The 57,671-nt window shown below is 47.3% G+C and carries 32 protein-coding genes and 1 tRNA gene (1 of these 33 running past the window's edge); 23 read left to right on the top strand and 10 right to left on the bottom strand.

Annotation, left to right across the window (positions count from 1 at the left end; all coding sequences use genetic code 11):
- The 3 genes in view from HMPREF9446_RS13210 to topA are tightly spaced (at most 59 nt apart) and all read left to right on the top strand, a layout consistent with a single transcriptional unit that may run on beyond the window.
- Window positions 1-1,035: the 3' portion of a tetratricopeptide repeat protein gene (locus HMPREF9446_RS13210; RefSeq protein WP_009126195.1), read on the top strand. 1,998 nt of this gene lie to the left of the window's left edge; only the last 1,035 of its 3,033 coding nucleotides appear in the window; the start codon falls outside the window, past its left edge; it ends in the stop codon at window positions 1,033-1,035.
- Window positions 1,036-1,048: 13 nt separating this feature from the next.
- Window positions 1,049-2,704 carry a TonB-dependent receptor gene (locus HMPREF9446_RS13205; RefSeq protein ID WP_009126194.1) on the top strand — a complete coding sequence of 552 codons (1,656 nt, stop codon included), beginning with the start codon at window positions 1,049-1,051 and terminating at the stop codon, window positions 2,702-2,704.
- A 59-nt stretch (window positions 2,705-2,763) separates the two neighbouring features.
- A complete protein-coding gene (gene topA / locus HMPREF9446_RS13200; protein ID WP_009126193.1) occupies window positions 2,764-5,184 on the top strand; it encodes a type I DNA topoisomerase in 2,421 nt (806 codons plus the stop codon).
- Between the two features lie 80 nt (window positions 5,185-5,264).
- Here topA and argS read toward each other — a convergent pair whose 3' ends face one another.
- From argS to HMPREF9446_RS13190, 3 genes are all read right to left on the bottom strand, one after another.
- Window positions 5,265-7,082, bottom strand: coding sequence for an arginine--tRNA ligase (gene argS / locus HMPREF9446_RS13195; protein WP_009126192.1), 1,818 nt, complete (start codon window positions 7,080-7,082; stop codon window positions 5,265-5,267).
- A gap of 78 nt (window positions 7,083-7,160) precedes the next feature.
- Complete coding sequence (locus HMPREF9446_RS18765; RefSeq protein WP_157243330.1) at window positions 7,161-7,331, bottom strand: hypothetical protein; 171 nt, start codon at window positions 7,329-7,331, stop codon at window positions 7,161-7,163.
- Window positions 7,332-7,799: 468 nt separating this feature from the next.
- On the bottom strand, window positions 7,800-11,708 hold the full coding sequence (locus HMPREF9446_RS13190) for a two-component regulator propeller domain-containing protein (RefSeq protein WP_245532283.1): 3,909 nt from the start codon (window positions 11,706-11,708) through the stop codon (window positions 7,800-7,802).
- A gap of 206 nt (window positions 11,709-11,914) precedes the next feature.
- On the opposite strand from HMPREF9446_RS13190, the gene HMPREF9446_RS13185 reads away from it, so the two are divergent.
- From HMPREF9446_RS13185 to HMPREF9446_RS13175, 3 genes are all read left to right on the top strand, one after another.
- Window positions 11,915-15,181, top strand: coding sequence for a SusC/RagA family TonB-linked outer membrane protein (locus tag HMPREF9446_RS13185; protein ID WP_039969552.1), 3,267 nt, complete (start codon window positions 11,915-11,917; stop codon window positions 15,179-15,181).
- Between the two features lie 12 nt (window positions 15,182-15,193).
- The gene (locus HMPREF9446_RS13180; protein ID WP_009126186.1) at window positions 15,194-17,032 is read left to right on the top strand and encodes a RagB/SusD family nutrient uptake outer membrane protein; all 1,839 of its coding nucleotides are present in this window, start codon (window positions 15,194-15,196) and stop codon (window positions 17,030-17,032) included.
- Window positions 17,033-17,162: 130 nt separating this feature from the next.
- The gene (locus HMPREF9446_RS13175) at window positions 17,163-18,740 is read left to right on the top strand and encodes a sulfatase family protein (protein WP_009126185.1); all 1,578 of its coding nucleotides are present in this window, start codon (window positions 17,163-17,165) and stop codon (window positions 18,738-18,740) included.
- 106 nt (window positions 18,741-18,846) lie between these two features.
- Here HMPREF9446_RS13175 and HMPREF9446_RS13170 read toward each other — a convergent pair whose 3' ends face one another.
- Window positions 18,847-19,113 carry an HU family DNA-binding protein gene (locus HMPREF9446_RS13170; RefSeq protein ID WP_009126184.1) on the bottom strand — a complete coding sequence of 89 codons (267 nt, stop codon included), beginning with the start codon at window positions 19,111-19,113 and terminating at the stop codon, window positions 18,847-18,849.
- 236 nt (window positions 19,114-19,349) lie between these two features.
- Between HMPREF9446_RS13170 and HMPREF9446_RS13165 the strand changes: the two genes are divergently transcribed.
- The 6 genes from HMPREF9446_RS13165 to HMPREF9446_RS13140 all read left to right on the top strand — a co-directional run bounded on the left by HMPREF9446_RS13165 (window position 19,350) and on the right by HMPREF9446_RS13140 (window position 29,397).
- On the top strand, window positions 19,350-20,033 hold the full coding sequence (locus tag HMPREF9446_RS13165; protein ID WP_009126182.1) for a rhomboid family intramembrane serine protease: 684 nt from the start codon (window positions 19,350-19,352) through the stop codon (window positions 20,031-20,033).
- On the top strand, window positions 20,014-20,907 hold the full coding sequence (locus HMPREF9446_RS13160; protein ID WP_009126181.1) for a rhomboid family protein: 894 nt from the start codon (window positions 20,014-20,016) through the stop codon (window positions 20,905-20,907). Before HMPREF9446_RS13165 ends, HMPREF9446_RS13160 begins: the two co-directional genes overlap by 20 nt.
- Before the next feature lie 7 nt (window positions 20,908-20,914).
- Window positions 20,915-22,024, top strand: coding sequence for an endonuclease/exonuclease/phosphatase family protein (locus tag HMPREF9446_RS13155; RefSeq protein ID WP_009126180.1), 1,110 nt, complete (start codon window positions 20,915-20,917; stop codon window positions 22,022-22,024).
- A 24-nt stretch (window positions 22,025-22,048) separates the two neighbouring features.
- Window positions 22,049-24,133 (top strand): M3 family metallopeptidase, encoded by a 2,085-nt coding sequence (locus HMPREF9446_RS13150; protein WP_009126179.1) that lies wholly within the window; start codon window positions 22,049-22,051, stop codon window positions 24,131-24,133.
- A gap of 83 nt (window positions 24,134-24,216) precedes the next feature.
- Entirely contained in the window at window positions 24,217-27,222 is a 3,006-nt protein-coding gene (secDF, locus tag HMPREF9446_RS13145) for a protein translocase subunit SecDF (protein ID WP_009126178.1), read from the top strand.
- Between the two features lie 213 nt (window positions 27,223-27,435).
- Window positions 27,436-29,397, top strand: coding sequence for a family 20 glycosylhydrolase (locus HMPREF9446_RS13140; protein WP_009126177.1), 1,962 nt, complete (start codon window positions 27,436-27,438; stop codon window positions 29,395-29,397).
- Between the two features lie 5 nt (window positions 29,398-29,402).
- Here the strand turns inward: HMPREF9446_RS13140 and HMPREF9446_RS13135 are convergent.
- Window positions 29,403-29,474: transfer RNA gene (locus HMPREF9446_RS13135), tRNA-Arg, on the bottom strand.
- A gap of 209 nt (window positions 29,475-29,683) precedes the next feature.
- On the opposite strand from HMPREF9446_RS13135, the gene HMPREF9446_RS13130 reads away from it, so the two are divergent.
- The 4 genes from HMPREF9446_RS13130 (at window position 29,684) to HMPREF9446_RS13115 (ending at window position 37,987) form a co-directional block, all read left to right on the top strand.
- Complete coding sequence (locus HMPREF9446_RS13130; protein ID WP_009126176.1) at window positions 29,684-31,531, top strand: 2-oxoacid:acceptor oxidoreductase subunit alpha; 1,848 nt, start codon at window positions 29,684-29,686, stop codon at window positions 31,529-31,531.
- Between the two features lie 24 nt (window positions 31,532-31,555).
- Window positions 31,556-32,560 carry a 2-oxoacid:ferredoxin oxidoreductase subunit beta gene (locus HMPREF9446_RS13125; protein WP_009126175.1) on the top strand — a complete coding sequence of 335 codons (1,005 nt, stop codon included), beginning with the start codon at window positions 31,556-31,558 and terminating at the stop codon, window positions 32,558-32,560.
- A 338-nt stretch (window positions 32,561-32,898) separates the two neighbouring features.
- On the top strand, window positions 32,899-36,279 hold the full coding sequence (locus HMPREF9446_RS13120; protein ID WP_009126174.1) for a SusC/RagA family TonB-linked outer membrane protein: 3,381 nt from the start codon (window positions 32,899-32,901) through the stop codon (window positions 36,277-36,279).
- A 25-nt stretch (window positions 36,280-36,304) separates the two neighbouring features.
- Window positions 36,305-37,987, top strand: coding sequence for a SusD/RagB family nutrient-binding outer membrane lipoprotein (locus tag HMPREF9446_RS13115; protein ID WP_087943579.1), 1,683 nt, complete (start codon window positions 36,305-36,307; stop codon window positions 37,985-37,987).
- A 108-nt stretch (window positions 37,988-38,095) separates the two neighbouring features.
- On the opposite strand, the gene upp is transcribed toward HMPREF9446_RS13115, so the two are convergent.
- A complete protein-coding gene (gene upp / locus HMPREF9446_RS13110; protein WP_009126171.1) occupies window positions 38,096-38,755 on the bottom strand; it encodes a uracil phosphoribosyltransferase in 660 nt (219 codons plus the stop codon).
- Window positions 38,756-39,084: 329 nt separating this feature from the next.
- Between upp and pckA the strand changes: the two genes are divergently transcribed.
- Window positions 39,085-40,692 (top strand): phosphoenolpyruvate carboxykinase (ATP), encoded by a 1,608-nt coding sequence (gene pckA, locus HMPREF9446_RS13105; RefSeq protein WP_009126169.1) that lies wholly within the window; start codon window positions 39,085-39,087, stop codon window positions 40,690-40,692.
- Window positions 40,693-40,788: 96 nt separating this feature from the next.
- Window positions 40,789-41,436, top strand: a complete 648-nt coding sequence (locus tag HMPREF9446_RS13100) for a nitroreductase family protein (protein ID WP_009126168.1) — start codon at window positions 40,789-40,791, stop codon at window positions 41,434-41,436.
- A 56-nt stretch (window positions 41,437-41,492) separates the two neighbouring features.
- Here HMPREF9446_RS13100 and HMPREF9446_RS13095 read toward each other — a convergent pair whose 3' ends face one another.
- Window positions 41,493-42,086 (bottom strand): RNA polymerase sigma factor, encoded by a 594-nt coding sequence (locus tag HMPREF9446_RS13095; RefSeq protein ID WP_009126167.1) that lies wholly within the window; start codon window positions 42,084-42,086, stop codon window positions 41,493-41,495.
- A 252-nt stretch (window positions 42,087-42,338) separates the two neighbouring features.
- Here HMPREF9446_RS13095 and HMPREF9446_RS13090 point away from each other — a divergent pair, with 252 nt between their 5' ends.
- From HMPREF9446_RS13090 to HMPREF9446_RS13070, 5 genes are all read left to right on the top strand, one after another.
- The gene (locus tag HMPREF9446_RS13090; RefSeq protein WP_172634254.1) at window positions 42,339-43,199 is read left to right on the top strand and encodes a FecR family protein; all 861 of its coding nucleotides are present in this window, start codon (window positions 42,339-42,341) and stop codon (window positions 43,197-43,199) included.
- Window positions 43,200-43,422: 223 nt separating this feature from the next.
- Window positions 43,423-46,794, top strand: coding sequence for a TonB-dependent receptor (locus HMPREF9446_RS13085; protein ID WP_009126165.1), 3,372 nt, complete (start codon window positions 43,423-43,425; stop codon window positions 46,792-46,794).
- Window positions 46,795-46,815: 21 nt separating this feature from the next.
- Entirely contained in the window at window positions 46,816-48,693 is a 1,878-nt protein-coding gene (locus HMPREF9446_RS13080) for a RagB/SusD family nutrient uptake outer membrane protein (protein WP_009126164.1), read from the top strand.
- 12 nt (window positions 48,694-48,705) lie between these two features.
- Window positions 48,706-50,031 carry a BT_3987 domain-containing protein gene (locus HMPREF9446_RS13075; protein ID WP_009126163.1) on the top strand — a complete coding sequence of 442 codons (1,326 nt, stop codon included), beginning with the start codon at window positions 48,706-48,708 and terminating at the stop codon, window positions 50,029-50,031.
- Window positions 50,032-50,123: 92 nt separating this feature from the next.
- Entirely contained in the window at window positions 50,124-52,949 is a 2,826-nt protein-coding gene (locus HMPREF9446_RS13070; RefSeq protein WP_009126162.1) for a M60 family metallopeptidase, read from the top strand.
- Window positions 52,950-53,150: 201 nt separating this feature from the next.
- On the opposite strand, the gene HMPREF9446_RS13065 is transcribed toward HMPREF9446_RS13070, so the two are convergent.
- The 3 genes from HMPREF9446_RS13065 to HMPREF9446_RS19320 all read right to left on the bottom strand — a co-directional run bounded on the left by HMPREF9446_RS13065 (window position 53,151) and on the right by HMPREF9446_RS19320 (window position 57,543).
- The gene (locus HMPREF9446_RS13065) at window positions 53,151-54,986 is read right to left on the bottom strand and encodes an erythromycin esterase family protein (RefSeq protein WP_009126161.1); all 1,836 of its coding nucleotides are present in this window, start codon (window positions 54,984-54,986) and stop codon (window positions 53,151-53,153) included.
- 412 nt (window positions 54,987-55,398) lie between these two features.
- Window positions 55,399-57,198, bottom strand: a complete 1,800-nt coding sequence (gene typA / locus HMPREF9446_RS13060; protein ID WP_009126160.1) for a translational GTPase TypA — start codon at window positions 57,196-57,198, stop codon at window positions 55,399-55,401.
- A 210-nt stretch (window positions 57,199-57,408) separates the two neighbouring features.
- Window positions 57,409-57,543 carry a hypothetical protein gene (locus HMPREF9446_RS19320; RefSeq protein ID WP_009126159.1) on the bottom strand — a complete coding sequence of 45 codons (135 nt, stop codon included), beginning with the start codon at window positions 57,541-57,543 and terminating at the stop codon, window positions 57,409-57,411.
- Window positions 57,544-57,671: the final 128 nt, after the last annotated feature.

Raw genomic sequence — 57,671 nt, 5'->3', positions numbered from 1 at the left:
GCCGCTGCCGAAATAGGCCTGCTCTACTACCAAAACGATGACTACGACCGTGCCATCGAGGCCTACAAGCACGTTGTCACTCAATACCCGGGCAGCGAGGAAGCACGCCTTGCCATGCGCGACTTGAAGTCCATCTATGTGGATGCCAACCGTGTGGATGAATTCGCGACCCTCGCCGCACAGATGCCGGGCGAAATCCGTTTCGAACCCAGCGAGCAGGACTCCCTGACCTATATCGCTGCGGAGAAAGTTTACATGAAAGGAGAAGCCATGCCTGCCAAAGACAGCTTTACCCGCTATCTGCAAAGTTTCCCGAACGGTTCGTTCAGCCTGAATGCACATTATTACCTCTGCGTCATCGGCAAAGAACAGAAGGATGACGAAGCCGTGCTTGAACATGCCGGGAAATTATTGGAGTACCCCGACAATCCCTACTCGGAAGAGGCCTTGCTGATGCATGGGGAAATTCTGTTCAACCGCCGACAATACGACCAGGCAATCGCCGACTACAAAAAGCTACAGGCCAAAGCCACCACTGCCGAACGCCGCCAACTCGGCTCCACCGGTGTGCTTCGCTGCGCTGCCTTGATGCACGAGGATACGGAAACCATCCATGCCGCCACCGCTCTCCTCGGGGAAGCCAAGCTGTCTCCGGAACTTCGCAATGAAGCCCTTTACTACCGTGCCAAAGCCTATTTGAACCAGAAAGCGGACAAGAAAGCCATGGATGACCTCAAGTCGCTCGCCAAAGATACCCGCACCCTCTACGGGGCAGAAGCCAAATATCTGGTGGCACAGCAACTCTACAATGCACATGAATATGCCGCTGCCGAAAAAGAAATTCTCAACTTCATCGACCAGAGCACTCCGCACGCTTATTGGCTGGCGCGAAGCTTTGTCCTTTTGTCCGATGTATATGTGGCTATGGACAAGAAACTCGACGCACGCCAATATCTGTTAAGCCTGCAACAAAATTACCAGGCAGACGACGATATCGAAGGCATGATTAACGAGAGACTGGAAAAGTTGAAATAAACAATAGATCATTATGAAAAAGATACAATATATCCTCGCAGGAACGGCGCTTGTCGCCCTCCCTTTAGGAGCACAAGCTCAACAGCAAGCCAAAGACTCTACGATGAACCGTACGGTCGTCGTGGAACAGGAATACAACCCGGACATCATGGATGCCTCGAAGGTCAACGTATTGCCCAAGGTGGAACTGCCCGCCGTCAGCAAGAAGGAAGTAGAATATGACGCCACCCTGATGCCTGCCGGAGAGATACCGGCCGTCACGATGCAGGCCTATACCGGAAAGGAGACACAACAGAAAGCGTCACCGGGCTATGCCCGCCTGGGGTACGGCAACTATGGCAATCTGGACGCACGTGCCAACTACCTGTTCACCTTGCCCAACAGTGACCGTCTGAACCTCACCTTCCACATGAACGGCATGAATGGCAAGCTGGACTTGCCGGAGAGCAAGGATGACTGGAAATCTTACTACTACCGCAGTCATGCCGGAATGGATTACATACACTCATTCAAGAAGATCGACCTGAATGTAGCGGGCAATTTCGATTTGAGCAACTTCAATTTCCTGGATGCTCCGGCAGGAGTCAAACAAAAGTTCACATCCGGTGACGTACACTTCGGCGTGAAATCTACAGACAGCAGCCTGCCTTTGCAGTTCAAGGCAGAAACCAACCTCCTGTTCTACGAACGCCAATATGATTTCGGCACACAAGACTCCAAAGAGGGCATTGTACGTACCAAGGCAGAAGTGTCGGGAGCCATCTCGGAAGAACAGTTCATAGGAATCGGATTTGCCATGGACAATGCATTCTATAAGAATAACGGCTTCGAAGACTACACCTCCGTCCATCTGAACCCCCACTACCGTTATGAAAGCGAAGAGTGGAAAATACGCGTCGGGGCAAACGTGGATATGGCATTGAATTTCGGTAAGAAGTTCCGCGTCTCTCCGGACGTAACGGCCCAATACAACTTCTCCGACAGTTACATATTATATGCCCAGGCAAAGGGAGGCAAACGGCAGAATGATTTCCGCCGTATCGGTGAGTTTTGCCCGTACGGACAGGTTGCTCCCCAACCGGATGCCACGTACGAGCAGCTGAATGCCGCCTTGGGATTCAAAGCCAGCCCCATTGACGGATTATGGTTCAACATTTACGGAGGCTACCAAGACTTGAAGAACGAACTGTATTTCTCGCCTGACGAATCTGAATTCACAGAAACAGGCCGTTTCCAGATGCTCAGAATAGGTCAGCAGAACATGAGCGATGTATATGCAGGCGCCGAAATCAGCTATGCCTATAAAAACATCATCGCTTTCACAGCCTCCGGCATTTACCGGGACTGGGACACTTCCGGAAAAGAAGGCCGGGAGAAAGGGACGGTACTTGCCTATAAGCCCGCTTTTGAAGGAAACTTCCGTATAGACGTACGCCCGGTTCCCACGGTACTGGTAAACCTGGGCTATCAGCATATCTCCCGCGAAAAGGCGGAAGGAATGAAAACCGACCCTGTGAGCAACCTTTACTTAGGCGGCAGTTATGAAATCTTCAAAGGCATTTCCGTATATGCGCAGGCAAACAATTTGTTGAACAAAGAGTACCGATATTATTGGGGATACCCCACTGAAGGCATCAATTTTGTAGGCGGTGTAAGCTTCCGTTTCTAATTTTTTTCCTACTTTTGCGGTCAATTCAGTGGCGGGAGTCACTTATAAAACAGAAAATTATGCAGAAAAACCTAGTCATTGTCGAGTCACCGGCAAAAGCAAAAACGATAGAAAAATTCCTGGGAAAGGACTTTAAGGTCCTTTCCAGCTACGGGCATATACGCGACTTAAAGAAAAAACAATTCAGCATTGATATTGAAGACGACTTTAAACCGCACTACGAAATACCTGTAGATAAAAAGAAAATTGTAACCCAACTGAAGGAGGAAGCTGAAAAAGCAGAAACCGTATGGCTGGCTTCCGATGAGGACCGCGAAGGAGAGGCTATTGCCTGGCACCTATACGAAGTGTTGAAACTCAAACCGGAACAGACCAAACGTATCGTTTTTCACGAAATCACCAAAGGCGCTATCCTGAAAGCAATCGAAAATCCGCGTAACATTGACATTAACCTGGTTGACGCCCAACAGGCACGACGCATTCTGGACCGTATCGTAGGTTTTGAACTTTCCCCCGTATTGTGGAAAAAGGTAAAGCCCGCACTTTCAGCGGGACGTGTGCAGTCCGTTGCCGTACGCCTCATTGTGGAGCGCGAACGCGAAATACACGCTTTCCGGACAGAAGCCGCATACCGGGTCACTGCCATCTTCCTGGTTCCCGATGCCGACGGGAAGCTGATAGAGATGAAGGCGGAACTGGCACGCCGCATCAAGACCAAAGCGGAAGCACAGAAATTCCTGGAAAGCTGCAAATCCTCCACTTTCACCATCAACGACATCAATACCCGTCCGCTGAAAAAGACTCCTGCGGCTCCATTTACAACTTCCACCCTGCAGCAAGAGGCTGCCCGTAAATTAGGCTTTACGGTAGCGCAGACCATGATGGTGGCACAACACCTGTATGAATCGGGAAACATCACCTACATGCGTACCGACTCTGTAAACCTCTCCGAATATGCCGTGAACGGCAGTAAGGAAGCCATCACCCACCTGATGGGCGAACGCTATGTATTCCCGCGCCATTTTGCCACCAAGACCAAAGGAGCGCAGGAAGCCCACGAGGCTATCCGCCCCACCTACATGGAAAATGCCAAGATAGAGGGAACCGCACAGGAAAGGAAATTATATGATTTAATCTGGAAACGTACCATCGCTTCGCAGATGGCAGATGCCGAAGTGGAAAAAACAACGGTAAGCATCAGCATCAGTAACGCACCGGATACATTCACGGCAACCGGAGAAGTCGTGAAGTTCGACGGATTCCTCCGTGTTTACCGCGAATCATACGACGATGATGTAGAAATGCAGGAAGATGAAGCCCATCTGCTTCCTCCTTTGGCAAAAGGACAGGAGCTGCAGTATGCGGACATCACTGCCACCGAACGTTTCACCCAACATCCTCCCCGCTACACCGAAGCAAGCCTTGTACGCAAACTGGAAGAACTGGGTATCGGACGTCCTTCTACCTACGCCCCTACCATCTCCACCATCCAGCAGCGTGAATATGTCGTGAAAGGCGAGAAACCGGGTGAAGAGCGTACATACGATGTACTGACCTTGAAAGACGATCAAATCACAGATACGGCCCGTACCGAGATCACCGGAGCCGAGAAGTCCAAACTGCTGCCTACCGACACCGGTATGGTAGTCAATGACTTCCTGATAGAATATTTCCCGAATATCCTCGACTATAACTTCACCGCCAACGTCGAGAAGCAGTTTGACGAAATCGCAGAAGGCGACAAGCAATGGACAGATATCCTGCGGACATTCTACGACCACTTCCATCCCTCGGTAGAAAGTACCCTCGCAGCCAAGAATGCCCATAAGGCAGGCGAACGTATTTTAGGAACAGAACCCGCTACCGGCAAACAGGTGTCCGTCAAAATAGGCCGTTTCGGTCCGGTGGCGCAAATAGGAACCAGCGAAGACGAAGAAAAACCCCGTTTCGCACAGCTGGGCAAAGATATGTCCCTTGAAACCATCACCTTGGAGGAAGCGTTGGAACTATTCAAACTTCCCCGCAACCTCGGCGAATATGAGGACAAAATGGTGACCATAGGCGCCGGACGTTTCGGTCCGTATATTCTGTATAACCGCACCTACGTCTCACTGCCCAAGACCATGGACCCGATGACGGTCACTCTTGAAGAGGCGGTAGTCCTGCTGCAACAGAAACAAGAAGAAGAAGCCAAACGGCATCTCAAGAAATTTGAGGAAGAACCCGACCTGGAGATTATAAACGGACGCTACGGCCCGTACATTGCTTACAAAGGCGGCAATTATAAAATCCCCAAGGACATCGTGCCCCAGGATCTGAGCCTGACAGCCTGTCTGGAGATTGTCAAGCTCCAGAGTGAAAAGGAAGCCAACAAGCCAAAGAGAGGCACAAGAGCCGCTGCCAGAACAACCAAGACGTCCAAGGCCGCAACTTCCAAGAAAACAAAAGCCTCCACAACCAAAACCACAGCCAAGAAGTAACATTCCATGATATCCCGTAACTAAAGAGGGGCTGCCTTTTACCAGGCAGCCCCTCTTGTTTGAGGATATACGGTATTCTGTTACATTCTGTCAGGCACCTCAATGCCAAGCAGCCCCATACCCAACCGCACCACTTTGGCTACATTCTCAGACAAAGCAAGGCGGAACACCTTCACTGCTTCATTCTCCTCGCGCAGAATGCTGAAGTCGTGGTAGAACTGATTGTATTCCTTCACCAAGTCGTATGTATAGTTGGCAATGACGGAAGGACTGTAATCTTCACCGGCCTGTTTCACTACGGCAGCAAAGTCAGCGACCATCTGAATCAACCCTTCCTCTTTCTCGCTCAGTTCAATATTTGCCGGAATCTGTGCAGGGATTACGATACCTGCCTCCTTGGCCTTACGGAGAACAGACTGGATACGTGCGTATGTATATTGGATAAACGGCCCCGTATTGCCGTTGAAATCAATGGACTCTTTCGGATTGAAAGTCATGTTCTTACGGGCATCTACCTTCAATATGAAGTATTTCAAGGCACCCAGACCTACGATACGGGCAATATTGTCGGCTTCCTCCTTGGTCAGTCCGTCCAATTTTCCCAGTTCATTGGAAGTTTCTTTGGCAGTCTCGATCATTTCCGCCATCAAGTCATCGGCATCCACGACTGTACCTTCACGGCTCTTCATCTTACCTTCGGGAAGCTCTACCATACCGTAAGAGAAATGTACCAGCCCCTTGCCCCATTCAAAACCCAACTTGTCGAGCAAAATGGAAAGCACCTGGAAGTGATAGTTCTGTTCGTTACCCACTACATAAATCATCTTGTCGATGGGATAATCGGCAAAACGCAATTTGGCGGTACCGATATCCTGGGTCATATAAACGGAAGTGCCGTCGGCACGCAGCAACAGCTTGTGATCCAGTCCCTCCCCGGTCAAGTCGGCCCATACGGAACCATCCTCTTTCCGGTAGAAGAAACCTTTCTCCAAACCTTCCATCACTTTCTCCTTGCCTTCAAGGTAAGTATTTGACTCATAGTAGATCTTGTCGAAAGTAACCCCCATCATCCTGTAGGTCTCATCAAAACCGGCATATACCCAGTCGTTCATTTTCTTCCAAAGGGCACGCACTTCAGGATCATTGGCTTCCCATTTCACGAGCATCTCACGGGCCTCTTTCATCAAAGGAGATTCCGCTTCCGCCTTGGCTTTGGCTTCTTCCTCGTTCAGACCTTCACGCTGGAACTTCGCCATCAACTCCTTCACTTCGGCCTTGTAGTGCTTGTCGAAAGCCACATAATAATCGCCGATCAAGTGGTCGCCCTTCTTGCCGGAAGTTTCGGGAGTCTCACCATTGCCATACTTCTGCCATGCCAGCATAGACTTGCAGATGTGGATACCACGGTCATTGACGATATTGGTCTTCACCACCCGGTTACCGTTGGCAGCAACGATATTTGCCAGCGCATTGCCCAACAGGTTGTTGCGGACATGCCCCAAGTGAAGCGGCTTATTGGTGTTGGGAGAAGAATATTCAATCATTACCAACGGAGAATTATCAGTAGCAGCCACAATTCCATATTGCTTGTCAGCATGAATGCCATTCAGCAATTCAATCCAAGCAGAAGAAGCAATCGTAAGATTCAGGAATCCCTTGATGACATTAAAAGCTGATACTGACGGCTCATTTGCCAGCAAATATTCACCAATCTCCTGTGCGGTCTGTTCGGGACCTTTCTTGGACATCCGCAGGAAAGGAAAAACCACCAGCGTAAGATGTCCTTCAAATTCTTTCTTGGTTTTCTGTAACTGTACTTGTGCGGCAGGAACGTCTTGCCCGTACAATGCCTTCAGTCCGCTAATGACGGACGTTACCAGTTTTTGTTCTATATTCATGATTCTAAATGTATTTTCCGGTTGCAAAGATAATGCAAAATTCTGATTAAGTGAGATAAGAAGAAACTCGTTTCCCAACTACGAACGCAGCAAGCCCTGTTTGATATTCGACATACAGCGAGTTGCAACACATTTTGCCAGCACTCCGTCACCACAGCTCTGCACCTCCCTGTTCATCGGCATTTGCGGAGTGATGGCAACCGTGTAGGCAAGTGACGGCAAATGGTTTGCCAGCACGCTTCCGGGCACGAATTCCCTCTCTTATTAAAGCATAAATCCCTATTTATCAATCTCTTCCGAGTATTCATCCGCCCGCACAGCAAGTATACCGTAATAACATTTATTAACGCTGATTTTAAGCGATATTCAACCATGGCTATCGGAATATCACCCGTTTTTCACAGCAAGCCCCGTTCTTCGTTCGGATATGCCTCGTTGCTCAAGCCACCGGATATATAGATCCGAGCCTTGGGATACGGTTGTTTTTTATCCCTCTGCCTAATACTGAATACCGGAAAGCCTTATACATAATGTCCTGATGCCTAATGCAAAACTTTATCCCACGTACCTGGGCTCTCCGGCACAGGCACGTGGGCCCGCCGGTTTACGTACGTGTGCCGGAGAGCCCAGGTACGTGGGACGAAGTTTTACCTAAAGGCAAATGATAAAACAGACAAGGCAAACGCGCATTCCTGCTTATCCTTCCGCGAGTTTCACCTATATATCCGTCGCCGGAAAGATAAAAGAATCATGATGTTTCTTCCTGTATTCCGTGGGACTCATGCCATAACTGCCCTTGAACAAGGTGCTGAAGTTGCGGGCATGCCTGAAGCCGGTCTTCTCGGCAACCTCAGCAACGGGAAGTGCAGTAGTGGCCAGCAACCGGGCAGCTTGTTCCAAACGGCACTTCGTGATATATTCACTGATGCCTCCTTGCAGAATGTTCTTAGTCTTGTTGTAAAGTGCGGCCCGGCTCATGCCCAACTGACAGGCAATAAAAGTCACATCCAGCTCCGTATTGCCAATGTGCTGGCTGACAATCCGGTTAAACTGAAGCAAAAACTGCTCATCCGGATACTTCTGCTCACCGGGCACCGCCAACGGCATAGCAACCGGAGCATAACGTTTCTTTATGGCATTATGGTTATGGAGGATGTTCTGCAACTGCACCAACAGCAAATCCATGTCGAAAGGCTTCGTTATATAAGCCTCTACACCTATCTTATAGGCTTCCTCCATAATCGTATCGTCCACGCACGAAGTGAGCACCACCACAGGAATACAGTTCAGTTCAGCCTTCTGCTTCATGTAACGGCAAAGCTCAAGACCATCCATACGCGGCATTCTGATGTTGCTCAACACTATCTGAGGCAGATGCGAAGTAAGCAGCGGCAAGGCTTCCACCCCGTCGTGTGCCTTATAGACATGCTCGAAAGAAGCCTGCAGGTTACAGGTGAGGTAATCGCACAGTTCATGGTCACTTTCCACCAGAAGGATAGAATGGAACTTCTCGGAAACCTTCGGAAGCATTTCCTCCCTTTCATTCTTGTCGTGCAGCAATTTTATATCAAAGGTATTCAAATAGTCTTTTGACATCGCTTCTATGCTGGCAGCCTCCCGACGGTAGGGCAAGGTAAAAAAGAAAGTGGCCCCCTGCACTGCATTGTTTTTAGCCCCGACAACCCCTCCGTGCATTTCCACCAGTTGTTTTGTATAGGAAAGGCCAATACCTGTGCCATACAGGCCGTGTTTGCCCTGATAAAACCGGTTGAACAGACGGCCAAAGTCTTCCTGCCGCAATCCTATTCCTTGGTCCTCCACATAGACACGGACCATGTTCGAATCTTCATCAAGGCTGGTGGAGACAGTCACGGTAGTATGTTCCTTGCTGAATTTATAAGCATTCTCCAACAGATTGTTGAGAATGATCTCACATTGGTTCAAGTCAAAATACATTTCCCCTATGCGTTCGTCGAGATTGGTCTCGATCTTCATTTGCTGCAAGGCAAACTCATCCTTGAACCCATCGACAATGCCCTGCAACCATTCGTTGAAACGGGCGGGAGACATACGGAGGATGTTCTTTTCCACCTCCATCTTGCGCATGTGGAGAATCATGTCAATGGTGTTTCTCATCCGGCGGGTCTGTTTCAACACATGATAGAGTCTCGTCCGCAATTCAAAAGGAATCAGCTTGTTGTCCGCCAGCTGTTTCAGCGGAGCATAAATCAACGTAAGCGGAGTGCGCAACTCATAGTTGATGTTGACCAGCGCCTTGACTTTCTCTTTGTAGTTAGCGCACTCCTGCTCAGAATACTTGCGCCGCATGCGCCGGTCGTACAGATAAGCGGCATAAACGATTACACTGATAAAGAAAAGCGAACAAAGTATCAGAAACCAGTTTTGCAACCACCAAGGCGGCAAGACAGTAAAGCGAAGCAGCGGAAACTCATCACTCCACTCACCTCCCTTCTCCGTACATTGAGCCGTAAGGGTGTAGTTTCCGGGGGCAAGAGTAAGCAACGTATAGTACGGACGTGAAGTTTCCACATATCCTTGCGTGACTCCCTTGATTCGGAAACGGTAGATGTGCTTGCGCAACATATTGCCATTCTCAATAAAAACCCTCACCTGGAAAGAGGAGAAGTTATAAGGGATGCTCACCTCTCCACCGGAACCGACCGGTATCCTCCGCCTGTCAAGAAGTGCCTCGTGAAGCGACAGGGATACAGGCTGACGCGAATCTGACGGATCCATCGCCATATTGACCCTCAGCAGTCCTCTGGTTCCCCCCATATACACATTACCATCTTTCGACACAAGCACCGGCTTGGAAAGGAAATCGTTGGGCAACACACCGTCCATCTCGTCATAAAGGATAAACTTGCGTTTCTCGGGATGATACGCATAGACTCCTTCCGAGGAGCCCATCCATACCGTTCCTCCATTGTCAACGACCATTGAAGTGATGACATTTCCTTTACCGGGCAGCCGGAACTTTTCCGTATGGCCGGAGGAGATGGAAGTGCGTGTGACCCCGTTGGCGGTAGTAACCCACAGATAGCCTACCGAGTCAATGGCAGTCGCCAGCAAATGCTCTCCCGGTTTATGCCAGAGAAATTCATATTGCTGTTTTTCCTTATCATATTGAAAAACATTGAAACGGTCGTTGAATACAGAACGAGAACGATACTCTCCCATGTAAACCCAGGAACTGTGCAGGTTCGGAATATTGGGATAAACAGGTATCAGGCGGTGTGTTTTAGGCTGATAACGGTAAACGCTATTGCCGTAAAGCTCAATTTCCCCCTGCGGGGTAAGCCGCAGATTGACAGGGGCGGACGAGAGACTGATGCGGTGCTGCACCGCAGGGTCCGGCAGCAAGAACGGACGGTAAGAACCGGTCCGCTTATCGAACAAGTAGAGCCCCTTGGTAAAACTGGATACCAACAGCAAGCCCGAAGAAAAGGGACAGATGGAAACAATCTTCTCTCCTGCGGTGGCTGGATAATGGGTAAATTGTTCCGTCTGAGGATCCAGGCGGTTAAGACCTCCACCGTCAGTGCCTATCCAAAGGATGCCGTCGGCATCTTCCCACAAGCAAAGCGGGCATTTATTCGACAATTCCGCCCACGGATGCTCCTTCCTCTGGGTATAGGTAGTGATGGAGCTTTTTTCGACGCACAGCACCCCCTCACGCACCGTACCCACCCAGATATGGTTGCCCGCCGGGCAAAGTGAAGTAACGGAATTGCCCAGAAAGGAACGGTTCTGCTCCTCCGAAAGCACCTGTACTTCGCGGGTGTCCGGATAGACGATATTGACTCCACCGCCATCCGTAGCCATCCAAACGGCCCCGTTCCATTCTGAGATATCAAGTACAATGTCGTTGCTCAGCGATGAATTACGCGTGTTGTATTCCTGCAACAGCCGCCCTTCCGCCGAATAGCATTTCACTCCCTCGCCATAACAGGAAAACCAAAAGCGTCCCTGCTTGTCACGGAATGCGCAATAGGCGCTCAACGAATCCGGGAAAGGGGAGGGAAACAACCTGCCGTCCTTCAGGCTCAACAACTGCAGGCGCGAATCCGTGCCTATAACGAGCCATCGTTCTCCGTCAAAAGGCAAGGCATGGACTATGGACTTTCCGCCCATGTCCAACGCGATGGAATGGGAAAAACGCATCTGCCCGTCATACACCAGCAGGCCGTCACGCTGAGGTATCACCACCTGCCGGCCGTCAGACAAGATCATGTCTGATTTTACCAATTCTCCGCGGCAAGTCAACACTTTCAACGAGTCGGCTTGCGCATCATAATAGCAGAGCCCTTGCAGGGTAGCAACCCAAATGCGCTGTTCCGGACCTCTACAGATGCGAACAATGTAATGAGTGCGCTGCCGCAACTGATAAGGCAACTCGTACTTCTCCAGCTTTTCTCCTTTCATCCGGTAAATCCCCAATTTAGTGCCTATCCAAAGCGAGTTTTCCGAATCCCGGCACAAGGAGGTAATCGAAGTGGGCAAACCATGTTCTATAGAAATCTGCTTGCAATGGTAATAGGAATGAGGGATGGCAACTGCTTGCAGCCATCCAAAGCAGAGAAGCAAAAAGAAGATGCTTTTCATGATTTTTTGCATATATTTGATTTATTAGGCAAATATACTCTTTTAGACATCTTAAGACAACAAGCGCCCCCTCAAAACTGCACTTACGGGCCTACAGACAACGTAAACAGACAAATCAAGACATTAATTAGACAAAAACAGAGTTCGGCCAACATTCACTTAATTAATTTTGCGGCGTAATAATTAACACCTTTTTAAAATCTTTTATTATGAAACAAAGAAAACCATCTTCATTTCTTGGGGGTTGGCTAATGGCAGTAATGCTTCTCTGCTCTGCCGCGTCAATTGCCCAGACATTATCTATCACAGGTAAAGTGACGGATAAGAGTACACAGGAAGGCATTATCGGTGCAAGTGTATTAATAGAAGGTACCGACAACGGAGTCATTACCGACATCGACGGTAATTTCAAACTCTCCAATGTTCCCGCCAACGGTACACTAGCGATTTCCTACATCGGCTATGTCAAACAAATGATTCCCATCCAAGGAAAGACGCATTTCGAAGTTATACTGGAAGAAGATTCCCAGACATTGGACGAAGTGGTGGTAGTAGGTTATGGTGTACAAAAGAAAGTAAACCTGACCGGATCTGTCTCTGCCGTTAAGGGAGATGCACTGGAAACCCGCCCTGTGGTAGATGCCACGCAGAGTCTGCAAGGATTGGTGCCGGGCCTGACGGTAAGCAACAGCGGTTCGGGCCGTCCGGGTGCTACAGGTACGTTAAGCCTACGCGGACAAGGAAACCTGTCGGGAAATTCAGCCCCTTATGTATTGGTGGACGGAGTGGAAATGGCCCTGTCCGATGTAAATCCCAATGACATTGAAAATATATCCGTACTGAAAGATGCGGCAGCCTGTGCCATCTACGGCGCACGCGCGGCCTATGGCGTGATTCTGGTCACTACCAAGAAAGGCACGGAAGGCAAGATGCGTGCCAGCTACCAGGGAACTGTAGGCTGGACTACCCCTACCGTATTGCCCGACATGGTCAACTCGTTGGATTTCGTGAAATTCTGGAATGCAGGTGTAAACAATACCGGTGCTTCCAACCGCGCCTACAGCGCCGAGAAAATCGCTGACCTGGAACAATTCATGAGAGATCCTTCCAGTGTAAATCCATGGGCGGACTTGCTTCCCGGACAATCATTGAACGCCGCCTTTGAAAATTCCGAATTAGGTCTGGGAAACACGGACTACTTTGACCTGCACTACAAGGACTTCAGCTTCAAGCACAACCACAACCTCAGTTTCAGCGGTGGCAGCAAGAAAGCTCAATACTACATATCAGCCGGTTACTACAACGAAGACGGTATCTTGCGTTATGCAGACATAGACTATACGCGCTATACCTTGAACTCGAACATCACCTCCGAACTGACCAAATGGCTGAAGGTGAAATTCAACACCAAATTCACGCATTCCGACACCAATACTCCGTTCAATGATGCACAAAGCGGACTGGGAGGCGGTTTGAGCGAAGGCTTCTACCACAGTTTGGCACGTTTCCGCCCTACCGTATCTCCAATCGACCCCAACGGACACTTCACGGAGCTTTCCCTGGTTCCCTACCTGCAAAGCGGAACCTATACCAATACGCAACGCGACCGCTTCACCATTACAACAGGAGTTGAACTGCGGCCACTGAAGGACTGGTTTATCTTCTTCGACTATACCTACAAACAGTCCAACCTGGAATATAAAGCACTCAACAAGGCCCCTTACATCTATGAACAGGACAACGAAACATTGACCCAAGTGGCACGTTCGGAGATGGGCATCGTAAGAGACGGACAATTCACCCGCGCCTACGGACGTACCCGCTACCAGACTATCAACCTCTACACCAACTACATGTTCACGTTGGCCGACTCCCACAACTTCACCGTCATGGCCGGTTATCAGGAAGAGGACAACGACTACAGCTGGATGTACAACTCCATCACCGGACTTTACTCTACCAGCAATCCGAGCGTAACCATGGGCAGCGGGGACAAGATTGTGCAGGATACCCGTCAAAACTGGGCCACACGCGGTTTCTTCGGCCGTATCAACTATGATTTCGACGGACGCTACCTCGTGGAAGTGAACGGACGTTACGACGGTTCTTCCCGCTTTGCCAAAGGAAACCGCTGGGGCTTCTTCCCCTCCGTATCTTTAGGATGGAATATTCACCGTGAAAAATTCATGGAATCCGCCGCCTCTTTCCTATCCAACCTGAAACTGCGCGCCTCCTATGGTTTGCTGGGTAATCAGGCCGACGCCGCCCTCTATACTTTCGCTTCCACCATGTCATTGAGCGGAGGCTTGGGAAGCTACATCTTCAGCGACGGACGCCACCACTACACCAACCCCGCAGGCGTAATCAACCCGGAAGTCACTTGGGAGAAGGTAGAAAGCAAGAACATCGGTGTGGATTTCGGTTTCTTCGGAAATGCCCTGACCGGTTCCGTTGATGTATTCCAACGTGACACCAAGGACATGTTGGGAAGAGCCATCGTTCTGCCCGACATGTTCGGTGCAGCCGTACCGTCATCCAACAACGCGTGCATGCGCAACCGTGGCTGGGAATTGACATTGAACTATCGCGGAAAAATCGGGAAAGACATTGACTATAGCATAGGCGGTTCTCTCTCCGATGCCACATCCGAAGTTACCGAATATCAAAACGAAAACAAAGATGATCCGGCAGGACAATGGTATGTAGGCAGGAAAGTCGGCGAAATCTGGGGGTACCGCGCAGACGGACTGATACAGACACAAGAAGAGGCCGATGCCTATAACGCCGCTTATGACCTGACTTACATCAGCGGTAAACTTTGGGAACCGGGTGACGTGAAGTACAAGGACCTGGACGGAAACAAACGCATTGACAGAGGCGATAACAGACTGGGCAACGGCAAAGACGTCAAAGGAAATATGGGTGACCAGGAAATTATCGGAAACACCACTCCCCGCTACCAATATACCCTTAACGGCAGCATCAGCTGGAAGGGATTGACCCTGAGCATGATGTTCCAGGGAGTAGGCAAACGCGACTGGGCACCGGGCGGCGCTTATTTCTGGGGATTCGGCCCTTACGCACAAGTAACCGTTTTCAAAGAACACATGGACTTCTGGACTCCGGACAACCCGGGTGCCTACTACCCGAAACCCTATATCAACTCGGCCGGCGGTGTAGGCCCATTCCAGAACAAGAATACACAGACTTCGGACCGTTACCTGCAAAGTGCAGCCTATTGCCGTCTGAAAAACCTTACTTTAAGCTACAACTTGCCCGAATTATGGGTGAACAAAGTTGGCCTGCAAAAAGTACAGGTATTCTTCTCCGGCGAGAACCTGCTGACATTCACCAAACTGAAAGGCATGTTCGACCCCGAAGCTATCTTCTTAAAAAATACCTATACATCCGAGGGTGGAAAGAACTATCCGATGAACCGCGTATTGTCTTTAGGTTTTATTGTTAACTTATAATTCAGATATCTTATGAAAAAAAGAAATATATTGTTGGGCTTGGCATTGACATTGGGGCTGGCAAGCTGCTACGATTTGGATAAACAACCCCAAGGTGTGCTCTCTACATCCGATCCTTTCCGCACCATCGGAGAAATACAGAACTATGTGAACCGGAACTATGAAACCGCCGTACGTGTGCAGGGATTCATGGCCGGTGGCGGCGGTGGCATGGCAGGAAACGACGTCAACAGCGACGACATGAGTGGATCTACGGCAAACACCCGCCTGATGGGCCAGCTCTCCGTGGCCAACGGCGGCTCATTGTATGACTTTTACTACAACATACGCGCCGTCAACTTCCTGCTTGAAAATAGCCAGAACTGTGATGCCGTAGGAACAACAGCCTATAACCAGCTGATAGGCGAAGCTCATTATTTCCGTGCATGGTACTATTATGCCATGATTACCGAATATGGAGAGGTACCCTGGGTAGAAAAGCCCATTGATCCCAAAATCGAACTGCTGATGTTGCCACGCGACAACCGTACTTTCATCATCGACAAAATATTGGCCGATTTGGACGCGGCCATCACATTGATGGGAGAACAGAACAGTTCCGCCGGCATGCGTATCCACAGAGACGTGGCACGGGCATTGAAGAGCGAAATAGCCCTGTATGCGGCCACTTGGGAAAAATACCACTATATGAAGGAAAAAAACCAGCCCGAGAAATTCTACGACACGGCCCTCACCGAAGCGGAACTGATGGCCAAAATAGACAGTTATCTGGAACAGTCCATTGCCGCCGCCGAAGCAATACGCCAGCGGGGTGTATGGAAAATCTACAATACCGGAAACGTCAACAACGACTACCGCGTGATTTTCGAGACGGCCAATCTGGGCAACAATCCTGAAATACTCTGGTTCAAGATGTACGACGGTGATCAGGTAGGTAACAGCGTAACCCGTTACCTGAACACCGGCGGTGGCGGTATCGGTATCACTGCAAACCTGGTAGATGATTACCTGACTATAGACGGACGCCCCTTCGTGGGCGAGGAAAAGATGGCCGCCAAGCGTAACTACCCCAACGAGCTGCTTCCTACCGTACGCGACCCGCGCCTGTCCCAGACGGTGGCCCTGCCCGGACAACGTCTGCAGCCCGAAAGCCCTACCGCCTACGTAGTCAGCTGGCCTGCACTGGCCGGTGACGGCACCGCATTCGGCACCAACCTGACCGGTTATGTCATGCTGAAGCATATTCAGATTGATTACTCTGGCGACTATATATCTGAATATAAAGGTTCCACTCCTTCCATTCAGTTCCGTTATGCCGATGTATTGCTGAATTATGCGGAAGCTTTGGCTGAACAGGACGGCGCAGCCAATGCAGGGAAAATCATCGAAATTCTGCAACCTTTGCGTGACCGTGCGGGCATGCCCGGCGTCGATTTTGACCGTGAATACAACACATCGGCAGACTATCCGTTCAAAAACCTGAATAAATATGTACAGGCAGTACGCCGCGAACGCCATGTGGAAAAGGCACTTGAAGGACGCCGCCTGTTCGATATCCAGCGTTGGGCAGCCGCCGACGAGTTGATTATCGGCAGACGTCCACAAGGAGCCTTGTTCATCGGCAGCAACCTGCCGGAGCACTACACTACGTTGAAGTACGACCAGCCGAACAATAACAATTTGTATCTCAGCGGAACGGCAGGTGATGCGGAGCGTTACATCCTGCCGGTTCCCCCTTCTTCCATGCCCGACGGGTGGCAGTTCAAACCGAACCGCGACTATCTGTTGCCCATCAAAGAGAGCATGATTAACCTGATGGACGGCCTGTGGCCGCAAAATCCGGGTTGGTAAAGCCATGCAAGACTTCTGACCTTTGATAAATAAAGAAAGAGAGTGTGCCAATACTCAAATTTACCGTCCCTGTATCGGCACACTTTCATTTTTTTATTCTACTTTTGCTCATTTCTAAATATAAAATACCATGAACCCAAAACTAACTTCTACATTACTGTTATCTCTGACCGGAGCAACCGCCGTCGCCTCGCTGGCTTCATGCAAAGGGAAAAAGGAAACAGTTGAAAAGAAACCGATGAACATCGTCTATATCATGTGCGATGATCACTCTTTCCAGACCATCAGCGCCTATGACCAGCGCTATATCCAGACACCGAACATTGACCGTATCGCCAACGAAGGGGCACGTTTCACCAACAGTTTCGTTGCCAATTCGCTGAGTGGGCCCAGCCGCGCCTGCATGCTGACCGGCAAACACAGCCACGCAAACGGATTCACGGACAACACCACCACTTTTGACGGCAGCCAGCAGACTTTCCCGAAATTACTGCAGGCCAACGGATACCAAACCGCCATGATCGGCAAGTGGCACCTTGTCTCGGAACCTACCGGCTTTGACTACTGGGACATCCTGATAGGCCAAGGCGACTACTACAACCCCAAGTTCATCAAGAACGGAGAACGGGTGCAGCGCGAAGGATACGCCACCAACATCGTGACCGACCTGGCCGTAAATTGGATGGACAGCATCCGCAACAAAGAGAAACCTTTCTGCCTCTTCGTTCACCACAAGGCACCCCACCGCACCTGGATGCCCGACCTCTGCGACCTCGACCTGTATGACGACGTAACCTATCCGATGCCCGAAAACTTCTACGACAAGTACGAAGGCCGTATCCCTGCCTCCAAACAAGAGATGAGCATCATCAAGGACATGGACCTGGTCTATGACCTGAAGATGGCGGACAAAGAGAATGAGATTCATACCAATACCGGTTTAGAGCAGGCGGGACGTCACATGTACAACCAACTGAACCCCGAACAGAAGGCTGCCTGGGACAAGCACTACGACCCCATCATCGCCAAGTTCAAGAAAGACAAACTCAGCGGCAAGGCGTTGGCCGAATGGAAATACCAGCAATATATGCACGACTATATGCGGGTAATCCACTCCATAGACCGCAATGTGGGCCGCTTATTGAAATACCTGGAAGAGAATGACCTGTTGGAGAATACAATGATTGTCTATACTTCCGACCAAGGATTCTATATGGGTGAACACGGCTGGTTCGACAAGCGTTTCATGTACGAGGAATCCTTCCGGACTCCACTGCTGGTTCGTCTGCCGGGCGGCAAGAAGGGGGATATCCCACAGATGGTACAGAACATCGACTACGGCCCCACTATCCTCGATCTGGCAGGTGTGGAAGTGCCGTCTGACATGCACGGTACCTCGTTTCTTCCGTTACTGAAAGGCGAGGAAGTGCCCGAATGGCGCAAGTCCCTCTACTATCATTTCTATGAATATCCGGCAGAGCATGCCGTCCGCCGTCACTACGGTGTACGTACCGAACGCTACAAACTCATCCACTTCTACAACGACATCGACTGTTGGGAATTGTATGACTTGCAGGAAGATCCGCAAGAGATGGACAATATCTACGGCAAACCGGGTACAGAAGAACTGACCAAAGAGTTAAAAGCCGAACTGCTGAAACTCCAGGTGCAGTATGATGACCCTATACGCAATATCTACAAGGACTGACCACCTTTTTCCGGCCTGGCCGGATTCAACAATCAGTTTCTTGATAACACAAACAAAAAAGGAGGTGCTTTACACACCTCCTTTTCATTTTTGACTATCGTTATGCCTATTCAGCTGTCAGTTCCGCACCCGGTTTGAATTTAACAACCTTCTTCGCAGCGATTTCAATAGGTTTCTTTGTAGAAGGGTTAATACCCATACGAGCCGATCTCTCTGCAACCGAGAAAGTTCCAAAACCTACCAATGATACTTTATCACCGGCTTTCATAGCCTTGGTTACCGATACAATAAACGCATCCAATGCCTTTTTTGAATCCACTTTAGACAAACCGGCTTCGGCTGCCATAGCGCTAATAAGTTCCGCCTTATTCATAATGCTTAATTGATTAATTAATATGTTACACAAAAGATATCTCTATATTTCATCACAAACACCCACAAAAATAGAGCAATAATTCTGAATATCAAATAAAAACATTAAAAAAAGATTGGAAAACAAGGAAAAAGAAGGAATACAACCGGCTTTTTCTGTTATAGAACAGAAATTATTGCTATTTTTGCCGGGTAAAGCAAAAACAAGTTGCAACGAACAGAACGAAACAACAGATTATGAATACTATACCAACAGTAACTAAAAACCTATTGATCATTAATGTCCTGATGTATATGGGCACTATCGTAGCCCAGCGTTATGGCATTGACCTCGCAGAATATTTAGGACTGCACTTCTTCCTTGCCGACAACTTCAATGCAGCGCAGCTCATCACCTATATGTTCATGCACGGCAGTTTCACCCATATATTCTTCAATATGTTCGCCGTATGGATGTTCGGACGCATCCTCGAGCAGGTGTGGGGACCCAAACGTTTCCTGTTTTACTACCTGGCGTGCGGCATAGGCGCCGGGCTCATACAGGAAATCGTGCAATACGTCCATTACGAGACGGTACTGTCTGCATACGACAGCGTAAACACGGGCTACTCCGTCATTCCGATGAAGGAATATCTCAATATGATGACCACCGTAGGAGCCTCGGGCGCAGTATATGCCATTCTGCTGGCATTCGGCATGCTGTTTCCCAACCAACCGATGTTCATCTTCCCGCTTCCGTTCCCCATCAAGGCCAAATATTTCGTAATCGGATACGCCTTGATTGAGTTATACTCCGGATTTGCCAACAATCCCGGTGACAACGTGGCGCACTTCGCACACTTGGGCGGCATGATATTCGGCTTCATCCTGATTATGTACTGGAGAAAAAAGAACAGAGGAAATGGCTACTATTCTAACTGATTTAAAGGAAACGTTCCGCAAAGGGAACATTTACATCCAACTGATTTACATCAACGCAGGAGTATTTATCTTCACTACGTTGCTGGAAGTCATGCTGCAACTTTTCAACCGTAGTCTGGGAACTGTATTCGAGTGTCTGGAGCTGCCGGCATCGTTCACCCGCTTCGCCATCCAGCCGTGGTCTATACTGACCTATATGTTCATGCATGCCGGACTGATGCATATCCTTTTCAATATGCTATGGCTCTATTGGTTCGGCGCCCTGTTTCTGAACTTCTTCTCCTCCAAGCATCTGCGGGGAGTATATATATTGGGAGGCATCTGCGGAGGGGTACTCTATATGATTGCCTACAATGTTTTCCCGTATTTCCGCCCCATGATAGACTACTCTTTCATGCTGGGCGCATCTGCATCCGTGCTTGCCATCGTGGCTGCCACCGCCTATCGCGAGCCCAATTACCCCATACGCCTGTTCCTGTTCGGAACCATCCGCCTGAAATATCTCGCCCTAATCGTAATAGGCATGGATTTACTGTTTATCACTTCCAGTAATGCCGGCGGACACATTGCCCACTTAGGCGGTGCACTTGCCGGGCTCTGGTTTGCCGCCGGACTCAGTAAGGGAACGGACATTACTTCCTGGATCAACAAGCTTCTGGACACCATTGTTTCTCTTTTCAGCCCCAAACCCCGCAAACCGAAAATGAAAGTACATTATGGCACCAACCGCCAAAAGGACTATGATTACAATGCCCGGAAAAAGGCCCAATCCGAAGAAATAGACCGTATTCTCGATAAATTGAAAAAATCCGGCTACGAAAGTCTGACAACAGATGAGAAGAAAAGCTTGTTTGACGCAAGCAAACGGAATTAGATGACAGATGAAGCATTTCGGAAATTTTGTCGCCCTTATCATATTGGCAGTCAATGCCCTGTTTACAGGCTTGTTGCTTTTTACTGCCTATAGTCCGCACATACAGCCGGTGGCACATCCGGTACAATCGTGCCTGGGACTGACATTCCCCATCTTCCTGCTGATAAACGGATGCTTCCTCGTCTTCTGGCTGATTATCCAACGGTATCGCTCGGCATTGTTGCCGCTGATGGGATTCTTGCTGTGCTATTCACAGATCCGGACTTACCTGCCCATCAACTTCCGCACGGACAATCCGCCTGAAGGGAGTTTCAAACTGTTATCCTACAATATCATGGGATTTGACGGCGCCACCCGAAAGGACGGCAAGAACCCTATACTGACTTATTTGAAGGAAAGCGGTGCAGATATCCTCTGTCTGCAGGAATATGCCACCGGAGGGTCTTCCCACCATCTGTCCCAAAAAGATGTAAACCTGGAACTAAAGGCATACCCCTACCACCGCATCCACACAGTGGGCAGAGGCAAAGGGCATACCAACCGGATAGCCTGCTACTCCAAATTTCCCATACTTTCGGCACGCATACTCAATTATCCCAGCGAATATAACGGCTCTGTCATCTATGAAGTAAAAATAGGGGGAGATACCCTTACCCTTATCAACAACCACCTGGAATCGAACAAACTGACCAAGGCCGACAAAGTGGTATATGAGGACATGCTGAAATCTCCCGAAAAGGAGAAAGTGAAAAGCGGCGTACGCCTCCTCATCCGCAAGCTGGCGGAAGCATCCGCTATCCGTGCCCCCCAAGCTGACACGATCGCCCACGAGATTGCCGCATCGCGGCACCCTTACATCATTGTCTGCGGTGACTTCAACGATACCCCCATTTCGTATGCGCATCATACCATCTCCCGTCAATTGAATGATGCCTTCACCCAGTCCGGACGCGGCCTGGGCATCTCCTATAACCAAAATAAATTCTATTTCCGGATAGACAATATACTGACCAGCAGAAACCTGCGGACTCACAACTGTACCGTGGACAGATCCATCAAGGATTCTGACCACTATCCCATCTGGTGCTATATCTCGGGAATGAAAGATGAAGAATAACATCAAAATAATAAATCTAATACCATGTTCAAGAAAAGTATTTTAATCTTAGCTGCAAGTTGTATGATGTACTCCTGTACCACTCAGACGGAAAACAATCCGTTCTTCACCGAGTTCCAAACCCCGAATGGCGTGCCTCCTTTTGATCAAATCAAACTGGAGCACTACGAGCCTGCCTTTCTGAAAGGTATTGAAGAACAGAATGCCAAAATTCAATCCATTGTCGATAATGATGAAGCACCGACTTTCGAGAATGTGATTGTTGCCCTGGACAACAGTTCGCCCATGCTGGACCGTGTAGGCGGTGTGTTCCATAACATGACAGAAGCTGAAACGACCGATGAACTGACAGAACTTTCAATCCGGATTGCCCCGGTATTGTCGGAACACGAAGACAACATCTATCTCAACCAAGGCCTGTTCAAGAAAGTAAACGCAGTCTATCAGCAGAAAGAGTCCCTCGGGCTGAACTCCGAACAACAAAGACTACTGGAGAAGAAGTACAAGGAATTTGTACGTTCCGGTGCCAACCTCCCTGCCGACAAGCAAGCCCGCCTGCGTGAAATCAACAAGCAACTCTCCACACTCAGCATCACGTTCACCAACAACACCCTGAACGAGAACAATGCCTTCAAACTCTTTATCGACAAACAGGAGGACCTTGCCGGCCTGCCCGAATGGTTCTGCCAAAGTGCAGCCGAAGAAGCCAAAGCTGACGGACAAGAAGGCAAATGGCTGTTTACCCTGCACAACGCCAGCCGCCTCCCCTTCCTGCAATATTCCGCCAACCGCCCGTTGCGCGAAAAGATGTACAAAGCCTATATCAACCGCGGCAACAACAACGACAAGAATGACAACAAGAAAATCTTGTCCGACATCATCAGCCTACGCCTTGAAAAAGCCCGGCTGATGGGATTTGACTGCTATGCCAACTTCGTGCTGGATACCAAGATGGCAAAAAACTCCACCAACGTCATGGATTTTCTGAACAACCTTTGGGGATATGCCCTGCCTAAAGCCAAAACAGAGGCAGCCGAACTCCAGAAATTGATGGACAAAGAAGGCAAAGGTGAAAAGCTGGAAGCGTGGGACTGGTGGTATTACACCGAGAAGCTACGTAAAGAAAAGTTCAATCTTGAAGAAGAAGACATCAAACCTTACTTCAAGCTTGAGAATGTACGTGAAGGTGCATTTGCCGTTGCAAACAAACTGTATGGAATCACACTGACCAAACTGGAAGGTATCCCCGTTTACCATCCGGATGTAGAAGTATTTGAAGTAAAAGCCAACGACGGTTCGCAAGTCGGTATCTTCTACGTGGACTATTTCCCCCGTTCCGGCAAGAGTGGCGGCGCATGGATGAGCAACTACCGCGAGCAGCAAGCCGGCGTACGTCCCTTGGTATGCAACGTATGCAGTTTCACCAAACCTGTAGGAGACACTCCCTCATTGCTGACCATCGACGAAGTGGAAACTCTGTTCCACGAATTCGGACACGCCCTGCACGGCCTGTTGACCCAATGCCAATACAAAGGGACTTCGGGCACAAACGTGGTGCGCGACTTTGTAGAACTTCCCTCCCAAATCAACGAGCATTGGGCTACCGAGCCTGAAGTGCTGAAAATGTATGCCAAGCACTATCAGACAGGCGAAGTCATTCCCGACAGCTTGATTGAAAAGATCCTGAAACAAAAAACATTCAACCAGGGATTCATGACCACCGAACTGCTGGCAGCCGCCATCCTCGACATGAATCTGCACACCCTGACCGACACCCGTGGAATAGACGTGGTGGCATACGAGAAAGAAGCGATGGACCGACTCGGATTAATTCCCCAAATAGCCCCCCGCTATCGCACTACCTATTTCAACCACATCATTGGAGGATATGAAGCAGGTTATTATAGCTACCTTTGGGCAAACGTCCTGGACAATGACGCTTTTGAGGCATTCAAGGAACACGGGATTTTCGACAAACAGACCGCCGACCTTTTCCGTCAAAATGTACTGGAAAAAGGAGACAGCGAAGACCCGATGACACTCTATAAAAACTTTAGAGGTGCTGAACCTCAATTAGACCCGATGTTAAAAAATCGTGGTATGAAGTAAGTATTGTGAAAAAAAAGCTATATTTGCAGCCTTGTATGCAATAGAAATTAATTAAAAAAGTAATCATAATAAACTAAAGTAACATGCAAAACAAAGGATTTGTAAGGATTTTTGCGATATTACTCACACTGGTGTGTGTGTTCTATCTGTCCTTCTCTTTTGTGACTCGCCACTATACGCATAAGGCAAAAGAGTTCGCAAAAGGTGATGAGAAAGTAGAGCAAGACTACCTGGATTCTCTGGCAAACGAGAAGGTGTATTTCGGCAACTGGACGCTGAAACAATGTCGTGAAATGGAAATCAGTTTAGGTTTGGACTTGAAGGGCGGTATGAACGTCATCCTTGAAGTCTCCGTACCCGATGTTATCAAGGCATTGGCAGACAACAAACCTGACGAAGCATTCAACCAAGCACTGGCAAACGCGGCAAAACAGGCCACAACAAGCCAGGACGACGTCATTACCCTGTTTGTCAAAGAGTATCACAAACTTGCTCCGGGTGCCAGTCTTTCCGAGCTGTTCGCAACCCAGCAATTAAAAGACAAAGTAAACCAGAAATCTTCCGATGCAGCAGTTGAAAAAGTATTGCGCGAGGAAGTAAAGGCTGCAGTAGATAACTCTTTCAACGTACTCCGTACCCGTATCGACCGTTTCGGTGTGGTTCAGCCCAACATCCAGAGCCTGGAAGACAAAATGGGCCGCATCATGGTGGAACTACCCGGTATCAAGGAGCCTGAGCGTGTAAGAAAATTACTGCAAGGTTCTGCCAACCTGGAATTCTGGGAAACATACAATGCAAAAGAAGTTGCTCCGTATCTGCAATCTGCCGATGCCAAGCTACGGGCCATTTTATCCAATGAAACTCCGGCCGACAGTACTGCTACGGACAATGCGGCTACCGAAACTCCGGCCGTAGCGCAGGCTACCAACACGGCCGATAGCCTTGCTGCTGCCTTAAAAGGTGAAAACAAAGCACAGACAGCTGACCTTGCACAGATTAAAAAGGAACATCCTTTACTGGCCATGTTGCAGGTGAACCCCAACGGACAAGGTCCGGTGGTTGCCTACGCAAACTACAAAGACACAGCTGAAATCAACAGATACCTCTCCATGCCTGAAGTCAAGGCTGAAATGCCGAAGGATTTGAGTTTGAAATGGGGTGTTTCTCCGTTCGAATACGATCCGAAAGCACAGACTTTCGAACTTTACGCCATCAAGTCAACTGAACGTAACGGTAAGGCTCCGCTGGAAGGTGACGTAGTGGTAGATGCAAAAGACGAGTATGACCACTTCGGCAAGCCTGCCGTAAGCATGTCCATGAATACGGATGGCGCACGCCGCTGGGCCCAGCTTACCAAGCAGAACATTAACAAGAGCATCGCCATCGTGCTGGACGGTTATGTATATTCCGCACCGAACGTGAATCAGGAAATCACCGGCGGTAACTCACAGATTACCGGCCACTTCACTCCTGAACAGGCAAAAGACTTGGCGAATGTGCTGAAATCCGGTAAGATGCCCGCTCCTGCACACATTGTACAGGAAGACATCGTAGGTCCGTCTCTGGGACAAGCTTCCATCAACGCCGGTATCATGTCGTTCGTTGTGGCGCTGATCCTGCTGATGGTTTACATGTGCTCCATGTACGGTTTCATTCCGGGTATGGTTGCCAACGGTGCACTGGTATTGAACCTGTTCTTTACATTGGGAATCCTTTCATCCTTCCAGGCTGCGCTGACCATGTCCGGTATCGCCGGTATGGTATTGGCACTCGGTATGGCAGTGGATGCCAACGTATTGATTTACGAACGTACAAAAGAAGAGTTACGTGCAGGCAAGGGAGTGAAGAAAGCATTGGCAGACGGTTATTCAAACGCCTTCTCCGCAATCTTTGACTCTAACTTGACATCTATCATCACCGGTATCATCCTGTTCAACTTCGGTACAGGTCCTATCCGTGGTTTTGCCACTACATTGATTATCGGTATCTTGATCTCGTTCTTTACAGCCGTATTCATGACACGCCTGTTCTACGAACACTTCATGAGCAAAGACAAACTGCTGAACCTGACATTCTCTTCCAAGATTTCCAAAAATCTGATGGCGAACGTACACTTCGACTTCATGGGCAGAAACAAGGTATGGATGACTGCCACAGGCATCATCATTGTTGTTTGCCTTGGCTTCCTCATGACACGTGGTTTGAGCCAGAGCATCGACTTCACCGGCGGACGTAACTTCAAGGTACAGTTTGAAAATCAGGTAGAACCGGAGCAAGTACGCGAGTTAATCTCCAGTAAGTTCGGTGATGCCAACGTAAGTGTCATCGCTATCGGTACAGACGGCAAGACCGTACGTATCAGCACCAATTACCGCATCGAGGAAGAAGGCAACAATATTGATTCCGAAATCGAAGCATACTTGTACGAAACCCTGAAGCCGCTGCTGACTCAGAACATCACTCTGGAAACTTTCATTGACCGCGAAAACCATACAGGCGGTAGTATCATCAGTTCCCAGAAAGTGGGTCCGAGCATCGCAGACGACATTAAGGTATCTGCGATCTGGTCTGTTGTACTTGCGCTAATCGCCATCGGTATCTATATCTTGATCCGTTTCCGCAACATCGCCTACAGTATCGGTTCCGTAGCCGCATTGGCTTGCGATACCATCGTCATCCTGGGTGCCTACTCTATCTGCTGGGGCTGGATGCCGTTCTCTCTGGAAATTGACCAGACGTTCATCGGCGCCATCCTGACAGCTATCGGTTACTCTATCAATGACAAGGTGGTAATCTTCGACCGTGTGCGCGAGTTCTTCGGCCTCTATCCGAAACGCAACAAGTTCCAGTTGTTCAATGACTCATTGAACACGACTTTAGCACGTACCATCAATACTTCACTGAGTACATTGATCGTACTGCTGTGTATCTTCATCCTCGGTGGTGACTCCATCCGCAGCTTTGCATTCGCAATGATCCTGGGTGTAGTATGCGGTACATTGTCTTCACTGTTCGTTGCATCTCCCATCGCTTACATGTTAATGAAGAACAAGAAGGACGTTGAGCCTGCCGTTGAAGTAGCCAAATAAAATTCTGACTACAGCATTACTATATAGAGAAAGAGGAACTCCAGGCAATTGGAGTTCCTCTCTTTTTTTTGCAAAAACAAATTCTTATCTTTATTAAAAAGCGAAGACAGGCTGCAGTTTTAGGTAAATTCCTCACGTTTGTAACAAGAAACGAGCTTCTTCCTGTCTCACTTAATCGGAATTTTGCACTATCTTTGCAAAAAAACAACATTTATGAAACCTGTTAACCAACTCTTCGCGGCTTGCCTCTTATTATTGCTGGTCTGCACCAACCTAAGCGCAGCCGTAAATCCCAAACCATTTGTAATTCCTGAGTTAAAAGAGTGGAAAGGAGCCGAAGGTGCATTCGTCCCCACCGCAAAAACAAGAATCGTCTGTACATCCGGTCATCCCGAACTGCTACGCATAGCCAAGCTCTTTGCCGAAGACTATGAAACGATGTTTGCCTGCAAACCCGAAGTCATCCAGGGCAAGGCCACTGCCGGCGACTTTGTACTGGCATTGCGTACCGACAAAAAACTGGGTAAAGAAGGATACAGCATCAAAGTAACCGATCGTGTACTGCTCAACGCACCGGAACCTGCCGGTATTTACTGGGGTACACGCACCTTGCTCCAGATAGCCGAACAGTCTGCCGACCGCCGACTGCCCAAGGGTAGCATGCGCGACTATCCCGATTATGCGGTACGCGGCTTTATGATAGACTGCGGGCGCAAGTTCATCCCCCTGCACTTCCTGCAAGATTACGTCAAAATTATGGCATACTATAAAATGAATACTCTCCAGATTCATTTGAACGACAACGGATTCAAACAATACTTCCAACACGACTGGTCGAAGACCTACGCCGCATTCCGGCTGGAATCGGACACTTATCCCGGCCTGGCAGCCGAGGACGGCCATTATACCAAAGCCGAATTCATCGACCTGCAGAAGTTGGCGGAAAACCGTTTCGTCGAAATCATTCCGGAAATTGACGCACCCGCCCATACACTGGCATTTACCCACTATAAGCCGGAAATAGGCAGCCGCGAGTATGGAATGGATCATCTCGACCTGTTCAAGCCCGAGACGTATGCCTTCATGGACGGGCTCTTCAAAGAATACCTGGAAGGAGACGAACCCGTGTTCCGCGGCAAGAAGGTACATATAGGTACCGATGAGTATTCCAACAAAAAGAAGGATGTGGTCGAAAAGTTCCGCGCCTTTACCGACCATTACATCCGCTACGTGGAAAGTTTCGGCAAACAAGCATGTGTATGGGGAGCACTGACACATGCCAACGGGGATACTCCGGTGAAATCGGAAAATGTAATCATGAGCGCTTGGTACAATGGATACGCACAGCCCAAGGAAATGGTGAAACAAGGTTACAAGCTCATCAGTATTCCTGACGGAATGGTATATATCGTGCCTGCCGCCGGATATTATTATGACTATCTGAACACCGAATATCTATATGGAAAGTGGACTCCCGCCCACATAGGCAAGGAAGTGTTCGAAGAACAGGATCCTTCCATACTGGGAGGTATGTTTGCCGTGTGGAATGACCATGTGGGAAACGGTATTTCCACCAAAGACATTCACCACCGCGTGTTCCCTGCCCTGCAGACACTTGCCGTCAAGACCTGGACCGGTGCAAATACCACTTTGCCCTATACCGAGTTTGACCGGAAACGCCAACTGATAAGCGAAGCGCCGGGAGTGAACCAAATGGGAAGAATCGGAAACAAGCCGGGATTGGTTTACGAGCAGTCCACCGTGATTCCCGGAAGTAAAGCGCCTTACAGGGAAATAGGTTACGACTATCTGGTTACTTTCGACATCGACGGAGCTCCCGAAGTTCCGAATACTGTCCTGTTCAGTTCACCGGACGCAGTGTTTTACCTCTCCGACCCTATCAGCGGTATGTTGGGATTCGCACGCGACGGTTATCTGAACACATTCAGCCACCGCATCCACAAGGGTGAACGCATGAACATAGGCATCAGCGGAGACAGCAAGACTACCCGTCTGTTGATAAATGGCAAAGTGGTGGAGGAAATGAATATAGAAAAACGTTTCTTCAACGGAGGAAAAGACTCCATGAACTATGTACGTACACTGGTTTTCCCATTGCAGCAAGCAGGACAGTTCAAGAGCAAGGTGACAAACCTGAAAGTTTATAAGAAATAAGAATGTAGTCTCGCCGGGAATCGAACCCGGATCTAAAGTTTAGGAAACTTCTATTCTATCCGTTGAACTACAAGACCTTAAATACCGAGACTGGCGTTTTTGTAGAACATTTGTAGAATTTCTGCACGTTCTCCAAATTCGCACATGTCCAGTTGCGGGTGCAAAGATAATGTATTCTGCCGATTTTCCGAAAAAAGTTTTGTTAATCCGATTAACTTTGCGAAATTTGTCGGCAAGTGTACAACACAGTAACCCCCAAAAATTAATCTATAGAAATTCATAAGTTATGGCAAACGACATGATGGTCAAAGAACTGGAGCAAGTGGTAGTCCGCTTCTCCGGAGACTCCGGCGACGGTATGCAACTCGCCGGCAACATCTTTTCAACAGTTTCGGCTACCGTGGGCAATGACATCAGTACATTCCCCGACTATCCGGCAGATATCCGCGCCCCGCAAGGCTCACTTACCGGCGTTTCCGGCTTCCAGGTACATATCGGAGCGAACAAAGTTTACACTCCGGGTGACAAATGCGACGTATTGGTGGCGATGAATGCGGCTGCGTTGAAAACACAGTACAAGTTTGCCAAATCCACCGCCTGCATCATCATTGATACGGACGCTTTTCAGAAAGCAGACTTGGAAAAAGCAGCCTTCAAGACCGACAATCCTATTGAAGAAATGGGAATCAAGCAGGACGTGATTGCAGCCCCCATCTCACAGATGGTAAAAGATTGCCTTGCCGACACAGAAATGGACAACAAGTCCATGATGAAATGCCGCAATATGTTCGCGGTAGGTCTGGTTTGCTGGCTGTTCAACCGCGACTTGAAAATCGCCGAAGACTTTATCCGTGAGAAATTTGCCAAGAAACCCGCCATCGCTGAAGCAAATATCAAGGTTATCCATGCCGGATATGACTACGGACACAACACTCATGCCTCTGTAGCCCATACTTATAAGATTGAAAGCAAAAGCTCCGTCCCCGGAAGATACATGGATATCACGGGTAACAAGGCAACCGCCTACGGTTTTATCGCCGCCGCTGAAAAAGCCGGCTTGAAACTGTTCCTCGGATCCTACCCCATCACTCCGGCTACCGATGTGTTGCACGAACTTGCCAAACATAAATCACTGGGTGTAATGACCGTACAATGCGAAGACGAGATTTCCGGCTGCGCTACGGCTGTCGGTGCTTCTTTCGCAGGCGCACTGGCCGTTACCTCCACTTCCGGTCCCGGCGTCTGCCTGAAATCAGAAGCCATGAACCTGGCAGTCATCACGGAACTCCCGTTAGTGGTTCTCAACGTTCAGCGTGGCGGTCCCTCCACCGGTCTTCCTACAAAATCGGAACAAACCGACCTGTTGCAAGCCCTCTTCGGCCGTAACGGTGAGAGTCCGATGCCGGTCATCGCCGCAACTTCTCCCACCAACTGCTTTGACGCGGCTTTCAATGCCTGCAAGATAGCTTTGGAACACATGACCCCCGTAGTATTGCTGACCGACGCTTTCGTCGCCAATGGTTCCGGCGCGTGGAAACTGCCTGACCTAAATGAATATCCCGCTATCCAACCTCCATACGTCACTCCGGAGATGAAGGATAACTATACCCCGTACAAGCGCAATCCAAAGACTGGAGCACGCTATTGGGCCATTCCGGGACAGGAAGGTTACACCCACATCTTGGGGGGTCTGGAAAAAGACAGTAACACGGGAGCCATTTCTACCGATCCCGAGAACCACAACCTGATGTGCCACCTACGTGCCGAAAAGGTTGCTAAAATAGAGGTCCCCGATGTGGAAGTACAAGGATGCGCAGAGGATGCAGACCTGTTGGTGGTAGGCTTCGGAGGTACTTACGGGCACTTGTATTCTGCCGTAGAAGAGATGAACAAGTCCGGGAAGAAAGTGGCCCTTGCACATTTCTCCTACATCAATCCGCTGCCCAAGAATACGGAAGCTGTTCTGAAGAAATACAAGAAAGTAGTGGTTGCCGAACAAAACCTCGGACAATTCGCCGGATATCTACGCATGCAAATAGACAACTTCGCACCCTATCAATTCAATGAAGTCAAGGGACAACCGTTCGTCGTAGCCGAACTGGTTGACGCCTTCACCGAGATTCTAAACAAGTAATAACCCCGTAAAGAAAGAAACATCATGAGCGAATATACAGCAAAAGATTTCAAAAAAGGGCAACCTCGCTGGTGTCCGGGTTGCGGTGACCACTTCTTCTTGGCTTCACTGCATAAAGCCATGGCCGAAATCGGCATCGCACCCAGCGAAACAGCCGTCATTTCCGGCATCGGTTGCTCCAGTCGTCTGCCTTATTACATGAACACGTATGCCATGCAGACCATCCACGGACGTGCTGCCGCCATTGCCACCGGATGTAAGGTAGCCAATCCCGGACTGAGTGTCTGGCAAGTGTCCGGCGACGGTGACGGTATGGCTATCGGCGGTAACCACTTTATCCATGCCATACGCCGTAACATTGATATCAACATCCTGTTGCTCAACAACCGTATCTATGGCTTGACCAAAGGACAATATTCCCCGACGTCTCCCCGTGGCTTCGTCAGCAAATCCTCACCTTACGGCACGGTGGAGGATCCGTTCCGCCCTGCGGAACTTTGTTTCGGCGCACGCGGACGTTTCTTTGCGCGTTGTGTGGCTACGGATGCCGCAGGCACAGTAGAAGTACTGAAAGCCGCTGCCAGCCACAAAGGCGCTGCCGTCTGCGAAATCCTGCAACATTGTGTCATCTTCAACGATAACGCCTACGACAACGTTTACAAGAAAGAAGGCCGTGCCAAGAATTCCATCTACCTGCAACACGGCAAACCGATGCTTTTTGGCGAGAACAACGAATATGGACTGATGCAGGAAGGATTCGGGTTGAAAGTAGTGAAGTTGGGTGAGAATGGTATCACTGAAAAAGACATTCTCGTACATGATGCCCATTGCATGGACAACACCCTGCAACTGAAACTCGCCTTGATGGAAGGTCCCGACTTTCCGGTTGCCCTCGGTGTAATCCGTGACGTGGACGCCCCGACCTACAACGATGCTGTCCATGCGCAGATTGAAGAAATATCAGAAAAGAAGAAGTATCACAACTTCGAAGAGTTGCTGATGACGAATGATATTTGGGAAGTAAAGTAACCCCACATATAATAGAAGCATTATTTCAATTCCTCCCTTTTTCATCGCTCCGCCGTTTCCGCCCTCGGAACGGCATGCGATGAGAAAGGGATTTTTCATTCTGCACTTATTTCACGTAATAAGACCTGTGGATTGTAGAACATGCAGTGTGGAAATTATCCACAACTTTCCACATTGTAAATACTCCGCATTATACGCTTCCACTAAAAATTAAACAACTGACTATCAAATATTTTATCTTCAAAAAATAGATATTTTCCCTTCTGGCACAATACTTGCCCAAATACCAGGTTGAAAACAATAGATATAAATAAGACAAATCAATCATTTTGGGTAGTATGGATTTCACAGTAAACAACCAATGCGGTATGCCACACATTGCGTCGCATTTCCACAAAAATCTGATCATCTTAAGCTGGGTATTGGCTTTCCTATTTACCGGAACAGTCCTTGCACAAGAGACAAAAACAATCAAAGGCATAGTTAAAGATGCCGCCGGAGAACCACTTATCGGAGCCAGTGTCGTACAAAAAGATACCAATAACGGTGTCCTCACCGACATGGACGGTAACTTCACATTGACCGTTCCTGCAGATGCCACACTTTCCATTGCCTACATGGGGTACACCACCCGAGAAATAAATCTGGCAAAGCGTAAAAAACAAGGAGATCTGAGAATAACACTCAGCGAAGATGCCCAACAGTTGAAAGAAGTAGTTGTAACGGCAATGGGTATCAAGAAAGATACCAAACGAGTCGGCTATGCAGTCAGCACCATCAATGCAGACGAGCTGGTGAAAGCCGGAGCACCGAACTTTGCCTCTGCCATGTATGGTAAGGCACCGGGCGTACGCATCACACAGACTCAAGGAGGTTCAGCCGGAGCCGTATCCATCAATGTACGCGGACTGACCTCCATCACGGGAAACAACCAACCTCTTATTATCTTGGACGGTGTACCCATCCGTAACGGGGGTACAGGCAAGAGTACCGATTTTGCCGAATTCGGTAATGACGGACAGATACGTTCCAACGGTCTGGTAGACATCAATCCAGAAGATATCGAAACCATCAGTATTCTGAAAGGAGCATCCGCAACTGCACTCTATGGCTCGGAAGCGGCAAACGGTGCGGTAGTCATTACCAGTAAACGTGCCAAAAGCGGTAAACTAACCGTAGATTTCACCGCACAAGTAATGGCCAACCTTCCTGCCTATTTGCCGAAAGTACAGACCCTCTATGGACCAGGAACCTATAATACTGCCTATAGTGACTATGAAAAAGCAACCGGCGGCTTCTACCAACGAACCATGAACGGGCAAAATTATAAGAGCCTGCGTTCCACTACCCAGTCCTTCGGTCCAAAATATGACGGAAGTGATGTACTCTACTGGGACGGTACAGTACGAGCCTATCTACCTCTGACCGACAACCCTTGGAAAGAACTATTCCGTACAGGTTGGAACCAGACCTACACCCTTGCCATCTCACAGGGAACAGAGAACAGCAGCAACCGTTTTTCCTATACCTTCATGGATGAAATTCCCAATGCACTGACAGGAAGCTTCACCAAACATAACTTCAAGTTGACAGGATCTTATAAATTGGCAAAACCTCTGAATCTGGAATATTCGATCAATTATATCGTACAGAATGTAAAAGACCGCCCACAAACATCACTGAATCTATACAGTGGCTTCGGTAACATGTTCTCTACTTTCTTGGATATACCTTATCTGAAACAAACCTATGTTACCAGCCTAGGTTATCGTAATACCTTTATAGGCGGTAATGCCACACTGACTCCTGAAGAATCATGGGCCTATGACCCCAGTTATGTAAGCGGCGTCAATAATATGTTGTGGAATATGTTCCATCACCATAGTGATGAAACGGAAAATCGGCTTATCGGCATGATCCGCCCTACCTGGCAAATAACCAACTGGCTAAGCCTGCGTGCCCAACTCTCTACAGATATCACCGATGTAAAACAGACATTGGAATATGAAAGTGAACAACCGAATTCTCTTTATGACCCCAGCGGCAGTTTCCAAGCTATCAACCGTCGCTATGACATCGTTTACGGAGATGTAATGCTGAATTTTAATTACAACATCAACCGTTTCGATATTGCCGCTACCGTAGGGTGGACAGGACGCTATGAGAACATGAACAATATCAGGGTATCCACCAACGGCGGTCTTGTAACCGAGAACTGGTTTGACCTTAATGCCAGCCGCTATACAGCCAGCAGTACCTTACAACGTATGGAACTGTTGAAAACCGGTTATATGGGGACACTGAGCCTGGGATGGGATAACTATCTCTTCCTCGAACTGACCGGACGCCAGGAACGTTCATCCACCTTGAAAGACCAGAGTTTTTTCTACCCTTCCGCCAATCTCAGTTTCCTCTTCTCGGAAGCTTTCCGTATGCCTGCCTGGTGGAACTACGGAAAACTGCGTCTCTCGTACGGTATTGTAGGCAATGCTCCGGAGACCTATGCCGCCAACATCGTTTATGAGCAAGGATCGGACAACGACTTTACCTGGAATTATGTCCCCTCTTCGCTAGGAAATGCCAACATACGCCCGGAAAAGAAATATGAGTATGAAATAGGTCTGGAAAGTAAATTCTTCAATAACCGGTTGGGTATTGACGTCTCTTACTACAACAACCGCGTAAAAGACCAAATTCTTTCTACTCCTCAACCATCTTCCTCGGGAGTAAAGAATATGCTGATGAATGTGGGTGAAGTAGCCAACCAAGGATGGGATATCTCCCTCAGTGCCACCCCTATATTAACCAGAGATTTCCGTTGGGACTTAACCGCCAACTACGGCATCTACAAGAACAAGGTGGTGAAACTGGCAGACGGTGTCCCTTATCTGGAAATATTGAACTCGGGAGGCAGTGGTGTAAAAATACAAGCCGTAGAGGGGCAACCAATGGGTGACATCTACGCACAGGTTCCTCAAGTAAACGAGAACGGAGAATTCCTTGTATCGGACAATGGCCTTTACCTGAATCAAACAGAGCTGCAGAAAGTAGGTAACATCAACCCTGCAGGTGTAGGCGGTTTGTTCAATTCTTTCTCTTATAAAAATATATTCCTGGATTTCAGTATTGATTTCCGCATTGGCGGTGATGTTATCAATGAAATGAACCAGTATGCCACAGCCGTAGGTCTTACTCCTGAATCACTAAAATACCGCGACACGGAACACGGAGGACTATCTTACTATTACCCGGGCGGCAACAATGCCAGTGGCATACCGGTAAAAGTAGATCCCTCTACAACAGCCGGTCCCAATGGAGAGGTTATCTATCATGACGGCGTCATATTGCCGGGTGTAGTAGCCTCCACAGGAGAACAGAATACACGTATCATTCCTGCCGGCTACTATTATAACAGTACCTATAATTGGGGTACAGAAGCAGAACAACTAACCTACCGCCACTCGGTGTTCGACAATTCATACGTTAAATTGCGTGAACTCACCATCGGTTACCAATTCCCGGAAAAGATGATTTCAAAATTCGGACTGACTCGTCTAAGCGTATCTGCTTTTGGCCGCAACCTATTCTATTTTTATAAAGCACTGAAAAATTATGATGCTGAATCATCAACGGGCACATCCTGGTCGAGTCAGGCAATGGTAGGAGGCTCTACCACAGCCACACGCAGCTTCGGTGTTTCCATACGTGCCAGTTTTTAATGAACTAATTTGAATGATTACTCACATGAATATGAAAAAGATAACATCTCTGATTGCCATAGGCGCACTGCTGTTCACCGCCTCCGGCTGTAGCGAATATGATTTCGACAGCAAATATGAAGACCCGTCCAAGGTAACTCAAGTCACTATCAGCAACCTAATGGCAGGAGTATTCCAGAAAGTGAAGGACTATGACGTTTACGAGTACGGTCGCTTCTTCGGCTTCGACTCACAGTTTGTGGGCAAGTATGCCCAGACCTTTGGTTATTCTAAAACCACTGATATGTACAGCCCCGGTTATACGCCCGCCATAGACGGACAATGGGACAACCTGTATTCCGCACTTGCGCAATTCCGTAAGTTAGAGTCATTATACCAGGCAGAAAGTACTGCGGAGCAGGAACAAGACGAGGCTTTCCTGATTGCGGCAAAAGTACAATTATATGATTTCTTTGCCGCTACAGTGGACATTTTTGGAGATATGCCCTTCTCCGAAGCCTGCACCCTGCCCTTGACCAATGACGTCAGCAAGTCATATACACGCTATGACAAAGCAGAAGATATTTATAGAACTATCCTTAATGAACTGAAAGAAATCGCTCCGCGTTTCCGTTCCATCCCCACACCAAAGAACTTCAATACGCAAGATTTCATCAACGGTGGAGACATGGACAAATGGGAACGCTATGCAAACTCCCTGAGACTGCGCCTTGCCATGCGCGTAGCTACACAGGGGGCTTTGCAAGAAGAAGGCCGTACCGCTATCAAGGAGATACTGGAAAATCCTTCCACCTATCCATTGATAGACGAGCAGGCCAACAATGTCTTCATTACCAACCAAAAGTCCGGACAACTGAACTTCACCGCAGGAAGTGGATTGGGTGACTGGGTAACGAACCGTCTTGCATCCGGAGCCATCATTAACCGTATGTTGAGTCACGGCAACTACGATATGACCAGCAGCGACCCGCTGACAGGCGTTTATGTAAAAGGAGAAGATGACCCACGCATCCTACTGAATTTCAATCCAATAAAGATTACCAACCAAAGCACTGGACAACTGGACGAGCACCGTTACCTGGGTACAGACCTTACTGTAAAAGATGAACTTACGGAATATTACAAATCCCAAGCACAGGACGAAGTGAACCAAAGTAACATTGGCTTTTCTCAAATCACGCAGAATGGATTCTTCTGGCAAAACGACAAATTCGACATGTTGATTATGGCCTCTCCTGAAATTCATTTCCTAAAAGCGGAAGCCTACCAGATGGGGTATGGCATAGCTAAAAATGAAGCCAAGGCAAAAGAAGAGTTCAACAAGGCGGTTACACAGTCCATCAACCTCTATTACTATTATGATTCTATCGGTACAGGTGAAAACTGCCACCGCTATGACGCCCCTACCCCCGAAGAAATTTCCGCTTTTGCCGATGCCAAATGGAACAGTACAGACTATGTGGACAAATTAGACGCCATCATTACCCAAAAGTGGCTACATTTCGGATTTCTTGTAAGCCGCGAAGCATGGAGCGATATCCGACGTACCGGCTATCCCTCCGGACTCGTGTTCCCGGAAGTGGCCGGAACCATTTCCAACGTGCCCAACCGTTGGAGGTATCCCACCACAGAGGTCAACTATAATCCTTACTATAAGGATGTAATGGCAGAAGACACCTATTACAATAAACTATTTTGGGCCAAATAACCGATTCACTCAATAATCTTCATGAACCATTGCCCGGGAATATGCAGAATAGCGTAAACCCGGGCAATATTTCTTAAAGGGTACACACAAATTGATACTATGCGCAGCCTAAATCTTATCACCGAACGCCAGATCCCCTGCATCACCCAAACCGGGAACTATGTAAGAGTGCTCATTCATCTCCGGATCAATGGCAGCACACCACAAAGTCACGTCATCACCGGGGAATAACTTGGCCAGATGCTCCACTCCCTGCCGGCTGGCAATAACACAGGCAATCTGCAACCTGGCAGGTGTGCCTTTGGTAAGGAATGCTTTCCAGGCAAGCTCCATGCTTTCACCCGTAGCGAGCATCGGATCTACCAACAGTAATGTTTTTTTCGACAAATCCGGAGTAGCAATGTATTCAATATGTACATCCACCGTACGGCACTCTTTGTCTTTATAATAGCGATAAGCGGAAACAAAAGCGTTGCCTGCACGATCAAACATGTTCAGAAAACCCGTATGCAACGGCAATCCGGCACGAAAAACAGTGGCAATCACCACCACATCATCAGGAGTACTGACCGGCGCCACTCCCAAAGGGGTCTGCACCTGCTTGACGGAATAACTTAGTTCCTTGCTCATTTCATACGCCATTATCTCTCCGATGCGTTCAATGTTCCTGCGAAAACGCATACGGTCTCCCTGCACCGCCACGTCACGAATTTCCGCCACATATTGGTTCAGGACAGAGTCTGTCTCGGCAAAGTTGATAATCTTCATTGTCCTAATTATCGGGTTAATTATATTTTTAATTGTTCCTTTTCAATAAAATGCAGCTGCAAAGTAAACGATTTTCACCCAATTTGCAACATTCAGTTAGCAGATATTGTTATGGTTTTATAAAAGATTTCCTATTAGAGAAAAATTTCTCTAATAGGGCTTTTCTTTAAAAAGAAAGTATTACTTTTGTAGGCGAAAAATAAGGGGGTTACTGCAAGAACAGGTGAAAAGCAGAATTTCAGACACCTATTTCCCCTTGATTCTTAAGGTAAAAAGAGATTAGAAAAGAGATTATAAACCAAATACCAATTTAAAAATCTTAAAAAGAAATGGCAAATTTAGATTTAAGCAAGTACGGTATCAAAGACGTGAAGGAAATTATCCACAACCCGTCTTACGATGTATTGTTCGCTGAAGAGACCAAACCGGGCCTGGAAGGCTTCGAAAAAGGTCAGGTAACTGAACTGGGTGCTGTAAACGTAATGACCGGTATCTATACCGGACGTTCTCCTAAAGATAAATTCTTCGTAATGAATGAAGCCAGCAAGGATTCTGTATGGTGGACTTCTGAAGAATACAAAAACGACAACAAACCTTGCTCTGAAGAAGCTTGGGCTGACTTGAAGGCTAAAGCAGTGAAAGAATTGAGCGGCAAGCGTCTGTTCGTTGTCGATACTTTCTGTGGCGCTAACGCTGCTACTCGCATGAAAGTTCGTTTCATCATGGAAGTGGCATGGCAGGCACACTTCGTAACTAACATGTTCATCCGCCCGACTGCTGAAGAACTTGCTAACTACGGAGAGCCCGATTTCGTATCATTCAACGCTTCCAAGGCAAAAGTTGACAACTACAAAGAACTGGGTCTGAACTCTGAAACTGCTACCGTATTCAACTTGAAGACCAACGAACAAGTTATCCTGAACACTTGGTACGGCGGTGAAATGAAGAAGGGTATGTTCTCTATCATGAACTACAAGAACCCGTTGCGTGGCATCGCTTCTATGCACTGCTCTGCCAACACTAACATGGAAGGCACTGACTCTGCAATCTTCTTCGGTCTGTCCGGTACAGGTAAGACTACCTTGTCAACTGACCCGAAACGTCTGCTGATCGGTGACGACGAACACGGATGGGATGACGAAGGTGTATTCAACTACGAAGGTGGTTGCTACGCTAAGGTTATCAACTTGGACAAAGAAAGCGAACCCGATATCTACGCTGCCATCAAACGTGACGCTCTGTTGGAGAACGTAACAGTTGACGCTGAAGGTAAGATTGATTTCGCTGACAAGAGCGTAACTGAAAACACTCGTGTTTCTTATCCTATCTACCACATCAACAACATCGTTAAGCCGGTTTCTAAGGGTCCTCACGCTCATCAGGTAATCTTCCTGTCAGCTGACGCCTTCGGTGTATTGCCTCCGGTATCTATCTTGAATCCTGAACAGGCTCAATACTACTTCTTGTCTGGCTTTACTGCTAAATTGGCAGGTACAGAACGTGGTATCACTGAACCGACTCCGACATTCTCTGCTTGCTTCGGTGCTGCTTTCTTGAGCTTGCATCCTACTAAATATGCAGAAGAGTTGGTTAAGAAAATGAATAAGGTTGGTGCTAAGGCATACTTGGTTAACACCGGTTGGAACGGTAGCGGCAAACGTATCTCTATTAAAGATACCCGTGGCATCATCGATGCTATCCTCGACGGTTCTATCGACAAGGCTCCGACAAAAGTTATTCCTTTCTTCGACTTCGTTGTTCCGACAGAATTGCCTAACGTAGATCCGAAGATCCTTGATCCGCGCGACACTTACGAATGTGCTTGTCAATGGGAAGAAAAAGCTAAGGATTTGGCAGGCCGTTTCATCAAGAACTTCGCTAAGTTCACCGGAAACGAAGCTGGTAAATCTTTGGTTGCAGCTGGTCCGAAACTCTAATAAGCCAGTTTACATATTTTTAAGGCGGTTCCCGATGACGGGAGCCGCTTTTTTTTGTTAGATTTGCAGAAAACAATCTAATATATATTACAGAGTATGAAGAATTTAAAGTTTATGCTATTAGGTGCGAGCCTGTTGTTATGTTTCGGATGTAGCACACAAGTGCAGAAAAAAAGTGAAAGCACAAGTATGGAGGTCAACAAGGAAAATACCGTGATAGAAACCATCATGTCACGCCGCAGTGTCCGCAAGTACAAACCACAAGCCGTAAACCGCGATACCATGCAGATTATACTGGATTGCGGCATCAACGCCCCCAACGGACAGAACAAACAATCCTGGGAAGTACGGGTGGTAGATAATCCGGATTTTATAAATGGAATTACCGAAATCTATAAAAAGGAGAACCCGGCCGTTACCGGAGATCCTAACTTCAAGAATATGTTCCGTAATGCTTCTACTGTAGTATTTATAGCCAATGACCCTTCGTATGACCTGTCGCAGATTGATTGCGGCTTATTGGGTGAGAATATGATTCTTTCAGCTTGGTCGATGGGAATAGGCTCCTGCTGCCTGGGAGGCCCCACACGTTTTATGACCTCTACTCCGGCTGCCGCCGAATACCTCAAGAGACTGGCACTTCCCGAAGGTTACCAACTATTGTATTGCATCGCTTTCGGTTATCCCGATGAAACACCGGTAGCCAAACCAAGAATCAAGGAAAAAGTGCGGTTCATCGAATAACGAATATATCCAGATCCTCTCCCCGCACCAAAGAAGCTTCCGGAAAGGCGCACCGGTTAACACGCCAAAAAGATCGTAAACAACTGGAGGTTTTCTTTCAAAAATTTCAGCACCTTATAAATATGCTGCTCTACCGTCTTCTCGCTAATGTCAAGGCGAAATGCTATTTCCTTATGGCTTAGATGGTGCTGACGGCTTAACACGAAAACTTCTTTCTGACGTGCGGGGAGAGAATCCACCAACTGATTGATATAATCATTCAACTGCGATGCCATTATTTCTTCTTCCACATCACAGTTGGCCTGTTCCATAGAATCACTGAAAGCCGACAATACAGACATTTTATAAAAAGATTCATTGAAACTCTTCTTCGAGAGATTAAAAACGATATTACGGGTTATTATGAATAAAAAGCCCCTGAAATTTTCTTTCTCCTTAATTAAAGTCCGGGCTTCCCATACCTTTACAAATACTTGCTGAACAATCTCTTTACAATCTTCTACCGATGAAACGTATAAACGACTAAAGTTATACACTTGGTTCCAATAGGCATTATACAATTGTGTAAAAGCTTCATGCTCACCCTCTTTTAACCGTTCCAACACTTTTTCTTCTTCCATATCCAAAAGGGTAGAATTAATTATAATCATGAAACATATTTTTGCAAATATAGCTTATTTTTACAGAATACCCACTTCAACCTCCTAAAAAGCTATATAGGCAGAAAAGTTTTTTAAAAAAAAAGGGAAAACAGATAAGGGATAACTCAACATGGATTGTATTTATATATGTAACCCCATTAAAACAAGATAAGAATGACCGCTTATATATATCTTATAAAGAAAATGCTCAAAGGAAAGTTGAATGCTTCAGAAAGGATTCAGCTCTCAGAAACCCCCTCCATGAAAAAATTACTGTCTGAACAATGGAATGAGGAGTCCGAACAGCACATACAGGACAAAATCGATTCAGAAGAGATATGGGACAAGATTGCCGATTCTTGTTGGCAGACAAAAGATGACTCCGACAAAAGCAAGTTCAAGAAGCTCCACTTCAACATGAGATATTCCATCGCTGCTGCCGTTGCCGTCTTATTAGTAGGAGTATGGATAGCCCAGATAATAAACAACTCTTATTTGACGGTCACCGCTCCTGCCCATGAAAAAATGGTCTGTATGCTACCGGACAGTTCTACTATTTGGCTGAATGCAGGCAGTAAAATCAGCTATCCCAAAAGATTTTTGAATAACCGTACAGTAGAACTGGACGGCGAGGCTTACTTCAGTGTGGTAAAAAAGGCGAACTCCCCCTTCAAAGTGCACTTTCAGGAGGCTTGTATCGAAGTGAAAGGTACCGAGTTCAATGTTCAGCTAAACCCAACGAAAGCACTGATTACACTGTTCACAGGAAAAATTGTTTTCAATTCTGAAGAACAAACACACCCAATCGAAATGAAACCTACAGAACAACTTACATACGACAGAATATCGCACAATATAAATCTAAGCAAGATAGACCCTGAAGAATATGACTGGCGAACGGATGAATATCATTTCGAAAAGAAGCCTTTCGGAGAACTGCTGCAATTTATCAATCGAATTTACAAGGTGAATATCGTAGTAAAAGACAGCAAGATAGGAGAAGAACTTTTTTCCGGAAAAATACGGAAAACCGAAAGTTTACATGATGTCCTGAATAAAATATGTATCAGCTTCGATTTACAACAAAAAACAGAAGACAATAATCTTATTGTCCTGCATTAAGTTAAGTTCATGTTGAACTTAACCGTATAGAGCCGAATATAAGTCCCCTACAATAGTAAGAATTGTTTAACCCTTAAAAAAAAGAAGAATGAAAACCTAAAAAAGAATCTGAATTACAATGGAATAAAGCTACTTGAAGTTTTTTTAATATCACCAAGTTCAACATGAACTTGTTTTAAGTAGAAGCAATTTATAAGTTAACCTTTTATTAATCCAAAGAAATATGAAGAATTCATATCTAAGACAATGGTACCTGATATGTACCTTAACATTGTTATTGTTTCCCACTTCCATCAGTGCCGCCCAAGACATAATAAGTATCCAGGGCAAAGCGCTCAGCATGGAGCAAATCATTAAAATGATTGAAAGTAAAAGCAGCTACACTTTCTTCTTCAAATCCGACCTCGTCAATAACTTGAAGAAACAAGACATCAACTGCGAAGGCACAATCAGCGAAGTACTCGACAACGTATTGAAAGGAACCGGTATCAGCTATGTATTGAAAGAAAAAGAAATCATCCTGAAAAATGACAAACTTTCTGTCCCTTCAACCCAACAAGCCAAAAAAAGAGTCATTACCGGTACGGTAATCGGTTCTGACGTCAAAGAACCCGTCATCGGTGCCAGTATCTGGTTGAGAAACAGCTCTACAGGTACAGTAACCGACATTGACGGAAAGTTCTCCATCACAGTTGAAGGCGTAGGCGGTGTCCTCGAATTTTCGTACATAGGCTACAAGAAAAAAGAAATCGCAATCGGTAGCAGTAACGTTATCAACGTAACTCTTGATCCCGACACAGAGGTTCTGGATGAAGTCGTGGTAGTAGGCTACGGCCATCAAAAGAAAGAGAGTGTGGTAGGAGCCATTTCCACAATCGATGCCAGCAAGCTCAGAGTACCGGGCTCCTCAATTTCCAACGTATTGGCCGGACAACTGGCAGGTATCGTTGCCATGACCCGCTCGGGTGAACCCGGCAAAAGCGGAGCAGCCGACTTTTACATCCGCGGCGTGTCTTCTTTCAAAGGCAATTCCAAGCCATTGGTCTTGGTAGATGGCATCGAGCGTGAACTCGACTTGGTAGATACCGATGACATCGCCTCTTTTTCCATCCTTAAAGATGCTTCCGCCTCTGCCGTATATGGTGTGCGCGGTGCCAATGGCGTTATTTTGATCACCACTAAAAAGGGAAGCGAAGGAAAGCCCAAGATTGCCGCACGCGCAGAATACGGCATCACCCAGCCTACCAAACTTCCCAAATTCGCCAACTCCGCAGAGTGGGCCGAACTCTACAACGAAGCCAGCGGCACAAAATATTATTCGGATGAAGTCATTGAAAAATATAAGAACGGCACAGATCCGGACTTATACCCCAATGTAGACTGGCTTGACGCTTTGTACAACGACATGGCTTCCAACCAACGCGTCAACCTGAGCGTAACCGGTGGTGGAGACATCTGCAAATACTATGTTTCAGGCTCTTTCTACAACGAAAGTTCTATCTTCAAAAATGCGGGTGATAGATACGATTACAATTCGTCCATCCACTACTACAAATATAACTTCCGTGCCAACATGGACTTTTCTTTAACCAAAAGTACGGTCCTGAACATCAACATGGCGAATATCTACGAAAAATCATTCTCGCCGGGTAACGATAAAAACCAGATTTGGGAATATACTTTCAATACTTCCCCGAATGCTTTCCCTGTAGAATATTCCGACGGAACCATCTCCGCCCCCTCCGCAGCTTCGGGCTTTAATCCCTGGAACCTGCTGGTACATTCGGGCTACCGTGAACAGTTCTGGAACTCATCACAGGCATTGGTAGGGCTGACTCAAGACATGGGTAAACTTTGGGAACCGTTAAAGGGGCTGACAGCCAATGCCAAGTTCTCCTGGGATGCCTACAACACCACCACACAGATCAGACAGAAAACTCCTACCCAATACCACGCCAGCGGCCGCGACGAGAACGGAAACCTGATTTTCGGCAATCCCATCTATTCGGGAAACAACGAACTCGGTTACGAAAAACAAACAGACGGAACCATGACTACCTATCTGGAAGCATCGTTGAACTACAATCGCCTGTTTGCCGAGAAACACCGTGTGGGCGCATTGTTCCTGTACAACCATAAGATACACAACCGCACACAGGATGGTGACAAGTTCAAATCCCTCCCTTACAAGAACCAAGGTATCGCAGGACGTTTGACCTATGCCTTCAAAGATACGTATTTTGCAGAAGTGAACGTCGGCTATAACGGTTCCGAAAACTTTGCGCGCGGACACCGTTTCGGTTTTTTCCCGGCAGTTGCCGTAGGATGGATGGTATCCAACGAAAAATGGTTCCAGCCACTTACCAAGGTCGTTGACATGCTGAAGTTAAAAGCTTCCCACGGTATAGTAGGTAACGATGATATCGGCGGAACACGCCGCTGGATGTATCAATCCACCATCGTAGGCGTAAACCAGCAAGCCCCCCAATCTTGGAATTACGGCGTTTCCGGAGGTGAAGGAGGCTATGGTATCCGAATGGGAGACGTAGAGAACCTGAACGTATCTTGGGAAGAAGCCAAGAAGACCAATGTGGGAGTTGAATTTTCACTCTTCAATAAGGTGAGAGTACAGGCAGACTATTTCCATGAAAAACGTACCGGTATCTTCTTGGAACGTGCCGGTCTTCCCGCCATTGTGGGTTTAAGCAAGGTTCCATATACCAATATCGGTGAAACACTGAACCAAGGTTTTGACGGTACATTGGAGTACTCGCAAAAGGTAGGAGAGGTATTCCTCACTGCCCGCGGAAACTTTACATACACCCATAACGAGCTGCTCAACAACGACGAACCCGACTGGGCCTACAAGTATCAGAACCGCATAGGCAAACCCTTCGGTTCAGGCGGCAGCCTTCAACCATTCGGCCTCGTGGCAATGGGATTGTTCAAGAATCAAGAGGAAATAGACAACAGCCCTCAGCAAACTTTCGGTGAATACCGCGTGGGCGACATCAAGTACCAGGACATCAACGGTGACGGAAAAATCGACTCGCAAGACCAAGTAGCCATCGGCTATACCAACTTGCCCGAGATCATGTACGGATTCGGAGCTACGGCAGAATGGAAAGGATGGGATATCAACGTATTCTTCCAGGGAGTGGCACGCACTTCATTCTTCTTGGGCGGTACTCCTATGACTCCCTTCTCCAGCGGTAACCTGGAAAGAAGCGCCATCAACGCCGATATCTACAGCCACGTATGGAAAAGCACCAACACACCCGAAGCCAACGCAGCCGCCATTTATCCCCGCTTGAGCACCAGCGGCGGTCCCGGTTCGTCCAATAACGGCCAACGATCTACCTGGAACATGCGCGACGGAAGTTTCATGCGTCTGAAGAACTTTGAGCTTGGATATACCATTCCCAAGAAAGTGCTGGACAAAACGTTTGTCAATTCATTCAGAGTCTATCTATCAGGCAACAATTTGCTGACATTCAGCAAATTCAAGCTTTGGGATCCTGAAAAGGGAAATGCTTCCGGAGAAGGTTATCCTCCTTCAAGAGTCATCATGATTGGATTTAACGCAAGTTTATAACATAATAATATATATGTAAAGATGAAAACAATATTAAAAAGATACATGTGGTTTACAAGTTGCATATTGTGCGCCTTGATTCTCTCATCCTGCGAAGACTTTTTGGACAGGCAGGAAGACGAAGCTCTGACATTTGACAAGATTTGGAAGACCAAAGCTACAACCAAACAATATTGGCTGAACAGCATGAGTTTCCTTCCCAATGACGCGGACGATTTCAACTACTCTCCTTGGGTAGGAGCTTCAGACGAAGGTTCGGTGACATATAACCGCGACACACGCTGGATTAATTTCGGCTCATGGAACGCATCTGCGGTTCCTTACGAAAAAATGACTTTTTACTACCGTGGCATACGCGAATGCAACATCTTCATGCAAAATGCGGACAAATGTCTGGAAAACGACCCTACTTTAGAAAAGGCCGAGTTGGAAATGTGGAAAGCACAGTCGCGCTTTGCACGTGCCTACTACTATTTCCTGATGATGCGCATTTACGGTCCTGTCTTTCTGATAGGCGATGAACTGTTGGACTTCACCGCTTCTACCGAAGCCCTGTACCGCCAGCGTAACACATGGGACGAATGTCTACAGTATGTCGTTTCCGAAATGGAAAACTGCATCAACAATCCTGCCATCAAAGACAGCTGGGAAAGTGATACGGAAAAAGGGCTTGCCACCAAGGGTGCCTGCCAGGCTGTAATATCCCGTCTGAAATTGTACGCTGCCCGTGACCTCTTCAACGGTTGCAGACTCTATGCAAACATGAAGAATCCTGATGGCAGCAACCTCTTTCCGGCTACCAATGATCCCCAAAAATGGCTGGAAGCCGCCAATGCCGCAAAAGTATTGATAGACAACCCCATGTATAAGCTATACCGGAGCGGGGACGGTTCCAATCCTTACGAAAACTATTACGGAATCACTCAAGCCCTGTGGAACGATGAGCTAATCTGGACAACCGGATACAAAGGACGCTATACTTTAGGAGTACATACAGCACCTACCGGTCTGTCAGGAACAGCCTACGGCGGTGTAGGCCCCACACAACAGCAAGTGGATGCGTATGCCATGGACAACGGCCGTTACCCGATCAACGGTTATCAGAAAGACGGCACCCCCATCATTGACGAGACCTCAGGCTACTCTGCCGATGAGTTTATGAAAAGCACTTGGACCTATCCGGCATGGGGTGGCGACAAGAACGGATATAACATCGAAGCTCCCAATATGTATAAGAACAGAGAGCCCCGCTTCTATGTCACCGTATTCTTCAGCGACGGTTATTGGAAACATGGCAACGCCAAAACCAAATGCTCCTTCGCCAAAGGAGCCAACTCCAACAAATCCCATGACTATCCTAAAGCCGGTTACCTGCTTAACCGCTTCTACGACCACACCAGTAATTCCGTAAGCGGTTCATGGGGTAACATCACATTCCCCACTTTCCGTCTGGGCGAAATGTACCTCAACTTCATAGAAGCAACGCTGGAATGCAAGAAACGCGGTGTAAGTTTACCGAGTGGATATGAAGAAAAAGCCATGGAACTTTGGGATGACTTGCGCGACCGTTCCGGTCTGGAAGGCATCAAGACTGTTTACCCCGAAGCCACCACAGAAAAACTCATCGAGCTGTGTCGCCAGGAACGCCGCATCGAACTTGCTTTCGAAAACCACCGTTACTTTGACACACGCACTTGGATGATTGCCGAAGATGTGGATGGAGGTCCGATGTATGGCATGGACACACTCTTCCCCGGAACAGGCGACACTGCCCCTGCCGGCTACTGGAAAAGAGTTGTGTTTGAAACACGTGTATTCAACTCAAACCATTATCTATATCCTTTCACACAAAGAGAATTGGATAGAAACAAATTATTAGTTCAAAATTACGGTTGGTAAAAAAAAGAAGATATGAAAAAGAAGATATTAATCACATCATTGCTGGCAGGAATGTTGTTCACAAACACTGCATGCGAGGACAACAAAGAAGAATTCCTAAGCGACTTCAGCACCATCTTGTACTTCAAACAAAGTGGTGAAACTCCCTTGACACTATATAAGACAGGCGAGACAACAAACTATAAGCTCACGGTCAACAAAGCCGGCTCAGAGCTGAACAGTACCACAGAAGTGGCAATCAGCGTCTTGGACAAGGCCGCACTGGACATCTACAATCTTGAGAACCGTACCGAATATGAATTGTTACCCAACGATTGCTACCAGATAGACCAAACAGCCATGTCATTCGCTGCCACTGATCTGTATAAACAGCTGGGAATTGAATTCAATACGGACAAGATTCATGATTTGATCAATGCCGACCAAAAGTCTTATGTACTGCCGTTGCAGCTAACCTCCGCCAACGACTCCGTGAACAGCGAGAAAAACCGCGCTTTCATCATTCCGAGCGTAGAGATTCCTTCTGTCTATTTTGAGAAGAACGGTTACCTCAGCAACAGCATTACCGAAGACGCGGATGAGATAGTGACACTTACCTGCCCTATCAAGATGCTGGTAGATAACCAATGGACATTTGACTGTACGGTTTCGATTGACGAGGCTATGCTCGACCAATACAACCAGGAGAATAATACAGAACTCAAACTGTTGCCGGCCGATGTCTATGAAATGAATAAAACCGTTTCATTTGTCCCCGGTTCAAGCACACAGGACATCGTCATCAAGATAAACAAATCAAAGTTAGGCTTTGAAAATTATGCCTTGCCACTGGTGCTTAGCGACATCACCAACAAGAACTTCGTCATTGACGCAAAGAAAAACAGTTGCATATTCGGTGTGAAATCCAAAATCAACCTGACTGTGGACATGCTTGAGACCAATGCCCTCGAACCTACCGAAGGTGCTTTGAAGAACCTGCTGGACGGTGATGTGGCCACCATGTTCCACTCTGCATGGAGTGTAGCCGTTGACGGAGACCACTATCTGCAGGTCAATCTGAAGAAAGAAATATCCGCCTTCTCGTTTGAGTACACCACCCGCAAGGAAAACGGAAATGCGGCTCCTGCCGAAATCATCGTCAGTGGCAGCAAGGACGGAAAGACCTTCACCGAAATCGTTACCATCAATGAAGGCCTGCCTACAGAAGGCGCCCAGCAGTATGCATCAAAGACCTATACAGCCGACTTCAGCTTCAAGCACCTGCGGTTCACCGTAACCAAGAACAAGACAGGCGGCAAGTTCTTTGTATGGAGCGAATTAGGATTATCCGGCAAATAAGCATTTTTTCTAACCTCTCTATTATCTAAATTTTCTAAAGGGAGAGATACTCATATCCGAGTCTCTCTCCCTTATTTTACATCCTCAATACCATGAAAACTATGACTCGAATTCTTCCTTTTTTTCTTCTGACCCTATTATTCCTGTCTTGTTGCTCATCATGTTCCGACGAAAAGGCTCCCGCTCTGAAACCGGAATTCTCCATTGCGGAAACCGACCTGCAACACGATTGCCAGAAGGAGCAGACCAACATTTCAATTCCGGTAAAAACGAATCTGAACGCCGACGAATGGAGCGTGAAAAGCAATGAAGACTGGTGTCTTGCCACGATATCCCGCAGCACCTCACAACCCTCCATCACCATCGTGGTAAAGGCCAATGAAGAACCCGACGTAAGAAGCACCACCGTAACGGTAAAAACCCCCATCAGCGAACATACGATACGAATCAACCAGTTAGGCTATGGGAAAGCCGTTCTACTGAAAAAATCCTCACCCAAGATAGATGCCGCTGGCGGACAGATGACCGTTACAGTCACGGCCAATGTGGAGTATGACATACAAATGCCCAACGAGCAGGAATGGATTACCCAAGCACCTGCCACCAAAGCCCTGACAGATTATGACCACGATTTCCACATAGCCCCCAACAAGACCTACGAAAGCCGGACAGCGGAAATCAGCTTCATCGCCAGACAAGACCCTGAAGTAAAAGCCGTATGTGTCATCGAGCAAGCCGCCTTGAACGTGGGCACAGACGAGGTCGAAGCCACAGGTGATATTCTGATTAAGCCTACCGGAGGAACCGCCAGCGAAAACCAGCCCGGACAAGGAATAGAGCACTGCTTTGACGGTGTATTCGGCGGTACCCCCTACCACTCCGTCTGGGGACAGCCTGCCCAATTTCCGGTCACGCTGGAATTTACTTTCGACGGTAAGGAAGAAATAGACTACTTCATCTACCATACCCGTGCAGGAAACGGCAACTTCGGCGAAGTAGATGTTTTCACCGCCACCGAAGCCGCTCCCGACTACAAACTATACGGTTCTTTCGATTTCAAGAAACAGAATGCGCCTTCCAAAGTAATCTTCAATTCTCCCCTGAAGAACGCCACCAAAATAAAGTTTTCCGTAAAGAGCGGGGCAGGCGACTTCGTGAGCTGTGATGAAATGCAGTTCTTCAAGAACAATGTCGATGACCGGCTCAAGCAACAACTCCTGACCGTATTTACAGACGCCTCCTGTTCCGAATTGAAAGAAGGGATCACGGATGCGCAGATCAACGCGCTTCCCCCTTATTTTGCCCAAATAGGAACCTATCTGAAAAATGACAAGTACGACGCATGGGAAAAGAAATTCCGCATCCGCGACTACCAGCCCTACAGCAACGTAGAGCTATGGGCTGAAAAGCTGATGACCAAGCGCTACAGCAATCTTGACAATCCTACCGGCATCTACGCCGAAGCAGGTGATTCCATTCTTGTCCTGGTGGGAGATACCCACGGACAATCCGTCTCCATACAGCTGATTCCCGATGTAGAAGCGGGAGGTGACACCTACTTTCTGCACGAAGGCGTCAACAAAATCGGCATCCGCAGAAAAGGCATGCTGTTCATCATGTACACCGCCGACCTGCTTTCGCCCTCGGCGAAACCCGTGCGCATCCATATCCCCCTGAACAGCGGAACAGTCAACGGATTCTTCGACCTGAAGGAAGACCAAACCGACGCCGCCTATGCCGAGCTGCTAAGAAAAGCCACTTACAAGTACTTCTGTGTACGCGGTGAAAAAATCATGTTCTATTTTCACCTGAGCAAGATGCGTGAATACCTACCCAACAACATTCTGTCCGCCATCCACCTCTGGGACAACATCATAGGCTGGCAACAGGAACTGATGGGCATTGATGACGTGCGCCCTTCACAGGTAAACAACCACATCTTCGCCATTTCGCCCGAAGACGGCTACATGTGGGCTTCGGACTACCGCATCGGGTTTGTATATACCTACCTGAACAACATCCTCCTGTACGATAATGTGATGGCAGCCAAAGACAACGCCTGGGGTCCTGCGCACGAAATCGGGCACATCCACCAGCGTGCCATCAACTGGCCAAGTTCCACCGAATCATCCAACAACCTGTTCTCCAACTACATTCTCTACAAACTGGGGAAATACTGTTCACGGGGTTCCGAACTGAGCGCACTTGCCACCGCACGCTGCATCAAAGGAAATGCCTGGTACAACATGGGAACTTCCACCCACCAGAACGAGGACACCGAAATTCACATGCGCATGAACTGGCAGCTGTGGAACTATTACCACCGCTGCGGTTATCAACCGGACTTCTGGCAGAAACTCTTCAGACTGCTGCGCGAAAACCGGATCTCCGAAAGTGACCCCGGAGCCGGCCAGCTACTGTTCGCACGGATGGCTTGCCAAGCCGCCAACCAAAATCTGACCGAATTCTTTGAACGCTGGGGCTTCTTCGAACCGGTAGATAACGTGACAATCGAGCAATACGGCAGCTGGAACTATAACGTGACTCCCCGCATGATCAGCGAAACCAAGGCCTTCATGGCTCGTTTCCCCGCTCCCCGGCATGCATTCTATTATCTGGAAGACCGCAAGAACGGAGATGTGGGGATAGACAAGTACAAAGTGGGCGATGTAGGGCACTATTCGCAGTTCAAGAACAACCAGAAAATCAGCAAGACTCCCAAGTACAGCCGTTCGGGACAGCGCATCTCCATCAGCAACGGTGACGAAGCGGTTGCCTTTGAAGTGAAGAAAGGAGACAAGCTCCTGTTTTTCTCCAACTTCCTCTCCTTCGAGGTTCCTTCCTCCATAGCTCTGGAAGGTTGCAGCATTTATGCCGTACAGGCCGACGGTCATCGCAAACAAGTCATGGCAGAGTAACAGCCAAGAACGATCTACCAGTTCGAGTAGGAGAAAATTCGATCTCTCACACCACCACGCATGCCGTTCGGCACGTGGTGGTTCCTTAGTTACAAGGAATCTTACATTTCAAAGGAATTAATTTCTCCCGCCACCTCCCCCTACGGGTACTCCTCCCGGAGGAAAATAAAGTTACTCTCATTAATCATTTTCAGTTGACAATTAATATGATTTCAGCCCCTTATGAAGAATAACTGCTCGTTGTTCGGGTGAAACCTTACTTTCGCGAATAAATATAAATGCATCGGTACGCATGCTTATATCACCTTGATAACTAAATTCAGATAATGCATACCCATTCCCGGTATATCTACAAGGCATGCGGAGTGAATTACGCTTGGGATCATAATAGTAAAAACAAAGAAAATTCTTTTCCATGCACCCCTTTTCCAGACTGTTATCAATTGGATACTTTAGTTGCGAGATGTCAGAATCAGCCAAGCTAAGAATCTCTCCTATACCGACAGTGAACCCTATGTTAAAATAGGAGTCGCCATAATATTTCTGAAAATAGTATCCCATTGAATAAATATAAGGATAAATGTTAGAAGTGTTTTTTTTATCCGTATGCCCCCAATGGGCTGAAACAGCGGCAATACAGTCATCTGCTAAGCAATGTTGCATGAACCATTGTGAATTCTGAAACATAAAATAATCTCTGGATTGAAAATTCCGCAGTACCTGTTCCGAAGTTTTTAGAGTATCAAGAAAGACTCTTCTCGATAATGTGTAATAAAAAATATCATAATTGAGGCTTCCCATTACATTCTTCAAATGGCAAATATTCTTTTCCATGTAAATTAAGGCTTCTTCTGCCTGCATTTTCCCTGCTAATAACCGCATCAGGCTGTAAATAATATCCTTGTCTGATTCATTGGAAATGGTAGAGGACTGATTGTTCAGTTGGCCATGATACACGCAAATGGTTTCATATAAAGGATTGAAAACTAGTTCGGGAAAAGTAGCATCTACATTGCCTGCTATATATACTTTGTCATTCTCGGAGGCTTTAAGATTGAATTCTCTTAACCATAAGAAGAAATCCGTCATTTGGTCTCCGTTGAAATTGCCAGACATGATTTGCCATTGCACTATCGTTTTACGTAACTTTTCTTCGGGTAATTTGCCTTGTATCAGCAGATTCCAATATGGAGTATAAGTTATAGGAGATTCGAGTAAAACGAGTCGACACTTATTTTCCAGAATCAACTTTTTTATAAGTTCATATTTATAATATTCAATAGTAGAACTACCATGAACACTCTCACCTAATGCTACAACTTTCTTTCCTTCAGATATACTGATATTCTGATATAAATCAACTGTATCCAAGGGAGTTATATAGTCATCCAGCAATTTGTCCGAACAGGTAAGAGTACTCATGAATTTATGACTGATATCCTGCCCATCCGCTAAGATTTCCATACGATCTAACCACAATTTCTGAGCCGGACCTTGAATAGCTTCCATTGCATCATTCCTTTTCAATGAGTCCTCAGTGCCTACCGCAAAGATGCCTACTAACAGACGCTTCGTTTTTTCCAGCGAAAGACGCAAGGTATCAGCACTCCAGTCTTCATGATTAATCATTACTGAGTCTTGCCCTATAACATCCTCATTCTTGCCAATGCGGATACCTTTCAACATACAAGTTGCCAGATTCTTTGTTTTTGCATACAATATAAATCGGGCTTCATTATCAATATCATCAGGTATTAGAAAATCTTGAAAAAAGAGTACTAATAAAGGAGAAGCATGAAGGAATTTATGTATAGAAGGAGATTGTTCTATACATAAAGGATATTTGTCATTTACTAAAGCAGTACTATCAATCCTCATCAATAATTTATCCCCCTTGTGCCATATAAAATCTGATTCTTTATTATAACTAAAGAATAAATTATACTTATCTGTACTTTGCTGAGCAAACACGGAATTGTTTAGTCCTGTGAGTATTAGCAACAAATACAAGTATCTGACGATTTCCTTATCAAACATATTTTCAATTTCATAAAAGAATTATCCCTCATATTGGTACATATTTCCCGCTTCGTTTTCTTATTACCACTTATCATACTTTGTTTGCTTTGTCAAATCAACAGGTAGAGAAATAAGGCCTTTTAGGGTTAATGTTTCATAAGCTAAGGTCTCCAATTATTTTCTATATACTGACTTCCGACTATCTGATAAATCCGCTTTTATCCTAGTATATTATGGCAGGTGCAGTGTCTATGCTGTACAAGCGAACGGAGAACGCAAAACGGTTAACGTGGAATAATATGTTAATACATCCTTATAATCTATCTCTCTATGATAAATCGTTTTGATCTTTGGTGAAAATAGAAAGTCCGGACTTTCAAAAGTCCAGACTTTCCATAGGCATGTCTCTTATATTATACGAGAAGCTATATCAGTTCTTATTAGCACGTTTGCGCTCATTTTCATCTAGAATAACTTTACGCATACGCATGGATTTCGGAGTAACTTCCACATACTCGTCTTCCTTGATGTACTCCAGAGCCTCTTCCAAAGAGAACTGTACAGGAGGAATCAGGCGAGCCTTGTCATCTGTGCCCGAAGCACGGGTATTGGTCAACTGCTTCGATTTGGTAACATTCACTACCAAGTCCTTGTCATGACTGTGCTCGCCTACCACCTGACCGGCGTAAACTTCTTCCTGCGGGAAGATGAAGAACTTGCCGCGGTCCTGCAACTTGTCGATGGCATACGCAAAGGCCGTTCCGCTTGACATGGCGATAATAGAACCATTGGTACGACGTTCTATCGCACCCTTGAACGGCTGGTATTCCTTGAAGCGGTGCGCCATGATAGCCTCACCGCCCGAAGCTGTCAGGACGTTGGTACGCAGACCGATGATGCCTCGTGACGGCATGTCGAACTCAAGGTTCACACGTTCGCCCGTACTTTCCATCTTCACCAAGTCTCCCTTGCGACGGGTCACCATATCGATCATCTTGCTGGAAAATTCTTCGGGAACGTTGATGGTCAACTCCTCAATGGGCTCGTTTTTCACACCATCTATTTCCTTATAGATTACTTGAGGCTGTCCTACCTGCAGTTCGTATCCTTCACGACGCATCGTCTCTATCAACACGGACAAGTGCAGCACACCACGGCCGGAAACAATCCATTTGCCGTCGTCCTCGCTCTTGCGCACACGCAACGCCAGGTTCTTGTCCAGTTCCTTCATCAGACGGTCGTGTATGTGACGTGATGTCACAAACTTGCCTTCCCTACCATAGAAAGGAGAATCATTGATAGTGAACAGCATACTCATCGTAGGTTCGTCGATGGCGATAGGCGGCAATGCCTCCGGATTCTCGTAGTCGCAAATAGTATCACCGATCTCAAACCCTTCGATACCGACCAAAGCGCAGATATCTCCGGAGGAAACTTCCTGCACCTTCACGCGGCCCATACCCTCAAAAGTATGTAATTCCTTTATTTTTGACTTAACAATGCTTCCGTCACGCTTTACCAAAGACACATTCATACCTTCTCTCAAAGTACCGCGATGTACACGGCCTACGGCAATACGCCCGGTATAAGAAGAATAATCCAAAGAAGTGACCAACATCTGCGGAGTACCTTCCAGCCGCTCGGGTGCAGGGATATTTTCCAGGATGCAGTCAAGCAACGCATAAATATTGTCGGTAGGCTTCTGCCAATCCGTGCTCATCCAATTGTTCTTGGCCGAACCGTAAACAACAGGAAAATCCAGTTGTTCCTCCGTTGCTTCCAGGCTGAACATCAAGTCGAAAACCATTTCATACACTTCCTCGGGACGACAGTTCGGCTTATCCACCTTATTCACGACAACAATGGGCTTCAGACCGATCTGCAAAGCTTTCTGCAAGACGAAACGTGTCTGCGGCATAGGACCTTCAAAGGCATCCACTAACAAGATACATCCATCCGCCATATTCAGCACACGTTCTACTTCGCCTCCGAAGTCACTATGTCCCGGAGTATCAATAATGTTAATCTTAGTGTCTTTGTAGTTGATTGAAACGTTCTTTGAAAGAATCGTTATACCTCGTTCACGCTCCAAATCATTGTTATCCAACATTAATTCACCTGTGCTCTGGTTACTGCGGAAAAGATTTCCGGCCAACAGCATCTTGTCAACGAGCGTCGTTTTCCCATGGTCAACATGGGCAATAATTGCAATGTTTCTAATATTTTGCATATAATACCTATAATTTGGCTGCAAAGTTAGTGATTTTGGATTAGATATATGGTATAGATACACGGCTCTTTCATTTAAAAAATCAACTAAAACAGGAAATAAGCCTTATTTTATAGAGAAAAACGGTAAATTAGCTCACAGCGATGCCGAAGCACCGCTTTCGGCGTCTCTCATCGATATTGTTTTTAAATTTTTAAAGAGGTGAGGGTGTCAGGTAGCTCTACAGGGAGTTTTTTCATATTTTGCCGTCACTCCGTCACTGCTGTCCTGAAACTCCCTCTCCATCGGCATTTGCGTAGTGACGGCAAGCGTGACGGCAAAGTGACGGCAACTGCTTGCCGTCACGCTTATTTATTCCGATTTTATTATAAATATCATGATAACTTTATAATAATCAACCCTTTGCATATTCGTTTATTTTGCGTTTTTCATTGCATGAAAATAACTTTTATTAACGTCGGTTTTAAGCCAAT

Source organism: Bacteroides fluxus YIT 12057 (assembly GCF_000195635.1).
GTDB classification, from domain to species: domain Bacteria; phylum Bacteroidota; class Bacteroidia; order Bacteroidales; family Bacteroidaceae; genus Bacteroides; species Bacteroides fluxus.
Note: the sequence above shows the minus strand (reverse complement) of the source record. Positions and strands in the feature narration are given on the sequence as shown.

Coding starts and splice junctions, on each gene's coding strand:
- HMPREF9446_RS13120 (WP_009126174.1), top strand. CDS start 32,899: ATGGATTTCACAGTAAACAACCAATGCGGTATGCCACACATTGCGTCG.
- pckA (WP_009126169.1), top strand. CDS start 39,085: ATGGCAAATTTAGATTTAAGCAAGTACGGTATCAAAGACGTGAAGGAA.
- HMPREF9446_RS13080 (WP_009126164.1), top strand. CDS start 46,816: ATGAAAACAATATTAAAAAGATACATGTGGTTTACAAGTTGCATATTG.
- HMPREF9446_RS13155 (WP_009126180.1), top strand. CDS start 20,915: ATGAAGCATTTCGGAAATTTTGTCGCCCTTATCATATTGGCAGTCAAT.
- topA (WP_009126193.1), top strand. CDS start 2,764: ATGCAGAAAAACCTAGTCATTGTCGAGTCACCGGCAAAAGCAAAAACG.
- HMPREF9446_RS13085 (WP_009126165.1), top strand. CDS start 43,423: ATGAAGAATTCATATCTAAGACAATGGTACCTGATATGTACCTTAACA.
- HMPREF9446_RS13095 (WP_009126167.1), bottom strand. CDS start 42,086: ATGATTATAATTAATTCTACCCTTTTGGATATGGAAGAAGAAAAAGTG.
- HMPREF9446_RS13165 (WP_009126182.1), top strand. CDS start 19,350: ATGAATACTATACCAACAGTAACTAAAAACCTATTGATCATTAATGTC.
- HMPREF9446_RS13065 (WP_009126161.1), bottom strand. CDS start 54,986: ATGTTTGATAAGGAAATCGTCAGATACTTGTATTTGTTGCTAATACTC.
- HMPREF9446_RS13100 (WP_009126168.1), top strand. CDS start 40,789: ATGAAGAATTTAAAGTTTATGCTATTAGGTGCGAGCCTGTTGTTATGT.
- HMPREF9446_RS13190 (WP_245532283.1), bottom strand. CDS start 11,708: ATGAAAAGCATCTTCTTTTTGCTTCTCTGCTTTGGATGGCTGCAAGCA.
- HMPREF9446_RS13140 (WP_009126177.1), top strand. CDS start 27,436: ATGAAACCTGTTAACCAACTCTTCGCGGCTTGCCTCTTATTATTGCTG.
- HMPREF9446_RS13130 (WP_009126176.1), top strand. CDS start 29,684: ATGGCAAACGACATGATGGTCAAAGAACTGGAGCAAGTGGTAGTCCGC.
- HMPREF9446_RS13175 (WP_009126185.1), top strand. CDS start 17,163: ATGAACCCAAAACTAACTTCTACATTACTGTTATCTCTGACCGGAGCA.
- secDF (WP_009126178.1), top strand. CDS start 24,217: ATGCAAAACAAAGGATTTGTAAGGATTTTTGCGATATTACTCACACTG.
- typA (WP_009126160.1), bottom strand. CDS start 57,198: ATGCAAAATATTAGAAACATTGCAATTATTGCCCATGTTGACCATGGG.
- HMPREF9446_RS13160 (WP_009126181.1), top strand. CDS start 20,014: ATGGCTACTATTCTAACTGATTTAAAGGAAACGTTCCGCAAAGGGAAC.
- HMPREF9446_RS13170 (WP_009126184.1), bottom strand. CDS start 19,113: ATGAATAAGGCGGAACTTATTAGCGCTATGGCAGCCGAAGCCGGTTTG.
- HMPREF9446_RS13075 (WP_009126163.1), top strand. CDS start 48,706: ATGAAAAAGAAGATATTAATCACATCATTGCTGGCAGGAATGTTGTTC.
- HMPREF9446_RS13090 (WP_172634254.1), top strand. CDS start 42,339: ATGAAAAAATTACTGTCTGAACAATGGAATGAGGAGTCCGAACAGCAC.
- HMPREF9446_RS13150 (WP_009126179.1), top strand. CDS start 22,049: ATGTTCAAGAAAAGTATTTTAATCTTAGCTGCAAGTTGTATGATGTAC.
- HMPREF9446_RS13180 (WP_009126186.1), top strand. CDS start 15,194: ATGAAAAAAAGAAATATATTGTTGGGCTTGGCATTGACATTGGGGCTG.
- HMPREF9446_RS13115 (WP_087943579.1), top strand. CDS start 36,305: ATGAATATGAAAAAGATAACATCTCTGATTGCCATAGGCGCACTGCTG.
- argS (WP_009126192.1), bottom strand. CDS start 7,082: ATGAATATAGAACAAAAACTGGTAACGTCCGTCATTAGCGGACTGAAG.
- HMPREF9446_RS13205 (WP_009126194.1), top strand. CDS start 1,049: ATGAAAAAGATACAATATATCCTCGCAGGAACGGCGCTTGTCGCCCTC.
- HMPREF9446_RS13070 (WP_009126162.1), top strand. CDS start 50,124: ATGAAAACTATGACTCGAATTCTTCCTTTTTTTCTTCTGACCCTATTA.
- HMPREF9446_RS13125 (WP_009126175.1), top strand. CDS start 31,556: ATGAGCGAATATACAGCAAAAGATTTCAAAAAAGGGCAACCTCGCTGG.
- upp (WP_009126171.1), bottom strand. CDS start 38,755: ATGAAGATTATCAACTTTGCCGAGACAGACTCTGTCCTGAACCAATAT.